Source organism: Klebsiella terrigena (genome assembly GCF_012029655.1).
In the GTDB taxonomy this organism is placed as follows: Bacteria; Pseudomonadota; Gammaproteobacteria; order Enterobacterales; family Enterobacteriaceae; genus Klebsiella; species Klebsiella terrigena.
Genome location: NZ_CP050508.1, coordinates 5437577 through 5495247 on the forward strand (window position 1 = coordinate 5437577; position 57671 = coordinate 5495247).

Annotated in this window: 46 protein-coding genes, 3 tRNA genes, 3 rRNA genes and 1 riboswitch (1 of these 53 cut by a window edge); of the genes, 25 read left to right on the forward strand and 27 right to left on the reverse strand. The window is 56.5% G+C overall.

The window, feature by feature from the left end; translation table 11 throughout:
- Positions 1-341: 341 nt before the first annotated feature.
- Entirely contained in the window at positions 342-1862 is a 1521-nt protein-coding gene (locus HCK03_RS25475; protein WP_167692354.1) for a YifB family Mg chelatase-like AAA ATPase, read from the forward strand.
- A gap of 23 nt (positions 1863-1885) precedes the next feature.
- On the opposite strand, the gene HCK03_RS25480 is transcribed toward HCK03_RS25475, so the two are convergent.
- Entirely contained in the window at positions 1886-2224 is a 339-nt protein-coding gene (locus tag HCK03_RS25480; protein ID WP_041143462.1) for a MaoP family protein, read from the reverse strand.
- Between the two features lie 118 nt (positions 2225-2342).
- Between HCK03_RS25480 and hdfR the strand changes: the two genes are divergently transcribed.
- Entirely contained in the window at positions 2343-3164 is an 822-nt protein-coding gene (gene hdfR / locus HCK03_RS25485; protein ID WP_041143461.1) for an HTH-type transcriptional regulator HdfR, read from the forward strand.
- A gap of 94 nt (positions 3165-3258) precedes the next feature.
- Here hdfR and HCK03_RS25490 read toward each other — a convergent pair.
- From HCK03_RS25490 to btuB, 8 genes are all read right to left on the reverse strand, one after another.
- Positions 3259-3334: transfer RNA gene (locus HCK03_RS25490), tRNA-Trp, on the reverse strand.
- A 54-nt stretch (positions 3335-3388) separates the two neighbouring features.
- Positions 3389-3465, reverse strand: a tRNA-Asp gene (locus tag HCK03_RS25495).
- A gap of 54 nt (positions 3466-3519) precedes the next feature.
- Positions 3520-3635, reverse strand: a 5S ribosomal RNA gene (gene rrf / locus HCK03_RS25500).
- Positions 3636-3730: 95 nt separating this feature from the next.
- A 23S ribosomal RNA gene (locus HCK03_RS25505) occupies positions 3731-6638 on the reverse strand.
- Between the two features lie 217 nt (positions 6639-6855).
- Positions 6856-6931 (reverse strand) — tRNA-Glu (locus tag HCK03_RS25510).
- Between the two features lie 85 nt (positions 6932-7016).
- A 16S ribosomal RNA gene (locus HCK03_RS25515) occupies positions 7017-8558 on the reverse strand.
- Together the 16S, 23S and 5S rRNA genes with 3 tRNA genes alongside form the textbook arrangement of a ribosomal RNA operon.
- A gap of 393 nt (positions 8559-8951) precedes the next feature.
- Positions 8952-9803, reverse strand: coding sequence for a glutamate racemase (gene murI, locus HCK03_RS25520; RefSeq protein WP_115193828.1), 852 nt, complete (start codon positions 9801-9803; stop codon positions 8952-8954).
- Positions 9748-11598 carry a TonB-dependent vitamin B12 receptor BtuB gene (btuB, locus tag HCK03_RS25525; protein ID WP_115193829.1) on the reverse strand — a complete coding sequence of 617 codons (1851 nt, stop codon included), beginning with the start codon at positions 11596-11598 and terminating at the stop codon, positions 9748-9750. The genes murI and btuB overlap by 56 nt, the downstream gene beginning before the upstream one ends.
- Positions 11599-11665: 67 nt before the next feature.
- A riboswitch (cobalamin riboswitch) is annotated at positions 11666-11845 on the reverse strand.
- 115 nt (positions 11846-11960) lie between these two features.
- On the opposite strand from btuB, the gene trmA reads away from it, so the two are divergent.
- Positions 11961-13061 (forward strand): tRNA (uridine(54)-C5)-methyltransferase TrmA, encoded by a 1101-nt coding sequence (gene trmA / locus HCK03_RS25530; RefSeq protein WP_041143458.1) that lies wholly within the window; start codon positions 11961-11963, stop codon positions 13059-13061.
- 54 nt (positions 13062-13115) lie between these two features.
- Here the strand turns inward: trmA and HCK03_RS25535 are convergent, their stop codons facing one another.
- Together HCK03_RS25535 and fabR are read right to left on the reverse strand one after the other, a co-directional pair.
- Positions 13116-13475 (reverse strand): YijD family membrane protein, encoded by a 360-nt coding sequence (locus HCK03_RS25535; RefSeq protein ID WP_041143457.1) that lies wholly within the window; start codon positions 13473-13475, stop codon positions 13116-13118.
- Positions 13476-13490: 15 nt separating this feature from the next.
- Positions 13491-14126 carry an HTH-type transcriptional repressor FabR gene (gene fabR, locus HCK03_RS25540; RefSeq protein WP_041143456.1) on the reverse strand — a complete coding sequence of 212 codons (636 nt, stop codon included), beginning with the start codon at positions 14124-14126 and terminating at the stop codon, positions 13491-13493.
- A gap of 195 nt (positions 14127-14321) precedes the next feature.
- On the opposite strand from fabR, the gene sthA reads away from it, so the two are divergent.
- Complete coding sequence (gene sthA, locus HCK03_RS25545) at positions 14322-15722, forward strand: Si-specific NAD(P)(+) transhydrogenase (protein WP_041143455.1); 1401 nt, start codon at positions 14322-14324, stop codon at positions 15720-15722.
- Here the strand turns inward: sthA and oxyR are convergent.
- From oxyR to argC, 4 genes are all read right to left on the reverse strand, one after another.
- Complete coding sequence (oxyR, locus tag HCK03_RS25550) at positions 15705-16622, reverse strand: DNA-binding transcriptional regulator OxyR (protein WP_041143454.1); 918 nt, start codon at positions 16620-16622, stop codon at positions 15705-15707. The two genes, sthA and oxyR, sit on opposite strands and share 18 nt — an antisense overlap.
- Before the next feature lie 279 nt (positions 16623-16901).
- Positions 16902-18275: an argininosuccinate lyase gene (gene argH, locus HCK03_RS25555; protein ID WP_167692355.1), complete on the reverse strand. Its 1374-nt coding sequence runs from the start codon at positions 18273-18275 to the stop codon at positions 16902-16904.
- Positions 18276-18345: 70 nt separating this feature from the next.
- Positions 18346-19122 (reverse strand): acetylglutamate kinase, encoded by a 777-nt coding sequence (argB, locus tag HCK03_RS25560; RefSeq protein ID WP_115193831.1) that lies wholly within the window; start codon positions 19120-19122, stop codon positions 18346-18348.
- Positions 19123-19128: 6 nt separating this feature from the next.
- Positions 19129-20133, reverse strand: a complete 1005-nt coding sequence (gene argC, locus HCK03_RS25565) for an N-acetyl-gamma-glutamyl-phosphate reductase (protein ID WP_167692356.1) — start codon at positions 20131-20133, stop codon at positions 19129-19131.
- Positions 20134-20312: 179 nt separating this feature from the next.
- On the opposite strand from argC, the gene argE reads away from it, so the two are divergent.
- Both argE and ppc read left to right on the forward strand, forming a co-directional pair.
- Entirely contained in the window at positions 20313-21464 is a 1152-nt protein-coding gene (argE, locus tag HCK03_RS25570; protein WP_041143450.1) for an acetylornithine deacetylase, read from the forward strand.
- Positions 21465-21719: 255 nt separating this feature from the next.
- Positions 21720-24371: a phosphoenolpyruvate carboxylase gene (gene ppc / locus HCK03_RS25575; protein ID WP_041143449.1), complete on the forward strand. Its 2652-nt coding sequence runs from the start codon at positions 21720-21722 to the stop codon at positions 24369-24371.
- Positions 24372-24435: 64 nt separating this feature from the next.
- Here the strand turns inward: ppc and zinT are convergent, their stop codons facing one another.
- Positions 24436-25086: a metal-binding protein ZinT gene (gene zinT / locus HCK03_RS25580; protein WP_041143448.1), complete on the reverse strand. Its 651-nt coding sequence runs from the start codon at positions 25084-25086 to the stop codon at positions 24436-24438.
- A 151-nt stretch (positions 25087-25237) separates the two neighbouring features.
- Between zinT and HCK03_RS25585 the strand changes: the two genes are divergently transcribed.
- From HCK03_RS25585 to gldA, 3 genes are all read left to right on the forward strand, one after another.
- Positions 25238-26101 (forward strand): helix-turn-helix transcriptional regulator, encoded by an 864-nt coding sequence (locus HCK03_RS25585; protein WP_167692357.1) that lies wholly within the window; start codon positions 25238-25240, stop codon positions 26099-26101.
- Between the two features lie 201 nt (positions 26102-26302).
- A complete protein-coding gene (fsa, locus tag HCK03_RS25590; protein WP_148251274.1) occupies positions 26303-26965 on the forward strand; it encodes a fructose-6-phosphate aldolase in 663 nt (220 codons plus the stop codon).
- Between the two features lie 54 nt (positions 26966-27019).
- A complete protein-coding gene (gene gldA, locus HCK03_RS25595; RefSeq protein WP_041143445.1) occupies positions 27020-28123 on the forward strand; it encodes a bifunctional L-1,2-propanediol dehydrogenase/glycerol dehydrogenase in 1104 nt (367 codons plus the stop codon).
- Between the two features lie 31 nt (positions 28124-28154).
- Here the strand turns inward: gldA and metF are convergent, their stop codons facing one another.
- The 3 genes from metF to metB form a co-directional block, all read right to left on the reverse strand.
- Positions 28155-29045 (reverse strand): methylenetetrahydrofolate reductase, encoded by an 891-nt coding sequence (metF, locus tag HCK03_RS25600; protein ID WP_041143444.1) that lies wholly within the window; start codon positions 29043-29045, stop codon positions 28155-28157.
- A gap of 317 nt (positions 29046-29362) precedes the next feature.
- Positions 29363-31795 (reverse strand): bifunctional aspartate kinase/homoserine dehydrogenase II, encoded by a 2433-nt coding sequence (locus HCK03_RS25605; protein ID WP_115193836.1) that lies wholly within the window; start codon positions 31793-31795, stop codon positions 29363-29365.
- A gap of 2 nt (positions 31796-31797) precedes the next feature.
- The gene (gene metB, locus HCK03_RS25610; protein ID WP_041143440.1) at positions 31798-32958 is read right to left on the reverse strand and encodes a cystathionine gamma-synthase; all 1161 of its coding nucleotides are present in this window, start codon (positions 32956-32958) and stop codon (positions 31798-31800) included.
- A 268-nt stretch (positions 32959-33226) separates the two neighbouring features.
- Between metB and metJ the strand changes: the two genes are divergently transcribed.
- The gene (metJ, locus tag HCK03_RS25615) at positions 33227-33544 is read left to right on the forward strand and encodes a met regulon transcriptional regulator MetJ (RefSeq protein WP_004869405.1); all 318 of its coding nucleotides are present in this window, start codon (positions 33227-33229) and stop codon (positions 33542-33544) included.
- A gap of 107 nt (positions 33545-33651) precedes the next feature.
- Here metJ and rpmE read toward each other — a convergent pair whose 3' ends face one another.
- Entirely contained in the window at positions 33652-33867 is a 216-nt protein-coding gene (gene rpmE / locus HCK03_RS25620; RefSeq protein WP_041143439.1) for a 50S ribosomal protein L31, read from the reverse strand.
- 246 nt (positions 33868-34113) lie between these two features.
- Here rpmE and priA point away from each other — a divergent pair, with 246 nt between their 5' ends.
- The 7 genes from priA (at position 34114) to rraA (ending at position 42097) form a co-directional block, all read left to right on the forward strand.
- Positions 34114-36309, forward strand: coding sequence for a primosomal protein N' (priA, locus tag HCK03_RS25625; RefSeq protein WP_167692358.1), 2196 nt, complete (start codon positions 34114-34116; stop codon positions 36307-36309).
- Positions 36310-36460: 151 nt separating this feature from the next.
- Positions 36461-37489, forward strand: coding sequence for a DNA-binding transcriptional regulator CytR (cytR, locus tag HCK03_RS25630; protein WP_041143437.1), 1029 nt, complete (start codon positions 36461-36463; stop codon positions 37487-37489).
- Positions 37490-37580: 91 nt separating this feature from the next.
- Positions 37581-38558 carry a cell division protein FtsN gene (ftsN, locus tag HCK03_RS25635; protein ID WP_041143436.1) on the forward strand — a complete coding sequence of 326 codons (978 nt, stop codon included), beginning with the start codon at positions 37581-37583 and terminating at the stop codon, positions 38556-38558.
- 91 nt (positions 38559-38649) lie between these two features.
- Positions 38650-39180, forward strand: a complete 531-nt coding sequence (gene hslV / locus HCK03_RS25640; protein ID WP_041143435.1) for an ATP-dependent protease subunit HslV — start codon at positions 38650-38652, stop codon at positions 39178-39180.
- A 9-nt stretch (positions 39181-39189) separates the two neighbouring features.
- Positions 39190-40524 carry an HslU--HslV peptidase ATPase subunit gene (gene hslU, locus HCK03_RS25645; RefSeq protein ID WP_041143434.1) on the forward strand — a complete coding sequence of 445 codons (1335 nt, stop codon included), beginning with the start codon at positions 39190-39192 and terminating at the stop codon, positions 40522-40524.
- 68 nt (positions 40525-40592) lie between these two features.
- Positions 40593-41519 carry a 1,4-dihydroxy-2-naphthoate polyprenyltransferase gene (gene menA, locus HCK03_RS25650; RefSeq protein WP_041143433.1) on the forward strand — a complete coding sequence of 309 codons (927 nt, stop codon included), beginning with the start codon at positions 40593-40595 and terminating at the stop codon, positions 41517-41519.
- A 92-nt stretch (positions 41520-41611) separates the two neighbouring features.
- Positions 41612-42097: a ribonuclease E activity regulator RraA gene (gene rraA / locus HCK03_RS25655; RefSeq protein ID WP_041143432.1), complete on the forward strand. Its 486-nt coding sequence runs from the start codon at positions 41612-41614 to the stop codon at positions 42095-42097.
- A 57-nt stretch (positions 42098-42154) separates the two neighbouring features.
- Here rraA and pfkA read toward each other — a convergent pair whose 3' ends face one another.
- The 3 genes from pfkA to cpxP all read right to left on the reverse strand — a co-directional run bounded on the left by pfkA (position 42155) and on the right by cpxP (position 44880).
- Positions 42155-43117, reverse strand: a complete 963-nt coding sequence (pfkA, locus tag HCK03_RS25660; protein ID WP_041143431.1) for a 6-phosphofructokinase — start codon at positions 43115-43117, stop codon at positions 42155-42157.
- A 203-nt stretch (positions 43118-43320) separates the two neighbouring features.
- Positions 43321-44217 (reverse strand): CDF family cation-efflux transporter FieF, encoded by an 897-nt coding sequence (gene fieF / locus HCK03_RS25665; protein WP_041143430.1) that lies wholly within the window; start codon positions 44215-44217, stop codon positions 43321-43323.
- A 159-nt stretch (positions 44218-44376) separates the two neighbouring features.
- Positions 44377-44880, reverse strand: a complete 504-nt coding sequence (cpxP, locus tag HCK03_RS25670; protein WP_041143429.1) for a cell-envelope stress modulator CpxP — start codon at positions 44878-44880, stop codon at positions 44377-44379.
- A gap of 149 nt (positions 44881-45029) precedes the next feature.
- Here cpxP and cpxR point away from each other — a divergent pair, with 149 nt between their 5' ends.
- Both cpxR and cpxA read left to right on the forward strand, forming a co-directional pair.
- A complete protein-coding gene (gene cpxR, locus HCK03_RS25675; RefSeq protein ID WP_004203671.1) occupies positions 45030-45728 on the forward strand; it encodes an envelope stress response regulator transcription factor CpxR in 699 nt (232 codons plus the stop codon).
- Entirely contained in the window at positions 45725-47098 is a 1374-nt protein-coding gene (gene cpxA / locus HCK03_RS25680; RefSeq protein WP_041143428.1) for an envelope stress sensor histidine kinase CpxA, read from the forward strand. Before cpxR ends, cpxA begins: the two co-directional genes overlap by 4 nt.
- A gap of 39 nt (positions 47099-47137) precedes the next feature.
- On the opposite strand, the gene yiiM is transcribed toward cpxA, so the two are convergent.
- Positions 47138-47812, reverse strand: a complete 675-nt coding sequence (yiiM, locus tag HCK03_RS25685; RefSeq protein ID WP_041143427.1) for a 6-hydroxyaminopurine reductase — start codon at positions 47810-47812, stop codon at positions 47138-47140.
- Positions 47813-47883: 71 nt separating this feature from the next.
- The gene (gene sodA / locus HCK03_RS25690; RefSeq protein WP_041143426.1) at positions 47884-48504 is read right to left on the reverse strand and encodes a superoxide dismutase [Mn]; all 621 of its coding nucleotides are present in this window, start codon (positions 48502-48504) and stop codon (positions 47884-47886) included.
- A 291-nt stretch (positions 48505-48795) separates the two neighbouring features.
- On the opposite strand from sodA, the gene rhaT reads away from it, so the two are divergent.
- Entirely contained in the window at positions 48796-49830 is a 1035-nt protein-coding gene (gene rhaT / locus HCK03_RS25695; protein WP_076947955.1) for an L-rhamnose/proton symporter RhaT, read from the forward strand.
- Positions 49831-49834: 4 nt separating this feature from the next.
- Here the strand turns inward: rhaT and rhaR are convergent, their stop codons facing one another.
- Together rhaR and rhaS (HCK03_RS25705) are read right to left on the reverse strand one after the other, a co-directional pair.
- Positions 49835-50683 carry an HTH-type transcriptional activator RhaR gene (gene rhaR / locus HCK03_RS25700; protein ID WP_041143424.1) on the reverse strand — a complete coding sequence of 283 codons (849 nt, stop codon included), beginning with the start codon at positions 50681-50683 and terminating at the stop codon, positions 49835-49837.
- Positions 50684-50756: 73 nt separating this feature from the next.
- Positions 50757-51593, reverse strand: coding sequence for an HTH-type transcriptional activator RhaS (gene rhaS / locus HCK03_RS25705; protein ID WP_041143423.1), 837 nt, complete (start codon positions 51591-51593; stop codon positions 50757-50759).
- A 313-nt stretch (positions 51594-51906) separates the two neighbouring features.
- Between rhaS (HCK03_RS25705) and rhaB the strand changes: the two genes are divergently transcribed.
- The 5 genes from rhaB to HCK03_RS25730 form a co-directional block, all read left to right on the forward strand.
- Entirely contained in the window at positions 51907-53373 is a 1467-nt protein-coding gene (gene rhaB, locus HCK03_RS25710; RefSeq protein WP_041143422.1) for a rhamnulokinase, read from the forward strand.
- Entirely contained in the window at positions 53370-54629 is a 1260-nt protein-coding gene (gene rhaA, locus HCK03_RS25715; RefSeq protein ID WP_041143421.1) for an L-rhamnose isomerase, read from the forward strand. Before rhaB ends, rhaA begins: the two co-directional genes overlap by 4 nt.
- 77 nt (positions 54630-54706) lie before the next feature.
- A complete protein-coding gene (gene rhaD / locus HCK03_RS25720) occupies positions 54707-55537 on the forward strand; it encodes a rhamnulose-1-phosphate aldolase (RefSeq protein WP_041143420.1) in 831 nt (276 codons plus the stop codon).
- Positions 55538-55679: 142 nt separating this feature from the next.
- Positions 55680-56666 (forward strand): rhamnose ABC transporter substrate-binding protein, encoded by a 987-nt coding sequence (gene rhaS / locus HCK03_RS25725; RefSeq protein ID WP_167692359.1) that lies wholly within the window; start codon positions 55680-55682, stop codon positions 56664-56666.
- 50 nt (positions 56667-56716) lie between these two features.
- A protein-coding gene (locus HCK03_RS25730) for a sugar ABC transporter ATP-binding protein (RefSeq protein WP_041143418.1) crosses the window boundary here: on the forward strand, positions 56717-57671 show its 5' portion. Its footprint extends 557 nt past the window's final position; only the first 955 of its 1512 coding nucleotides appear in the window; its start codon is at positions 56717-56719; the stop codon falls past the right edge of the window.

Genomic DNA, 57671 nt, shown 5'->3' on the forward strand with positions numbered 1-57671 from the left:
CTGGCTTCTTGTTCGAAGGAATACCTAAAGAGGTACCACAGACGTCGCGTTAAACACAAGATTTTTTTATGGCTCGTTTTCTGATCACGCTAACAATTTCCAGTAAAACAATTGTTTTTAATGGGAAAAATATAAAGTGAAGATATTTCAATTTATCGCGTTGCCCTATGGCTTTTTACGACATGCTGTCCTGCCCTTGCGGCAACCTGCGAGCCGGATGCAATAACGAAAAGTATGTAACGATCTGTGGTGAATTATCTGGAACGTGGCGCGTAAAGCACAGTTCCTGCAGGTGACTAATAGCAGGGTTGCCGACATGATGCCCACATTCAGGAGGCACTATGTCACTCGCGATCGTCTACACTCGGGCCGCTCTCGGTATCAGCGCCCCGCTTATTACTATTGAGGTTCATATCAGCAGCGGCCTTCCCGGACTCACAATGGTTGGGCTGCCGGAAACTACCGTAAGGGAGGCGCGTGACCGGGTGCGCAGCGCAATCATTAACAGTGGCTATACCTTCCCGGCGAAAAAAATCACCATTAACCTCGCACCTGCCGATTTGCCAAAAGAAGGAGGGCGGTACGATCTCCCTATCGCTCTCGCGCTTCTGGTCGCCTCCGAGCAGCTAAAGGCTCCCGGACTGAATCAATATGAGTTTATCGGCGAGCTCGCGCTTACAGGGGCCCTACGCGGCGTTCCCGGCGCTATCTCCAGCGCAATGGAGGCCATCAGGGCCGGACGGCAGATTATTGTTGCCGAAGATAACGCTGCCGAAGTGGGGCTGATTGGCGGTAGCGACTGCCTTATCGCCGGACACCTGCAGGAGGTCTGCGCCTTTGTGGCAGGACAGCACCCGCTCTCCCCTCCCGTTGCCGCAGCAGAAGATCCGCAGGAAACGCGCCACGATTTGCGCGACGTCATTGGCCAGCAGCAGGGTAAGCGCGCGCTGGAAATCGTCGCTGCCGGCGGGCATAACCTGCTGTTAATCGGCCCCCCAGGTACAGGGAAAACGATGCTTGCCAGTCGGTTACCGGGATTACTGCCCCCGTTAAGCAATCAGGAGGCGCTTGAAAGCGCTGCTATTCTCAGTCTGGTGAGCACCAACTACGCGACCACCCGCTGGCGCCACAGGCCGTTTCGCGCCCCGCATCACAGCGCCTCGGTCGCGGCTATGGTCGGCGGTGGTGCCATACCTGCGCCAGGCGAGATCTCACTGGCCCATAATGGGGTGCTGTTTCTTGACGAGCTGCCGGAGTTTGAACGCAGAGTGTTGGATGCCCTGCGCGAGCCAATTGAATCGGGAAAAATACATATTTCTCGCACCCGGGCGAAAATTGACTATCCGGCGCATTTCCAGCTGATTGCGGCCATGAATCCCAGCCCAACCGGACATTATCAGGGTCATCACAATCGCGCTTCTCCCGAGCAGACGCTGCGCTATCTGGGGCGGCTGTCCGGCCCCTTCCTTGATCGCTTCGATCTCTCTTTGGAAATACCGCTACCGCCGCCCGGAGTACTCAGCCAGCAAGGCGGTGGTGGAGAGGACAGCGCAACGGTACGCCGGCGGGTTCTTGCTACGCGCGAGAGGCAGCTGGCCCGACAGAATAAGCTCAACGCTGATTTAGACAATAATGAGATGAAAAACTGGTGCGCGTTGAATAAGAACGATGCCATCTGGCTTGAACAGACCCTGACGCAGCTGGGACTCTCTATACGGGCCTGGCAACGGCTGCTTAAGGTGGCGAGGACGATTGCCGATATAAAGGACGATCCGCGTATAGAACGCCATCATCTGCAGGAGGCGCTAGGCTATCGGGCGATAGACCGGATGTTGAACCATCTGCAAAAGCTTATGCCATAAAAAAAGGGCTTTCGCCCTTTTTCTTAATCATCGCTTTCTGTGTAATCTTCAGCGCCTTCTACCTGCGGTTTACCGCCGGAGAGCGTATGGAAACGCTTAGGCCGCTTAATACGCGCCATGTACTTAATCCACACGCGCTCTACTTCGGTTACCGGCTCACGTTCGCCGCGGCATACCGAAACAAACTGTTTTTCATCTTCAGTGACAGGTTCGCGTTTACCCAGTTCCAGTTCGTTAAAGGCATAACCATGCTGTTCCAGCAGTTGCGCCTCTTTGATGGTGAAATCACCATGACGGGAGAACCCGCGCGGATAATTTTTATTATCGAAAAAACGATTAGTCGTCATAAAGCTTTCCGCCATCCTACACGCTCCTGATTCTTTGGCCGAGCTATTTATGGCGCGGAGTATTAGTTACGCTTGACAGAGTGTAAAACAAAAGATTTAAATCATTACGACAAATAATTTTGCGGAGAAGAGTGTGGATACGGAATTGCTCAAAACTTTCCTTGAGGTGAGCAGAACTCGCCACTTTGGGCGAGCAGCGGAGGCGCTTTACCTGACGCAGTCAGCGGTTAGCTTTCGTATTCGTCAGCTGGAGAATCAGCTTGGCGTTAACCTTTTTACCCGTCATCGCAACAATATCCGTTTGACCCCAGCCGGAGAGAAGCTGCTGCCCTACGCTGAAACCCTGATGAATACCTGGCAGGCGGCGCGTAAAGAGGTTGCCAACTCCGCCCGACACAATGAGTTTTCGATTGGCGGCAGCGCATCTCTTTGGGAGTGCATGCTTAACGGATGGCTGGGGAAACTGTACAGGGAGCCCTATGACCTGCAGTTCGAGGCCCGTATTGCCCAGCGTCAGTCGCTGGTCAAACAGCTGCATGAACGGCAGCTTGACCTGCTGATCACGACAGAATCGCCGAAGATGGATGAGTTAAGTAGCCAGTTGCTTGGTAATTTCACCCTAACCCTTTATTGCGCTGTGCCGGTTAAAAATAAAAGCGAATTGAACTACCTGCGACTGGAATGGGGTCCGGACTTTCAACAAAATGAAGTCGGGTTGATTGGCAGTGATGACGTACCGTTGCTCACCACCAGTTCCGCTGAGCTGGCGTATCAGCAGCTCGCTCCTCTCAATGGCTGCACGTGGCTACCAACGCACTGGGCAAAGGGTAAGAGCGCGCTTTACCCGGTAACGGATGGCACCACGCTTTCACGCCCACTGTACGCCATCTGGTTGCAAAACAGTGATAAACAGGCGCAGATCCGTGAGATTCTAAAAACCAGCATTCTGGAATAAGCACATCTCTCCAGGGACGGAGAGTGTTGAGTGATTGTAACGCCAGGGAATTACAGGCAAAAAAAATCCTTTGCCGAAGCAAAGGATTATTATATGGCAGGGGCGGAGAGACTCGAACTCGCGACACCCGGTTTTGGAGACCGGTGCTCTACCAACTGAGCTACGCCCCTAAATACTGCTTATTATTAAGCCTGCTGGTTAAGCAGGCTTAATTTTCTAATAAGTGGCGGAACGGACGGGACTCGAACCCGCGACCCCCTGCGTGACAGGCAGGTATTCTAACCGACTGAACTACCGCTCCACCGAATTTCTTTACAACAACCGGTTTATTGCCCCGGTTTACTGCTAATTTGATGCCTGGCAGTTCCCTACTCTCACATGGGGAGACCCCACACTACCATCGGCGCTACGGCGTTTCACTTCTGAGTTCGGCATGGGGTCAGGTGGGACCACCGCGCTATTGCCGCCAGGCAAATTCTGTTACCAACACGCCATCAGGCCTGTCAGTTAATCTGTATCAGCTGAAAATCTCTCAAATTCATCACACCAAACAGCTTTGGCGTTGTAAGGTTAAGCCTCACGGTTCATTAGTATCGGTTAGCTCAACGTATCGCTACGCTTACACACCCGACCTATCAACGTCGTAGTCTTCAACGTTCCTTCAGGACTCTCAAGGAGTCAGGGAGAACTCATCTCGGGGCAAGTTTCGTGCTTAGATGCTTTCAGCACTTATCTTTTCCGCATTTAGCTACCGGGCAATGCCATTGGCATGACAACCCGAACACCAGTGATGCGTCCACTCCGGTCCTCTCGTACTAGGAGCAGCCCCCCTCAATTCTCCAGCGCCCACGGCAGATAGGGACCGAACTGTCTCACGACGTTCTAAACCCAGCTCGCGTACCACTTTAAACGGCGAACAGCCGTACCCTTGGGACCTACTTCAGCCCCAGGATGTGATGAGCCGACATCGAGGTGCCAAACACCGCCGTCGATATGAACTCTTGGGCGGTATCAGCCTGTTATCCCCGGAGTACCTTTTATCCGTTGAGCGATGGCCCTTCCATTCAGAACCACCGGATCACTATGACCTGCTTTCGCACCTGCTCGCGCCGTCACGCTCGCAGTCAAGCTAGCTTATGCCATTGCACTAACCTCCTGATGTCCGACCAGGATTAGCTAACCTTCGTGCTCCTCCGTTACTCTTTGGGAGGAGACCGCCCCAGTCAAACTACCCACCAGACACTGTCCGCAACCCGGATCACGGGTCTACGTTAGAACATCAAACATTAAAGGGTGGTATTTCAAGGTTGGCTCCACGCAGACTGGCGTCCACGCTTCAAAGCCTCCCACCTATCCTACACATCAAGGCTCAATGTTCAGTGTCAAGCTATAGTAAAGGTTCACGGGGTCTTTCCGTCTTGCCGCGGGTACACTGCATCTTCACAGCGAGTTCAATTTCACTGAGTCTCGGGTGGAGACAGCCTGGCCATCATTACGCCATTCGTGCAGGTCGGAACTTACCCGACAAGGAATTTCGCTACCTTAGGACCGTTATAGTTACGGCCGCCGTTTACCGGGGCTTCGATCAAGAGCTTCTCCTTACGGATAACCCCATCAATTAACCTTCCGGCACCGGGCAGGCGTCACACCGTATACGTCCACTTTCGTGTTTGCACAGTGCTGTGTTTTTAATAAACAGTTGCAGCCAGCTGGTATCTTCGACTGATTTCAGCTCCGTGAGCAAGTCACTTCACTTACCATCAGCGTGCCTTCTCCCGAAGTTACGGCACCATTTTGCCTAGTTCCTTCACCCGAGTTCTCTCAAGCGCCTTGGTATTCTCTACCTGACCACCTGTGTCGGTTTGGGGTACGATTTGATGTTACCTGATGCTTAGAGGCTTTTCCTGGAAGCAGGGCATTTGTTACTTCAGCACCGTAGTGCCTCGTCATCACACCTCAGCGTTAACAAGAGTCCGGATTTACCTAAACTCTCCGCCTACATGCTTAAACCGGGACAACCGTCGCCCGGCTAACATAGCCTTCTCCGTCCCCCCTTCGCAGTAACACCGAGTACAGGAATATTAACCTGTTTCCCATCGACTACGCCTTTCGGCCTCGCCTTAGGGGTCGACTCACCCTGCCCCGATTAACGTTGGACAGGAACCCTTGGTCTTCCGGCGAGCGGGCTTTTCACCCGCTTTATCGTTACTTATGTCAGCATTCGCACTTCTGATACCTCCAGCAACCCTCACAGGCCACCTTCAACGGCTTACAGAACGCTCCCCTACCCAACAACGCCTAAGCGTCGCTGCCGCAGCTTCGGTGCATGGTTTAGCCCCGTTACATCTTCCGCGCAGGCCGACTCGACCAGTGAGCTATTACGCTTTCTTTAAATGATGGCTGCTTCTAAGCCAACATCCTGGCTGTCTGTGCCTTCCCACATCGTTTCCCACTTAACCATGACTTTGGGACCTTAGCTGGCGGTCTGGGTTGTTTCCCTCTTCACGACGGACGTTAGCACCCGCCGTGTGTCTCCCGTGATAACATTCTTCGGTATTCGTAGTTTGCATCGGGTTGGTAAGTCGGGATGACCCCCTAGCCGAAACAGTGCTCTACCCCCGAAGATGAATTCACGAGGCGCTACCTAAATAGCTTTCGGGGAGAACCAGCTATCTCCCGGTTTGATTGGCCTTTCACCCCCAGCCACAAGTCATCCGCTAATTTTTCAACATTAGTCGGTTCGGTCCTCCAGTTAGTGTTACCCAACCTTCAACCTGCCCATGGCTAGATCACCGGGTTTCGGGTCTATACCCTGCAACTTAACGCCCAGTTAAGACTCGGTTTCCCTGCGGCTCCCCTATACGGTTAACCTTGCTACAGAATATAAGTCGCTGACCCATTATACAAAAGGTACGCAGTCACCCCATAAAAGAGGCTCCCACTGCTTGTACGTACACGGTTTCAGGTTCTGTTTCACTCCCCTCGCCGGGGTTCTTTTCGCCTTTCCCTCACGGTACTGGTTCACTATCGGTCAGTCAGGAGTATTTAGCCTTGGAGGATGGTCCCCCCATATTCAGACAGGATACCACGTGTCCCGCCCTACTCTTCGAACTCACAGAATGTGCATTTTAGTGTACGGGAGTATCACCCTGTACCCTGCGACTTTCCAGACGCTTCCACTAACACACAAACTGATTCAGGTTCTGGGCTGTTCCCCGTTCGCTCGCCGCTACTGGGGGAATCTCGGTTGATTTCTTTTCCTCGGGGTACTTAGATGTTTCAGTTCCCCCGGTTCGCTTCGTTAAGCTATGTATTCACTTAACGATAGTGTGTCGAAACACACTGGGTTTCCCCATTCGGAAATCGCCGGTTATAACGGTTCATATCACCTTACCGACGCTTATCGCAGATTAGCACGTCCTTCATCGCCTCTGACTGCCAGGGCATCCACCGTGTACGCTTAGTCGCTTAACCTCACAACCCGAAGCTGTTTCGTAAAACAGGTCGTGTTGTGAAAATTTGAGAGACTCGAACACACCGTTTTTCCTTTCTTATTACGGAGAAAGGAAACAGTGTGTCGTTTCAATTTTCAGCTTGATCCAGATTTTTAAAGAGCAAATATCTCAAACATAACTCACTGAGTTAGTTTTGAGATATGGGGGTCGGCGACTTTCACTCACAAACCAGCAAGTGGCGTCCCCTAGGGGATTCGAACCCCTGTTACCGCCGTGAAAGGGCGGTGTCCTGGGCCTCTAGACGAAGGGGACACTGAAGTCTCAATCGCAAGACGCCTTGCTATTTACTTTTCATCAGACAATCTGTGTGAGCACTACAAAGGCAGGTTCTTTTAGGTAAGGAGGTGATCCAACCGCAGGTTCCCCTACGGTTACCTTGTTACGACTTCACCCCAGTCATGAATCACAAAGTGGTAAGCGCCCTCCCGAAGGTTAAGCTACCTACTTCTTTTGCAACCCACTCCCATGGTGTGACGGGCGGTGTGTACAAGGCCCGGGAACGTATTCACCGTGGCATTCTGATCCACGATTACTAGCGATTCCGACTTCACGGAGTCGAGTTGCAGACTCCGATCCGGACTACGACATACTTTATGAGGTCCGCTTGCTCTCGCGAGGTCGCTTCTCTTTGTATATGCCATTGTAGCACGTGTGTAGCCCTACTCGTAAGGGCCATGATGACTTGACGTCATCCCCACCTTCCTCCAGTTTATCACTGGCAGTCTCCTTTGAGTTCCCGGCCGAACCGCTGGCAACAAAGGATAAGGGTTGCGCTCGTTGCGGGACTTAACCCAACATTTCACAACACGAGCTGACGACAGCCATGCAGCACCTGTCTCAGAGTTCCCGAAGGCACCAAAGCATCTCTGCTAAGTTCTCTGGATGTCAAGAGTAGGTAAGGTTCTTCGCGTTGCATCGAATTAAACCACATGCTCCACCGCTTGTGCGGGCCCCCGTCAATTCATTTGAGTTTTAACCTTGCGGCCGTACTCCCCAGGCGGTCGACTTAACGCGTTAGCTCCGGAAGCCACTCCTCAAGGGAACAACCTCCAAGTCGACATCGTTTACAGCGTGGACTACCAGGGTATCTAATCCTGTTTGCTCCCCACGCTTTCGCACCTGAGCGTCAGTCTTTGTCCAGGGGGCCGCCTTCGCCACCGGTATTCCTCCAGATCTCTACGCATTTCACCGCTACACCTGGAATTCTACCCCCCTCTACAAGACTCTAGCCTGCCAGTTTCGGATGCAGTTCCCAGGTTGAGCCCGGGGATTTCACATCCGACTTGACAGACCGCCTGCGTGCGCTTTACGCCCAGTAATTCCGATTAACGCTTGCACCCTCCGTATTACCGCGGCTGCTGGCACGGAGTTAGCCGGTGCTTCTTCTGCGAGTAACGTCAATCGTCAAGGTTATTAACCTTAACGCCTTCCTCCTCGCTGAAAGTACTTTACAACCCGAAGGCCTTCTTCATACACGCGGCATGGCTGCATCAGGCTTGCGCCCATTGTGCAATATTCCCCACTGCTGCCTCCCGTAGGAGTCTGGACCGTGTCTCAGTTCCAGTGTGGCTGGTCATCCTCTCAGACCAGCTAGGGATCGTCGCCTAGGTGAGCCATTACCTCACCTACTAGCTAATCCCATCTGGGCACATCTGATGGCATGAGGCCCGAAGGTCCCCCACTTTGGTCTTGCGACGTTATGCGGTATTAGCTACCGTTTCCAGTAGTTATCCCCCTCCATCAGGCAGTTTCCCAGACATTACTCACCCGTCCGCCGCTCGTCACCCAAAGAGCAAGCTCTTCTGTGCTACCGCTCGACTTGCATGTGTTAGGCCTGCCGCCAGCGTTCAATCTGAGCCATGATCAAACTCTTCAATTTAAGTTTGATGCTCGTGAATTAAACTTCGTAATGAATTACGTATGTTCACTCAGAGACTTGGTATTCATTTTTCGTCCGAGGACGTTAAGAATCCATGTCACTTTGAGTGCCCACACAGATTGTCTGATAAATTGTTAAAGAGCAGTTGCGACGCGCTTTAGCGCTCTGTCGCGAGGTCCCGTATATTACGTTTTCCTCATTCAGAGTCAAGCGTTTATTTTGCTTTTCTCTGTCGGCTTTCGCGGCTGATATTCAGCGCTGGAGCCTTCTGACCCGGCGGCGTGTTGGCCGTTGTTCCGTGTCAGTGGAGGCGCATTATAGGGAGTTCTCTGACGTTGACAAGCCCTGTTTGCAAAAAACTTTTCAACCGCCTCTTTTTTCACCAAAGCGCGCCTAAACTGGCAGTTTTTCCAGCGTTTCAAAGCCGTAGCGCTGTAAAACGGGTAAAAGCTGTTCAGTTTCCGCCGTCAGCGCCATGCAGTATGCCAGGTTTGGATCGCTGGATTTCGCATCCGGCGCTTCATGCTCCAGCAGCCAGACGGTGCGACGGGCGATGGCGGCACCGGAATCAATCATTCGCGTCCCTTCCGGCATCACCTGCTGCAGCTCTTCCTGTAATAGAGGGAAATGGGTGCAGCCCAGCACAACCGTATCAGGCGGTTCGGCCATTCTCAGCCACGGACGAAGAATGCGTCGTAGCTCCTCCAGCGGAACCGGCTCACCGTGCAGCTTCGCTTCCGCCAGCTCAACCAGCTCTGCGGAGCCAAGCATCTCTATCTTGCATTCATTTGCAAAGCGGCTGATCAGCTCGCGCGTATAGGGGCGTTTGACCGTACCGCGCGTCGCCAGCAGGCCAACGACGCCGTTCGCCGTCAAGCGCGCCGCAGGCTTAATCGCCGGAACCACGCCAACAACGGGAAAAGCAAAGCGGTCACGAAGGGCAGGAAGGGAAACGGTACTTGCGGTGTTGCAGGCAATGACGGCCAGTGCCAGCGGATAACGCCGTTGAACCGCGGTGACAATTTCGAGCACGCGCTCAACGATGAACTCTTCGCTCTTCTCCCCGTAAGGAAAAGCTACGTTATCGAAAGCGTAGATGTAATGCAGATTCGGCAGCAGCTGCCGAATCTCATTATAAACCGACAACCCACCGACACCGGAATCAAATACCAGCACGGTGGGGCGTGGATCAGAAGGTGTAGCTGCCAGACAAGGTGTATTCTCGTCCTGCAGTTTGGTAGCCATAAACTGTCTCGTAATCTTTATCGAACAGGTTGGCTATTTTACCACGAACTGTGAGGTGTGAGGTGACTGGATATGATAAACCGACATCCCAGAGGCTAACACCACCCAATTTGACATCATGGGATGTATATGTTGATGAATCATAGGCACTATCATAGCGTTGACCAATATATTGATAGGCAACGTTCCAACCAAGATCGTATACCTTCCCCGTCAATTCATACTTCACCTGCTGTTTCGCACGACGATAAAGAACCTTATCAGTTTCATCATCACGTGGATCAACATATTGCAAAGTCAGGTGGTGATCAACCGGACCGGTTGTAAGATTACCCGTCCACTCCAGACCTTTAATTGTCGCAGACTTCACGTTGTAGTACGCGCTATTGTCGTAGTCGATGAGGTTCTGAATCTCATAGCGATATGCAGACAGGCGCCAGTCAACAGGTCCAGTGAGTCCCTCAAGCCCAGCTTCCCACTGTTTCGACTCTTCCGGTTTCAGGTTTGGGTTTGAAGCAATCCCAAAACGCTCAGCACCAAATTGCTGACCCAACGATGGTGCCAGGAAGCCGGTACCGTAAGATAGCGTTACGCGATAGCCATCAACAAACTCCCATCCAGCTGCGGTTTGCCAGGTTCCGTGCCAACCAAACTGCTCGTCATGATCCTCGCGTCCAGACGCTTCCAGGGTTACGCTGTCAATTTGTTGCTGCCCGGTCAGATAGAGTCCGGTGGTATCACGCTTGTAGATATCTGTGCTGGTTGTGCCGCTAGACTGTAGCTTCTCCTGTTTCCAGTCAACACCGCCGCTTATAGCCCCGTGCCCCACTTCAACATTATTACCCCATTGGATATAACGCTGTTCCATGTCATCCAGACTGGATCCAGGGCCATAGCGACCGACCTGGCCATTGTAGTTGTAATTCTTACTATGCTGATAGTTAGCGATCAGCTGAGACGAGTAAATTCCAGAGTTATAGCGCAGACCCGTATCCCAGGACTGAGTGTAATTCTGGTTTTCATCACCGCCACCCGCATAACCCCCGGAACCTTGATCGTAGTCTGCATTTGCGGAGTAGCCGTAGCCGCGGAAGAAACCAGAGAAATTGTTGTTAAATTTATGCTGTACTCCGCCCCAAAACAGCTTATTGCGATAGCCGTCGCGATCGCTGTCATCGCTGTAGGTTGAATCGGGTTGAACGTTAAACCCCTTGGTTGTCTGGTAAGCGCCTGCAGCTGTAACAACGGTATCACCGAAGCGATGATTGAAGGTACCGTCATACTGCTGGTAGCCGTTTGTCCCCATTCCTGCATTAATCTGCGAACGCTCTGAATCGGTCATCGTAATGATATTCACCACGCCACCAATCGCTCCAGAACCATAAACCGCAGAACGCGGGCCACGAATAAATTCAACTCGCTGGACCAGTGACACTGGAATCTGTCCAATATCAATCGTGTTGGCAATACCTGCCCGTGACATTGGAATGCCATCGATCAACACCAAAACATGCCGCGCTTCGGTACCTCGAACAAATAAAGAGGAGCTCTGCCCCATCCCACCATACTGCGCGATATCCACGCCCGGCAGACGACGCATGACGTCATTTAAATCCTTTGATTGCCAGCGATCGATATCTTCACGCGTTACCACATCGGTCGGTGCAAGGACCGTACTGACCGGCTGTTGAAAACGATTTGCTGTCACTACTAACGTGTCTGAATTGCTGTCTTGCGCCCAGCCGGAAAATGCCGTGACGGAGAGAGCCGTCATCAGCGAAGCTTTTTTAATCATTGTAAAAGCATCCGTAACATATAAAGGATGCCGCGGGTTTCATCAGTAGCACGCGATGATAGAAACCAAATGCGACGTATACCGGCAGGTCTTCGGGCTCGGGGCGTTTTATGGATGAGGACTTCCCACCAGATATCGGCAGTGTCTGCAAATTGCGTTCATCCCACCTTCCTTACCGCTGCGCGTCAGCCCCAGATTTACACTGGGTTCCCTTTTAACTCACAGGACCGGTTACACAATGCTATAATCAGAAACATATAGAAGTCCAGACTTCTATAATTATATTTGATCCCTCATCCGGGCTGGACTTCCCTGATGCTTTCCCTACAATCCCCGCGTACTTATTTTATTCAGGATGCATCATGACCCCCGAACACCTTCCAACCGAACAATATGAAGCGCAGCTGGCAGAGAAAGTCATTCGTTTGCAAAAAATGATGGCACCTTTTGCCGCACCGGTTCCGGAGGTATTTCGTTCGCCGGTCAGCCACTATCGCATGCGCGCAGAGTTCCGCCTGTGGCACGATGGGGACGATCTCTACCACATCATGTTTGACCAGCAGACCAAATCGCGAATTCGCGTCGATAGCTTCCCGGCGGCCAGCGAGCTTATCAATCAGCTGATGGTCGCCATCCTCGACGGCGTGCGCGATAACCCGGTTCTTCGCCATAAGCTGTTCCAGGTCGACTACCTGACGACCATGAGCAACCAGGCCGTGGTAACGCTGCTGTATCACAAAAAACTCGGTGACGAGTGGCGTCAGCAGGCGGAAGCATTGCGCGACGCGCTGCGCGCGCAAAATCTCAACGTGCACCTGATTGGCCGGGCAACCAAAACGAAAATCGAGCTCGATCGGGACTACATCGATGAACGCCTGCCGGTAGCCGGCCGTGAGATGATCTACCGTCAGGTTGAGAACAGCTTCACCCAGCCAAATGCGGCGATGAATATTCAGATGCTGGAGTGGGCGCTGGAGAGTACGCAGGGGGCAACCGGAGATCTGCTGGAGCTATACTGCGGCAACGGCAACTTCTCCCTGGCGCTGGCGCGTAATTTCGATCGCGTGCTGGCCACGGAAATCGCTAAACCTTCCGTCGCCGCGGCGCAGTACAACATTGCGGCCAACCATATCGATAACGTGCAGATTATCCGTATGGCGGCAGAGGAGTTTACTCAGGCAATGAACGGCGTGCGGGAGTTTACTCGCCTGCAGGGTATCGATCTGAAAAGTTACCGCTGTGAGACGATTTTTGTCGATCCGCCGCGCAGCGGGCTGGATAGCGAAACCGAGAAAATGGTGCAGGCGTATCCGCGAATTCTGTACATCTCCTGCAACCCGGAGACGCTCTGTCAGAACCTGGAAACCCTCAGCCAGACCCACGATATTACGCGTCTGGCGCTGTTCGATCAGTTCCCGTACACCCATCATATGGAATGCGGCGTCTTATTAACCCGCAGGTAGGCGATGTTCACAGAACCCGGCCCGCGATGCCTGCCGGGTTCTGACATAAAGCGGTTACTCTGCCGCCGCATCCTTCCGGTTACGCACCCGGTAGCCTATCCAGAATACCGTAATGACCGACAGCACGGCCGGGAAGAAGTTAGAGCCGATGTCCGGATATTCCGCACGCACCACGGTGCTATATAGCAGAACCCCGAGAATGAAACAGGCAGCAGCCAGGCCCGGCAGCCCCACGGGCATACTCCGGTTCTGATAGCGCTGGTGCAGACAGTAGACCGTCAGCAGCAGAGACAGTACCGGGAAAATGGAAAAGGGAACAATCGAGCTGAACAACGCGGCGAAGGTTCCGTTAATCGACAGGCCAGCGATCAGCGCCAGCAGCAGCGTACCTTTATCTTGAACTGAGTGTTTCATTGCTCGTCCTTCACGTTATACGGAATGATTTGATATTTTTTCTTGTTCACGGCGATACCAGTAATACGCGCCTTTCGAGATCATTCTCAGCTGCAGCACCAGCCGTTCTTCCAACTGTCGGCGCTGTTCAGGCCCGACGTCCAGCGCTTCAGCGCCGGCGCTAAATACGATGGTGACCATCGCTTCGGCCTGCGCTTCAGTAAAGGCGCGCGGCATGTGGTTTTCGATTTCTAAATAGTCGGCAAGTTCCGCGATGAAATGCTGAATCTCGCGCGCCACGGCGGCACGAAACGCCGCAGACGTACCGGAGCGTTCGCGCAGCAGCAGGCGAAAAGCGTTCGGGTTATTGCCGATAAACTCCATAAAGGTGGAGACCGAGGTGCGAATCACGCTGCCGCCTTTGGCAATACGCTGGCGCGCCTGGCGCATCAGCTGACGCAGCATCAGCCCGCTCTCATCGACCATGGTCAGACCGAGCTCATCGACATCGCGAAAATGACGATAAAAGGAGGTCGGTGCGATCCCCGCCTCACGCGCAACTTCACGCAGGCTTAAGCTGGCGAAACTCCGTTCGGCGCTAAGTTGGCTAAATGCCGCTTCTACCAGCGAACGCCGGGTTTTCTCTTTTTGTAGCGCTCTTACGCCCATCACGTTGTATGAATCCTTCCAATAGCCCTGCTGGCACTATACCAGAGATAAAACTAATCGGTTTACACTGGTTTGTGAAAGATTGTTTACGAGCCGATCATGCTTTTATGCCGCAAAAAAGCACAACGATAATTGGGTTAAACTGCGGCGAATGTTATCATCGTGTTTATTTTCTGTATAAAACAGGTGAGTAATGCCATGTCGCACTCTTGGGATTATGATGCAATAGTAATTGGTTCCGGCCCCGGCGGCGAAGGCGCTGCGATGGGACTGGTTAAGCAGGGAGCACGCGTTGCCGTTATTGAACGCTACCATAACGTCGGCGGTGGCTGTACCCACTGGGGAACCATCCCGTCGAAAGCGCTCCGCCACGCCGTCAGCCGTATTATCGAGTTTAACCAAAACCCTCTCTACAGCGACCACTCCCGCCTTCTTCGCTCCTCCTTCGCCGACATTCTTAACCATGCCGACAGCGTCATTAACCAGCAGACCCATATGCGTCAGGGGTTCTATGAGCGTAACCACTGCGAAATCCTGCAGGGCAACGCGCACTTCGTTGATGAACATACGCTAGCCCTGGAGTGTCACGACGGCACCGTTGAGACGGTCACTGCAGAAAAATTCGTTATCGCCTGCGGCTCCCGCCCGTATCACCCGACGGATGTCGACTTTTCCCACCCGCGCGTGTACGACAGCGACTCCATCCTCAGCCTTCAGCACGAGCCGCGCCATGTGATCATCTACGGCGCAGGGGTCATCGGCTGCGAATACGCGTCAATCTTCCGCGGTATGGAAGTGAAGGTGGATCTGATCAACACCCGCGATCGGCTGCTGGCGTTCCTCGATCAGGAGATGTCCGACTCCCTCTCCTATCACTTCTGGAACAGCGGCGTGGTGATTCGTCACAACGAAGAGTACGAGAAGATTGAAGCCGTGGATGATGGCGTGATCATGCATCTGAAATCGGGCAAAAAGCTGAAGGCGGACTGCCTGCTGTATGCCAACGGTCGTACCGGCAATACCGACTCCCTGGCGCTGGAAAATATCGGTCTGCAGACCGACAGCCGCGGCCAGCTGAAGGTCAACAGCATGTACCAGACCGCGCTGCCGCATATCTATGCCGTTGGCGACGTCATTGGCTATCCGAGCCTGGCTTCGGCCGCTTACGATCAGGGACGCATCGCCGCGCAGGCGCTGATTAAAGGCGAGGCTTCAGCCCATCTGATTGAAGATATTCCGACCGGCATCTATACCATTCCGGAAATCAGCTCGGTGGGTAAAACCGAACAGCAGCTGACCGCCATGAAGGTCCCTTATGAAGTGGGCCGCGCGCAGTTCAAGCATCTGGCGCGCGCGCAGATCGTCGGGATGAGCGTGGGAACCCTGAAAATCCTGTTCCACAGGGAAACCAAAGAGATCCTGGGTATTCATTGCTTTGGCGAGCGCGCGGCCGAGATTATTCACATCGGCCAGGCGATTATGGAGCAGAAAGGTGGCGGTAACACCATTGAGTACTTCGTCAACACCACCTTTAACTACCCGACGATGGCGGAAGCCTATCGGGTAGCGGCGTTAAATGGCTTAAACCGCCTGTTTTAACGCTTCATCGAAGTGGCCATCCATGGTGCTACGGATGGCCTCCGCCAGATGTTCATAGCGGCTGCGCAGCGGCGAACCGGGGCGATAAACCAGCCCAATGGTGCGTCGCGGCTCAGGCTTAATGCACGGAATGTACACCACGCCATCGCGTCTTCTCTCCTGCGGCACCGCGAGCGCAGGCAGCAGGGTAATTCCGCTCCCGGCAGCAACCATGTTACGCAGCGTTTCAAGACTGGTGGCGCGGAAATGGGTATCTTCATCGGCGCCGGCCTCAAAACAGAAGCCCATCGCCTGATCGCGCAGGCAGTGGCCATCTTCCAGCATCAGCAGCTTTTCCCCGGCTAAATCGGACATCGGCACGCGGTCGCGGTTGGCCCACGGATGATCTTCATAGATAGCCAGCATCATCGGCTCATCAAACAGCGGTACCTCAATAAAGGCTTCGCTCTCTTTAACCAGCGCCAGGATAGCGCAGTCAAGCTTGCCGCTATCCAGCTGGGCCAGCAGCTGATGGGTTTGGGCTTCATGCAGATACATTTCCAGCTTGGGAAAAGTCTGGTGCAGCATCGGGATAATCTGCGGCAGCAGATATGGGCCAATCGTTGGGATCAAGCCAATATGCAGCGGCCCGGACATTGTCTCGCCCTGTTGGCTTGCCATTTCCTTGAGCACTTTTACTTCGCGCAACACCGTACGCGCCTGATCCACCAGCAGCAGCCCCGCCTGGGTAAACAGAACCTTACGGCTGGTACGCTCCAGCAGCATGACCCCAAGCTCATCCTCCAGCTTGCGGATTTGCCCGCTAAGCGTGGGTTGGCTGACGTGGCAAGAGTCCGCCGCGCGCCGGAAGTGGCGGTGCTCGGCTAGCGCAACCAGGTATTCAAGATCGCGAATATTCATTATTCATCCTCCGTCGCCATGATAGTTCATGGCGATAGATAGCATAGCAACGAACGATTATCCCTATCAAGTTTTCTGTTCAATAATAAACCCAGAAACGAGGCCGGTATCAGAACATCACCGTATAGCCTCAGCGCTTTCCCTAACCGAACAACTAAAGCCAACGTGAACTTTTGCGGACCTCGTGTCCGCTTTTTTTTGCATAAAAAAGCCCGAGCATCGCTCGAGCTTCTCATTTTCGTTGCCTGAGACACCGCTCAGGGCCAGCGGGCTAGCGGTTCACGCCAGGCGCTGCTGCGCATCGGCGATCGCCTGCGCAACCTGCTTCGGCGAAACGCCGCCTTTGGCCGCGCGCTTATCCAGGCAGGACTGCAGCGACAGAATCGGGTAGACATCATCGGCAATCACGCTGCTAAATTTCTGCAGGTCGGCCAGTGCCAGCGCTTCCAGCGGCTTACCTTGCGCAATCGCCTCGACTACCGCTTCGCCGACAATATGGTGCGCTTCACGGAAAGGTACGCCTTTCGCCACCAGGTAATCCGCCAGCTCGGTCGCATTGGCGTAACCCTGCTGCGCCGCTTCTTCGCAACGCGGACGCTTCACCTGAATGCCGTCCAGCACCAGCGCGGCCATATGCAGGCAGTCAAGCCAGGTGTCGAGCGCGTCAAACAGCCCTTCTTTATCTTCCTGCATATCTTTGTTGTAGGCCAACGGCAGGCCTTTCAGCGTCATCATCATACCGGTCAGCGCGCCCTGAACGCGGCCGCACTTGCCGCGGATCAGCTCCAGCGCGTCCGGGTTTTTTTTCTGCGGCATCAGGGATGAGCCGGAGGTCACGCGATCGGACAGCTCAATAAAGCCCGCTTCACCGGTATTAAAGAAAATCAGATCTTCAGCAAAACGCGACAGGTGCACCATCCCAATCGAGGCGCCGGAAAGCAGCTCCAGCACGTGGTCACGGTCGGAGACGCTATCGAGGCTATTGCGGGTCGCCGAGGCGAAGCCCAGCCAGCCGGCCAGCTGCTCGCGATCGATTTCATAGGCGGTCCCCGCCAGCGCACCGCTGCCCAGCGGGCTAACGTCGAGGCGCTTCAGGGAGTCCTGCAGACGGCTTTCATCGCGCGCCAGCATCTCTACATAGGCCAGGCACCAGTGGGCAAAGGTCACCGGCTGCGCGCGCTGCAGGTGGGTGTAGCCCGGCATCACGGCATCCTGATTACTCTGCGCCGTTTCAACCAGCGCGCCCTGCAGCTGGCGATTCGCAGAAAGCAGCTCGGCGATAGTGTCCTTGCACCACAGCTTGAGGTCCGTCGCCACCTGATCGTTACGGCTACGGCCGGTATGCAGCTTCTTACCCAGCTGGCCGACTTTGTCGATCAGCTTGCCTTCCACCCAGCTGTGAATATCTTCAGCATCGCTTTCAAGGATTTGCTGCGGGTTAGCCCGCACCTCTTCCAGCAGGATGCCCAGCGCCTCTTCCAGCTCCAGCTGTTCGCTGACGCTCAACACGCCAACCGTCACCAGCGCTTTGGACCAGGCAACAGAGCCAATGATATCCTGCTCCGCCAGGCGATAGTCGAAGCGCAAAGAGTCGTTGAACTGTTTGAACCGCTGATCTGCTGCCTGAGTAAAACGCCCGCCCCAAAGTGCCATAATGTGATTCCTTCAAATTTGTTTATTTCTGCCGGGAAGCCCTGCGCTCCCCGTCTGCAAATGTTTTCAATCAGGCCAGAATACGCGTGCCGATCGGCGTGCCGTTAAACAGCGCCGGCAGCTGCTCCGCGTGGCGCCAGGAGGCAATATCCACCGGGCGACCCAGCGCGCGTGCCGCATCCAGCGCGGCGTTCACTTTTACGATCATGCCGTCGGTAATAATACCCTGTTCAATCAGCTGTTCCGCCTTCTCCGCGGTCATCTCCGCGATGCGCTGACCTTTGCCATCCAGGATACCGCTGACGTCGGAAAGCAGGATCAGATCGGCGCCGAGCGTAGCCGCCAGCGCGGTCGCGGCCTGATCGGCGTTGACGTTCATCAGCAGCCCTTCATCGGTTACGCCGATAGAGCTCACCACCGGCAGGTAGCCGCCCGCCAGCAGGGTATTAATCAGCGCCGGCGAGCCCGGCTGGGCCAGGCCAACGTGCCCCAGATCTTCGGCAAGCTGGGTCACCTTAACGCTATCGCCATCGCCGAGGAACAGGCCTACGCTGGCAATGCCGTGCTTTTTCGCCCACGCCAGCAGCGTTTTATTGGCGGTGCCCGCCAGCGCGCCGGTAATAATGTCGATTTGATCCGCCGGCGTTACCCGCAGCCCATTTTTCTTGCTTACCGGCAGGTTAAGCTGCTTCATCAGCTCATCGACCACGCAGCCGCCGCCGTGCACGATAATCAGCGGACGCTGATGCGTTTCACGGTAGTTCACCAGCGCGGTAAACAGGCGCTCCAGCGCTTCTTCGCTATCCAGCAGCACGCCGCCGAGTTTGATAATTAATGGGTTCATCATCACACCTTAAATAAGAGACTGCGTCTCAGCGAAGCCGAAACGAATATTCGCGCACTGTACTGCCTGCGCCGCTGCGCCTTTAAGCAGGTTATCTTCCGCCGCGACCACGATGATATGCTGATCCTGGACCGCAAAACCGATATCACAGAATGGCAGACCCACGACGTTTTTCAATGCCGGCAGCGCGTTATCGTATAAACGTACCAGCGGTTTATCGGCGTAAGCCTGCTGGAAAACGGCGGCCACCTGCTCTTTGCTCACGCCCGGCTTCAGGCGACAGGTGATGGTTTCCAGAATGCCGCGCTTAAAGTTGCCCAGATGCGGGGTAAAAATAACCTCAGCACCAAGGTGAGTAGAGATTTCCGGGTGATGACGATGGGTGAAGACGCCGTACGGCTGCAGGCTCACTTCACAGAAGCTGTTGCCGATCGATGCCTTACGGCCCGCTCCGCTCACGCCGCTGGTCGCGTTGATCACCGGCCACTGAGTCAGATCCAGCAGCCCGGCATCGATCAGCGGTTTTAACGACAGCTGGGCCGCGGTCGGGTAGCAGCCGGGAACGGCGACTAAACTGGCCTCTTTCAGCCGCTCGACGCTCCACTCGGCCAGGCCATATACCGCCTGCTCAAGCAGCGCCGGATGCTGATGGGTAAAGCCGTAATATTTCTCGTAGAAGGCGCCGTCGTTCACGCGGAACGCGCCGGAGAGATCGAACACCACGCAGCCGGCGGCAAGAAACTGCGGCGCCAGGTCGTGGCTCACTTCATGAGCGGTCGCGAGGAAAACGACATCCACCCCGTCGCTAAATTCGCTGATATCTGACATTGGCTGCAGCGGCAGATCGACAATGCCTTTCAGCTGCGGATGTAAATCGGAAATTAATTTCCCCGCATCATTACTTTGCGAGGAGACCGTCAAAGCGGTTATGGTCATATGAGGATGGCGATTTACATAGGTCACTAGCTCTGCGCCGGCATAGCCGCTGGCACCCACTATCAGCGTATTCAACATTGGGGCTCTTCACCTTCTTACATCTGTTTGCCTGGGAAGACCGTTATCTTCCTCACCCTGTTGAGCCGTAAGAGTATTTCCTTACATTCGATGGGTTTTCTTACGCTCAACGATAATGTATTTTTATTCACAAATACTGCATGAATATTGATACTATCATGACCCGAGGTGTGTCAACAATGAAAAACAATTTACCGCCGTTCATCGAGATTTACCGCGCATTGATCGCCACACCTTCCATCAGCGCAACCGAAGAGTCGCTGGATCAGAGCAATGAGACTTTAATCAATTTGCTGGCAGGCTGGTTTCGCGAAATTGGCTTCAATGTCGAAGTTCAGCCGGTGCCGGATACGCGCAATAAATTTAACATGCTGGCCAGCACCGGCCAGGGCGCCGGCGGCCTGCTGCTCGCCGGGCATACCGATACCGTGCCGTTCGATGATGGCCGCTGGACCCGCGATCCGTTCGCCCTTACCGAGCACGACAACAAGCTTTACGGTCTCGGCACCGCCGACATGAAGGGCTTCTTCGCCTTTATTCTTGACGCCCTGCGCGATGTTGACGTCAGTAAACTCAAAAAGCCGCTCTATATTCTGGCCACCGCCGATGAAGAGACCAGCATGGCCGGGGCCCGCTACTTTGCCGAAACCACCCGGCTGCGCCCGGACTGCGCGATTATCGGCGAACCAACGTCCCTGCAGCCGGTGCGAGCGCACAAGGGCCATATCTCCACCGCCGTTCGCGTGCAGGGCCAGTCGGGTCACTCCAGCGATCCGGCGCGCGGGGTTAACGCCATTGAGCTCATGCACGACGCCATTGGCCGCATCATGCAGCTGCGCGATGCGCTGAAGGAGCGCTACCACTTTGCCGCCTTCACCGTACCCTACCCGACGCTCAACCTCGGATCGATTCACGGCGGCGACGCATCTAACCGCATCTGCGCCTGCTGCGAGCTGCATATGGATATTCGTCCGCTGCCGGGCATGACTCTCAACGATCTCAACGGGCTGCTGGATGAAGCGCTGGCGCCGGTCAGCGAACGCTGGCCGGGTCGTTTAACCGTGAGCGAGCTCCATCCGCCAATCCCCGGCTACGAATGCCCGCCGGATCATCAGCTCGTACAGGTGGTTGAAAAACTGCTCGGCGCACAAACCGAGGTCGTCAACTACTGTACCGAAGCGCCGTTTATCCAGACTATCTGCCCGACGCTGGTTCTCGGTCCTGGCTCAATCAACCAGGCCCACCAGCCGGACGAATATCTGGAAACCCGGTTTATTAAGCCGACCCGCGAGCTGATAACCCAGGTCGTGCATCATTTCTGCTGGCACTAAAATCGCGCTTTTCCCGCCCTGTATCCAGGGGCGGGACAGTGACAATTGTCACATTTCCATAAGCAATGCTTATCAAGCGACCTCTGAGTTAAATTTCGCAAATTGCCGCCATTTATTCGTTTGCTGAAGCGATTTCGCAACAATTGACGTGGGGGTTTTTACGTGGCTTTATAAAAGACGGCTGCTTATCCGCGACTCATCGTTGCCGAGTCGCGGATATAACAAAATAAAATGAGATGGGGTGTCTGGGGTAACATGAACGAACAATATTCCGCTTTGCGTAGTAATGTCAGTATGCTCGGTAAAGTGCTGGGCGATACCATCAAGGATGCACTGGGAGAGAACATTCTTGAACGTGTCGAAACTATCCGTAAATTGTCCAAGTCTTCTCGCGCGGGCAATGAAGCCAATCGCCAGGAACTGCTCACCACGCTGCAAAACTTGTCCAACGACGAGCTGCTGCCGGTAGCGCGCGCCTTCAGCCAGTTTCTGAACCTGGCCAATACCGCTGAGCAGTACCACAGCATTTCGCCAAACGGTGAAGCGGCCAGCAATCCGGAAGTGATTGCCCGTACCCTGAGAAAGCTCAAAGGCCAATCCCATCTCAACGAAGACACCATTAAAAAAGCGGTGGAGTCCCTGTCGCTGGAGCTGGTATTAACCGCCCACCCGACCGAAATCACCCGCCGCACGCTGATCCACAAAATGGTGGAAGTGAATAACTGCCTGAAGCAGCTCGATAACAAAGAGATCGCTGACTACGAGCACCACCAGCTGATGCGCCGCCTGCGCCAGCTGATCGCCCAGTCATGGCATACCGATGAAATCCGCAAATATCGCCCGACGCCGGTTGATGAGGCGAAATGGGGCTTTGCGGTCGTCGAAAACAGCCTGTGGGAAGGCGTGCCGAACTACCTGCGCGAGCTGAACGAACAGCTGGAAGAGAACCTCGGCTATCAGCTGCCGGTTGATTTCGTCCCGGTGCGCTTCACCTCCTGGATGGGCGGTGACCGCGACGGTAACCCAAACGTGACCTCCGATATCACCCGCCACGTGCTGCTGCTCAGCCGCTGGAAAGCCACCGATCTGTTCCTCAAAGATATCCAGCTGCTGATTTCCGAGCTGTCGATGGTCGAATGTACCGACGAGCTGCGTGAAATGGCCGGCGCCGAAGGGGCACAGGAACCGTACCGCTATCTGATGAAAAAGCTGCGCACCCAGCTGATGGATACGCAGTCGTGGCTGGAAGCGCGCCTGAAAGGGCAGAAGCTGCCGAAACCCGCGGGCCTGATTACCCAGAACGAACAGCTGTGGGAGCCGCTTTACGCCTGCTATAAATCCCTGCAGGCCTGCGGTATGGGCATTATCGCCAACGGCGAGCTGCTCGATACCCTGCGCCGCGTGAAGTCATTCGGCGTGCCGCTGGTACGTATCGATATTCGTCAGGAAAGCACCCGCCATACCGAAGCGCTGGGCGAAATGACCCGCTATCTCGGCATCGGCGATTATGAAAGCTGGTCAGAAGCCGACAAGCAGGCGTTCCTGATCCGCGAGCTGAACTCCAAGCGTCCGCTGCTGCCGCGTCAGTGGGAGCCAAGCAATGAAACCCGCGAAGTTCTCGATACCTGCAAAGTGATCGCCGAAGCGCCGCACGGATCCATTGCCGCTTACGTGATCTCCATGGCGAAGACGCCGTCTGACGTGCTGGCCGTACACCTGCTGCTCAAAGAGGCCGGTATTGGCTTCGCGCTGCCGGTTGCTCCGCTGTTTGAAACCCTGGACGACCTCAATAACGCCAACGACGTGATGACCCAGCTGCTGAATATCGACTGGTATCGCGGCTTTATTCAGGGCAAACAGATGGTCATGATCGGCTACTCTGACTCGGCGAAGGATGCGGGCGTCATGGCCGCTTCCTGGGCGCAGTACCAGGCTCAGGACGCGCTGATCAAAACCTGCGAAAAAGCCGGGATTGAGCTGACGTTGTTCCACGGTCGCGGCGGCTCTATCGGCCGCGGCGGCGCCCCGGCGCACGCGGCGCTGCTTTCCCAGCCTCCAGGCAGCCTGAAAGGCGGCCTGCGCGTCACCGAGCAGGGCGAGATGATCCGCTTCAAGTTCGGTCTGCCGGAAGTCACCATCAGCAGCCTGTCGCTGTATACCAGCGCGATTCTGGAAGCGAACCTGCTGCCGCCGCCGGAACCCAAACCGGAGTGGCGCAATATCATGGCCGAGCTGTCCGACATTTCTTGTGAAATGTACCGCGGCTACGTGCGTGAAAATAAAGACTTCGTACCTTACTTCCGCTCCGCCACCCCGGAGCAGGAGCTGGGCAAACTGCCGCTCGGCTCACGCCCGGCGAAACGCCGCGCTACCGGCGGGGTAGAGTCTCTGCGCGCGATCCCATGGATCTTCGCCTGGACGCAGAACCGCCTGATGCTGCCGGCCTGGCTGGGCGCCGGCGCCGCGCTGCAGAAAGTCGTGGAAGATGGCAAACAGAGCGAGCTGGAGACCATGTGTCGCGACTGGCCGTTCTTCTCAACCCGTCTTGGGATGCTGGAAATGGTGTTCTCGAAGGCCGACCTGTGGCTGGCGGAATATTACGATCAGCGCCTGGTGAAACCGGAGCTGTGGGGCCTCGGCAGCGAGCTGCGCGAGCTGCTCTCTTCAGGTATTAACGTGGTACTCGATATCGCCAACGATTCTCATCTGATGGCTGACCTGCCGTGGATTGCCGAGTCTATCCAGCTGCGTAATATCTATACCGACCCGCTGAACGTCCTGCAGGCAGAGCTGCTGCACCGTTCGCGTCTGGCGGAAGAGCAGGGCCAGGATCCGGACCCGCGCGTTGAGCAGGCGCTGATGGTCACCATCGCCGGCGTGGCTGCGGGTATGCGTAACACCGGCTAACCTCCGCCCTTCGTCAGCATAAATCCCCGGATAGCGCCGTATGCGCGCTACCCGGGGATTTTTATTAATGGTGCAGCATCTCGTCGACAATCTGCTCTTTATGCAGCGCGTAGGGGTAGTACGTCGGCCAGTTATCCATCTCTTTCAGCAGCGACTCCTGTGAATCATTGCCCATAAAAATATGGAAGTGCTGCGATTTTCTCGGGCCAATTGTGTGATCGCTAAACTGGACGAATTTCGGTGCTTTCGAGTCTGCCTGCTGGCACTCAAATAAATAGCGCACGCCCTTCTTGCCGGAAGCATATTGCAGGATCTTATAGCCGGAATAGGCGTACCGACAGGCGTTAACCTCTTTCCCGACGTGGAACTCCATCACGTTGTCTTCAATCCCAATTTGGTCAACGTCGGTGGCGTACCCCTTCTTATAATATTCCCGATACTCGGCGACGCTTTTCGCCCCCGCTTTTTTGGCCTTCTGCTCCAGCACCGGATCCAGGTCCCCCTTGAGCAGATACGGATTCACCGATTGCCAGATACCATCCCAGTCGCTTAACGGGCGATCCTTAACGTCTTTATCGGCGAAAATACCTTCGCTCGCCTTAACTTCCGCCTCGGTCAATGCCGGACCGTGGCTGTGGTTCCCGTGAGCAAAAGCCTGGCTACCGGCCAGCAGCATGCCAACGCCAAGCGCAAATACGGGTATCTTTCTGGTCATCACTCTCTCCTGAGTTAACTTTTGCAATCGATAGTTACGATATAACATAACATTTATGTTGTGCAACATCTGATGCGCGCAGATTCGCCCGACTTTGGCCCTTCCCGCGATGTCGGGTATGATAAAAACGTGCGCTTTTTAAGGAGCAGGAATGGACGGCCATCTCAGTCAGCACATCGATGCTTTAATTAACGGCCCGACGGCAATCAGGCAGGTTCGCTTTACCACCGAGCATCGCCCGGCCTCGGGGCTGGCGCTGCAGGTCGATTTTCCGCGCCTCGACGTTATCCTCGAAGGCCAGCGCGGCGATCCCGGCATCAAGGCCGAGCCGGCGCTGCTTTGCCGCTATGATGTGCTGTATATCCCCGCAGGCGGCTGGGATCTTGCGCAGTGGCAGGCGCCCTGCACCGCGTTGAGCATTCAGTTTGGTAAGCAGCAGCTGGAGTTCACCCTTCAGCGCTGGGACGGCGAAACGCTGCATATTGAAGAGAGAGTGCAGACGCCGCGCCGCGGTCCTCGCGTGGGCTCCTTTCTGCTGCAGGCGCTCAATGAAATGCAGATGCAGCCGCAGGAGCAGCAAACCGCGCGCTACATAGCGATCGGCCTGCTCAGCCACTGCGCCGATCTCCTCGGCAGCCAGGTGCAAACCGCTTCCCGCAGCCAGGCGCTGTTTGAAGCCATCCGAAAATATATTGATGCCCGCTTCGCCGAACCCTTAACCCGCGAGTCGGTCGCCGAGGCGTTCTATCTCTCCCCCAACTATCTCTCTCATCTGTTTCATAAATGCGGACCGATGGGCTTTAACGAATACCTGAACCACGTGCGTCTCGAGCAGGCGCGAATGCTGCTAAAAGGCCACGATATGAAGGTTAAGGATGTCGCTCACGCCTGCGGCTTTGCCGACAGTAACTACTTCTGCCGCCTGTTTCGTAAAAATACCGAACGCTCGCCGTCAGAATATCGTCGCCAGTATCATAGCCAGCTGACGGAAAAGCATCCGCCGACGGAAAACTAGATTTTTGTAAGTTCTTTCTGGCAACCACGCCCTGATTCCCTCCCGATATGCCAGGCAGCGGCGAATAAACATGATCTAAATCACTGTTACCCGCAATGCGTACATTTATCCAGTTTTTGGCAAATTTGTCATCTGGCGACCCGCCGGGCCCAGGCCGTATCCTTATCTCAACGTCACTGAATTACGCATTGAGGAAAGGTTATGGAACTCTATCTGGACACCGCGAACGTAGCAGAAGTTGAACGCCTGGCACGCATCTACCCGCTGGCCGGGGTAACCACCAATCCAAGCATCATCGCCGCGGGAAAAACGCCGGTTTGGGACGTTCTGCCCCGCCTGCAAAAAGCCGTTGGCCCGGATGGGGTCCTCTTTGCCCAGACCATGAGCCGCGACGCGCAGGGCATGGTTGAAGAGGCAAAACGTCTCAGTAACGCCATACCCGGCATTGTGGTAAAAATCCCGGTCACCGCCGAAGGCCTCGCCGCGATAAAGCTGCTGAAAAAAGAGGGTATCACCACGCTCGGTACCGCGGTCTACAGCGCCTCTCAGGGTCTGCTGGCGGCGCTGGCCGGGGCAAAATACGTCGCGCCTTACGTCAACCGCGTTGATGCCCAGGGCGGCGACGGCATCCGCATGGTACAGGAGCTGCAAACCCTGCTGGAGCTGCACGCGCCGGGCAGCAAAGTGCTGGCGGCCAGCTTTAAAACGCCGCGTCAGGCGCTCGACTGCCTGCTGGCCGGATGTGAAGCTATCACCCTTCCTTTAGACGTAGCGCAACAAATGCTCGGCACGCCCGCGGTAGAGTCAGCAATAGAGAAGTTTGAGCAAGACTGGAATAGCGCTTTTGGAAATCTGAACCTGTAACCCGATCGGCGAACCGCCCGCGGGCGGTATCACGGTCATCCAGGAGGAATAGAAATGGATCGCATTATTCAATCGCCAGGCAAGTACATTCAGGGTGCAAATGCTATCACCCGCCTCGGCGGCTATCTCAAACCGCTGGCCGAGCGCTGGCTTATCGTTGGCGACAAGTTTGTGCTGGGCTTTGCCGAAGAAAAGCTGCGTCAAAGCCTGACCGAAGCCGGCCTGGTCGCCGAAATTTCCCCGTTCGGTGGCGAATGCTCGCATAATGAAATCAATCGCTTGCGTGATATAGCAGGCTCAGCCCGCTGCAATGCCGTACTGGGTATCGGCGGTGGAAAAACGCTGGATACCGCAAAAGCATTAGCACATTTTATGAATCTACCGGTGGTGATTGCCCCCACCATCGCCTCCACCGACGCCCCCTGCAGCGCGCTCTCGGTTATCTATACCGACGAGGGCGAGTTCGACAGCTATCTGATGCTGCCGCGCAACCCCAATATGGTCATTGTTGATACCCAGATTGTTGCCGGCGCTCCGGCGCGCCTGCTGGCGGCCGGTATCGGCGATGCGCTGGCCACCTGGTTTGAAGCCCGCGCCTGTTCACGCAGCGGCGCCACCACCATGGCCGGCGGAAAATGCACCCAGGCGGCGCTGGCGCTGGCTGAACTGTGCTACCACACGCTGATTGAAGAGGGAGAAAAGGCGATGCTGGCGGCGGAGCAGCATGTTGTCACGCCGGCGCTGGAAAAAGTGATCGAGGCCAACACCTACCTCAGCGGCGTCGGCTTTGAAAGCGGCGGCCTGGCAGCCGCACATGCCATCCACAACGGCCTGACCGCCCTGCCGGACGCCCATCATTACTATCACGGTGAAAAGGTCGCCTTCGGCACGCTGACGCAGCTGGTGCTGGAAAACGCGCCGGTAGAAGAGATTGAAACCGCCGCCGCGCTGTGTCACAGCGTGGGCCTGCCGCTCACCCTGGCCCAGCTGAACATCAAAGAGGATATTCCGGGTAAAATGCGCATCGTTGCCGAAGCCGCCTGCGCGGAAGGAGAAACTATCCATAACATGCCTGGCGGAGCCACGGCGGATCAGGTTTACGCCGCGCTGCTGGTCGCCGACCAGTACGGTCAACGTTTTCTGGAGGAGTGGGAATAAATAAAAATGGCCCTCGAAGAGGGCCATTTTTTTACACCGCCGGGCGCACGCCCAGGGTGTGGCAAATCGCGTAGCTCATCTCCGCGCGGTTTAAGGTGTAAAAGTGGAAATCCTTCACCCCTTCGCGGCTTAAAATTTTGACCATGTCCATGGCGATGTTCGCCCCCACCAGCTGGCGAGTTTCGGCATCATTATCCAGACCTTCAAACATTTTCGACATCCACGTTGGAATGCGCACGTTGGTCATATCGGCAAATTTCTTCGCCTGCTTGAAGTTGGATACCGGCAGGATGCCCGGGATAATTTCGACATCAATCCCCGCGGAGACGCAGCGATCGCGAAAGCGCAGGTAGCTTTCAACATCAAAGAAGAACTGGGTGATCGCCCGGTTAGCGCCGGCCTCGACCTTACGCTTCAGGTTCAGCAGATCCGCCTGGGCGCTTTTCGCTTCCGGGTGCACTTCCGGGTAAGCCGCAACGGAGATATCAAAATCGCCCACTTCTTTCAGCAGCGTAACCAGGTCCGCGGCATACATATCCGGCTTACCGCTGCCCGGCGGCAGGTCGCCGCGCAGGGCGACGATATGGCGGATCCCGTTGTTCCAGTAATCCTGGGCAATCGTGCGCAGCTCGTCGCGGCTGGCGTCGATACAGGTCAGGTGCGGTGCCGCCTCAAGGCCGGTACGCTCTTTTATACCTTTGATGATGCTGTGGGTACGGTCGCGTTCACCGGAGTTAGCGCCGTAGGTCACCGAAACAAATTTTGGCTTCAGGCTGCTTAAGCGATCGATGGATTTCCACAGGGTTTGCTCCATTTCACTGGTCCGCGGCGGAAAGAATTCAAAGGACACATTAATCTGGCCCTGCACTTCTGCCAGGCTCTGATTCAGGGCTTCCCGCTGATTGGCGTGAAAAAAGCTCATACCTTACCTCATCAATCGCATTTTATTGTTTGTTGTGTTGCGAACTTCTATACGTTTAGACGTCCAGATGTAAAAATGACGGAAAAGAGCCCGGGCGTCAATAGAAAAATCAGCGTAAAGAGTGAGGAATATTCAGGGAAGATGAAAATGATTCATGTCGTTTATGCTAAACGCCGCAGGGGTCGGCGCTAAGCTAATGATTCCTCAAGCAAGGGGAGCAGCCACGCGCGCAAAGCGTCATTCTGCGGCAGCGTGACCACGCCCAGCGCTAGCGGCAAAAGAGACCGGACGGGCGTCCGGCCTCTCTGACAGGGAGATTACAGCAGCTGCGCCAGGCGATTAATATCCGATTGAATCGCGCCGGCGGTCACATCGCGCCCGGCGCCCGGGCCGCGGATCACCAGCGGATTATCACGATACCAGCGGCTATCGATAGCAAACACGTTATCGCACGGCAGGAGCGCCGCCAGCGGATGCTCCTGGCGCACGGCTTCAACGCCGACGCGCGCCTTGCCGTTGGCGTCAAAACGCGCGACATAGCGCAGCACCAGGCCCATTTCGCGGGCGGCCTCAAGGCGCTGCAGCATCTGCTCGTTCAGCTCTTCGCCATTCTCAAAGAAGTGATCGACGGACCCTTCTTCGCAGTGCGCCGGCACCAGTGATTCCACGCGTACCTGGTCAGGCTCGATATCATAGCCCGCCTCACGCGCAAGGATCACCAGCTTGCGCATCACGTCTTTGCCCGAAAGGTCAACGCGCGGATCCGGTTCAGTTAGCCCCTGCTGCCATGCCTGATCGACCAGGTCGGTAAACGGCACCGTCCCGTCAAACTGCAGGAACAGCCAGGAGAGCGTCCCGGAGAAAATACCGCTCAGCGCCAGAATGGTATCGCCGCTATCGATCAGATCGCGCACCGTGTGGTTTACCGGCAGCCCGGCGCCAACGGTGGCGTTGTAGAGCCAATGACGCCCCGTTTTCTCAAACGCGTCGTGGATCTGACGGTATTTATCGCTGCTGCTGGCCCCGGCCAGCTTATTGGCGCTGATCACGTGGAAACCGTGGCTGGCAAAATCAAGATACTGATCCGCCAGCTGCGCGCTGGCGGTCACGTCCAGCACCACTAAATCGTCGTACGGGTGGGCACGCATCCACAGGAACAGCGATTCTTCATCCTGCTCAACGGCTTCATCATGGAAGAAGGCCAGCGCACGGCTGGCGTCCAGCCCTTCGTAATTCAGCAGGCTACGGCGGCTATCCACCACCCCGGCGAGAACAAACTCAAAGCCGGTGCGCGCGGAAAGCGTGGTTTGCTCGCGAGCAAACAGCTCCAGCCAGCGGGAACCGATGTTGCCTTTGCCAAAGAGCACCAGGCCAATACGCTTTTCCGCGCGGAACAGCGACTGGTGCAGGCCCTGAATCAGGCTCTCGGTTGGGCCCGCGCGCAGTACGGCAACCAGGCTAATCCCCTCTTCAGACTGCCAGGTAAACTCAACCGGCTGCCCTTTCAGCTGCTGCCAGAAGCGATGGCAGTGCAGCGGATTGCGGGTAACGCCCGCGCCAACCATCGCCACCAGCGCCAGCTTCTGGCGTAAACGCAGCTCGCCAGGCAAACCGGCTTCGTCGAGCAGCCGCAGCGCGCTGTCCGCCACTTCGGCGGTATAGCAGAACTGCAGCAGCTTGCGGTCGGCATGCACGCCAACGGCCAGCGGGCGCAGCTGGGCGCGTTTAAAGATAAGATCCAGCTCCTTGTGCGCCAGCTTGAAATCCTGGCCCGCGGGCACCTGGAACTCAATCAGGCACACGTCGTCATGGCTGGTGACGATCCGCGCTCCGGTCCCGGAGGCCAGAACGCGTTCAATACGCGTTGAACCTTGCTCAGGGGTGTAGCTACAGCGCAGCTGCAGGTCGATATCGCTGCCGGAGACCGGCTGGAGCGTACGCGCGTGCAGCACCGGCGCCGCCAGGCGAGCCAGCTCGCTGGCTTCATCCAGGCGCAGCAGCGGCAGCAGGCAGGCATCCTTCACTTTACGCGGGTCGGCGCTGTAGACGCCGGCAACGTCGCTCCAGATAGTGACGCGGGACGCGCCGGCCAGAGCACCGATTTGGGTGGCGGAGTAGTCGGAACCGTTACGCCCCAGCAGCACGGTTTCTCCGGCGTTGTTACGCGCGATAAAACCGGTCACCACCAGACGTTTGTTCGGATGCTGCGCCATAAGCTGCTGCAGCAGCGGGTAGGATAAACCTTCATCCACCTGCGGCTGCGCCGAACGCTCGGCGCGCAGGAAGCTGCGCGCATCAAGCCACGCGGCCTCCAGCCCCAGCTGATTGAGGACTGCGGCCATCAGGCGCGCGGACCAGACTTCGCCGTGGCCAACCACTTCAGCGTATACCGCATCGGTGACGCCGCTATCCAGCAGGCCTGCCAGTCGTTCAAGATCGTGAATAAAGGTCGCGATAAGCGTGTCGGCAGCGTCTGCCGACAGCAGACCGGAGATCAGCTCCATGTGATAACGACGCAGCGACTGCTGTACCTGATGCGCAGAGAGGCGATCGGTCTGGCTGAGCTTCAGCCAGCTAATCAGCTGGTTGGTGGTGCTGCCAGCGGCGGAGACAACCATCATGTCGCCTGCCTGCGAGTATTCCGTCATGATCCCCGCGACGCGCAGGTAACATTTCGCATCCGCTAAACTACTCCCACCAAATTTGTGCAGCTGACGACCCTTCGCCCCTGCCTGCGCAATCACACTCATGTTTATTCCTCGTTTGCTGCCCGGAAGCCATTTTCCAGGTCGGCAATTAAATCTTCACCATCTTCAATACCGGTCGAAATACGCAGAAGCGTTTCTGAGATCCCCGCAGCCGCGCGCGCTTCAGGCGCCATGCCTGCGTGGGTCATCGTCGCAGCGTGAGAAATCAGACTTTCTACGCCTCCCAGCGACTCCGCCAGCGTAAATAGCGATAATCCGCTCAGGAAACGACGCAGCGTCTGCTCATCGCCATCCAGCTCGAAGCTTAGCATCGCACCAAAACCTTTTTGCTGACGCGCAGCAATCTCATGCCCCTGATTTTCCGGCAGAGATGGATGATACAGTTTTTTCACCAGCGGCTGAGTTTTCAGATAGTCGACGATCGCCTGCGCGTTGCGCTGGGCCACCTCCATACGCGGGGAAAGCGTACGCAGACCGCGCAGCAGCAGGTAGCTATCGAAGGCCCCGCCGGTGACGCCAATATTATTCGCCCACCATGCCAGTTCGGTGACAGTCTGCGGATCTTTGGCAATCACCACGCCGGCGACAACGTCTGAGTGGCCGTTCAGGTATTTGGTGCACGAATGCAACACCAGATCGGCTCCCAACGCCAGCGGATTTTGCAGTGCCGGGCTCAGGAAGGTGTTATCCACCACGCTCACCGCCCCCGCTTCACGTGCCAGCGTGCAGATTTTCGCAATATCCACCACTCTCAGCAATGGATTACTTGGGCTTTCAACCAATACCAGCTTCGGTTTTTCCGCCAGCGCGGCGCTCAGCGCCTGCTCATCGTTTTGATCGACAAACAGCACGCGGTAGCAGCCGCGTTTCGCCAGGCTATCAAACAGACGATAGCTGCCGCCGTAGCAGTCGTGCGGCGCCACCAGCAGATCGCCCGGCTTCAGATAAACGGTGGTCACCAGCAGAATAGCCGACATGCCGGTGTTGGTCAGAACCGCGCCCGCGCCGCCTTCCAGCTCCGCCAGAGCGCGCTGTACCACGTCACGCGTTGGGTTACCGCGACGGGAATAGTCATGGGCACGAGGTTCGTTAAAGCCGGTGAAGTTATAGGTGCTGGAAAGGTGGATCGGCGGGACAACGCAGCCGTACTGTTCGTCGTCATTTAAACCGCTACGCACTGCGATGGTGGCCTGTTTACGCGTCATGTTGGGCAGTTCCTGGGCTGAATCGGTGAAATGTCAGACTCCAGAGTAATCATTGTCACAATAGACGTCAATACATCTGGACATCTAAACTTCTTTGCGTATAGATTGAGCAAACAGGAAATAGCCGTTAAAATTATATGCATTAGCGCACATCCGTATCGGCTTATCTCATGTCAGAAAGACGACTCATGCGGTAAACTACGCGCGATTATGGCCCGGACTCAAGATTCAGGCCCTTAACTAATGACTAGAGGATTAAAGGTATCTCATGGCTGAATGGAGCGGCGAATATATCAGCCCATACGCTGAGCACGGTAAGAAGAGTGAGCAAGTAAAAAAAATTACGGTTTCCATTCCTCTGAAGGTGTTAAAGATCCTCACAGATGAACGCACGCGTCGTCAGGTCAACAACCTGCGTCACGCCACCAACAGCGAGCTGCTGTGTGAAGCGTTCCTGCATGCATTTACCGGTCAACCGTTGCCTAACGATGAAGACCTGCGTAAAGAACGCAGTGATGAAATTCCGGAAGCGGCGAAACAGATTATGCGTGAGATGGGCATCGACCCGGATACGTGGGAATACTAAGCCAATAAAAAAGGGCAGAAGAAAGCTTCTGCCCTTTTTTATTTCTCCGCGTTTGACGGCGAGAGAAACAAAAAAGCCGCCCTGAGGCGGCTTCTTCTTCCGGCAACTTACTTGCTGCTGCCCGGTACGCTGAAGCGCTTGTTGAAGCGGTCAACACGGCCACCGGTAGCAACATCACGCTGTTTGCCAGTGTAGAACGGGTGGCATTTACCGCACACGTCGAGGTTCAGGTCGTGACCTACGGTAGAGCGGATTTTCATGACGTTACCGCAAGAGCAGTTAGCAGTAACTTCTTCGTATTTCGGGTGAATATCTTTTTTCATGGGAGAACCTCAGTTAAGGCCGCGTCGCTCTTCCAGCCCTAACGCCAGACACCACGCGATGTTAATAATTTCCCGTAGACTTTCCGCCGTGCGGAACTCATGGGTAATAGTATACGCTTTGATGCTGCACGAAGCACACCAAAGGCGGCGAATCATACAGAATTTGACCGACGGATGCAAACTGATCCGCGAGCCCTTATCACAATGTGTATACTAACCGGCCAGATTTCAAGTCAGGAAGATGACATGCCCGTCGCCCACGTAGCCCTGCCCGTTCCGCTGCCCCGTACCTTTGACTATTTGCTCCCTGAGGGCATCACGGTCAAAGCGGGCTGTCGCGTGCGCGTGCCGTTCGGTAAACAGGAGCGCATCGGCATTGTCACCGCGATTAGCGAACACAGCGAGCTGCCGCTCGACGGGCTCAAGCCGGTTGCAGAAGCGCTGGACGCCGAGCCGGTCTTTTCTTCCTCTATCTGGCGGCTGCTGCTGTGGGCGGCAGACTACTATCATCATCCGATTGGCGACGTGCTGTTTCACGCCCTCCCTATCGCCCTGCGCCAGGGAAAGCCGGCCAGCGCGACGCCGCTGTGGTACTGGTTCGCCACCGAGCAGGGCCAGGCGGTAGATATCAACGGCCTCAAGCGTTCACCGAAGCAGCAGCAGGCGCTGGCCGCGCTGCGTCAGGGAAAAATCTGGCGTCATCAGGTGGCGGAGCTGGAGTTCAGCGATGCGGCGCTGCAGGCGCTGCGCGGGAAAGGGCTCTGCGAACTGGCAAACGAAGCGCCGGCCATCACCGACTGGCGGACGAGCTTCACCGTCCCCGGAGAGCGGCTGCGCCTGAATACCGAGCAGGCCACCGCCGTCGGCGCGATCCACAGCGCCGCTGACCGCTTTTCCACCTGGCTGCTGGCGGGGATCACCGGCTCAGGGAAAACCGAAGTTTATCTGAGCGTGCTGGAAAACGTGCTGGCGCAGGGTCGCCAGGCGCTGGTAATGGTGCCGGAAATCGGCCTGACGCCGCAAACCATCGCCCGCTTTCGCGAGCGCTTTAACGCTCCCGTTGAGGTCCTGCACTCCGGACTTAACGATAGCGAGCGCCTCTCGGCGTGGCTGAAAGCCAAAAACGGCGAAGCGGCGATAGTTATCGGCACCCGCTCGTCGCTCTTTACCCCGTTTAAAGACCTCGGGGTGATCGTGATTGATGAAGAGCACGACAGCTCCTATAAGCAGCAGGAAGGCTGGCGCTATCACGCCCGCGACCTGGCGGTGTGGCGCGCCCATAGCGAGCAAATCCCGATTATTCTCGGCTCGGCAACCCCGGCGCTGGAGACGTTACACAACGTTCGCCAGGGAAAATATCGCCAGCTCAAGCTAACCAGGCGCGCGGGTAACGCCCGTCCTGCCCAGCAGCACGTGCTGGATTTAAAAGGCCAGCAGCTGCAGGCGGGGCTCTCTCCGGCGCTTATTGCCCGGATGCGTCAGCACCTGCAGGCCGATAATCAGGTCATCCTGTTTTTAAACCGTCGCGGCTTCGCCCCGGCGCTGCTGTGCCATGACTGCGGCTGGATTGCCGAATGCCCGCGCTGCGACAGTTATTACACCCTGCACCAGTCGCAGCATCATCTGCGCTGCCACCACTGCGACAGCCAGCGGCCTATACCGCGTCAGTGCCCTTCCTGCGGCTCGACGCATCTGGTGCCGGTAGGGCTCGGCACGGAGCAGCTGGAGCAGGCGCTGGCGCCGCTGTTTCCCGAAGTGCCACTATCCCGCGTTGACCGCGATACGACCAGCCGCAAAGGGGCGCTTGAACAGCATCTCTCCGATATTCATCGCGGCGGAGCGCGTATTCTGATTGGCACCCAGATGCTGGCAAAAGGTCACCACTTTCCGGATGTCACCCTGGTCTCTCTGCTCGACGTCGACGGAGCGCTGTTTTCCGCCGATTTCCGCTCGGCGGAGCGCTTCGCCCAGCTCTACACCCAGGTATCCGGCCGCGCGGGGCGCGCAGGGAAACAGGGCGAGGTTATCCTCCAGACCCACCATCCTGAGCATCCGCTGCTGCAAACGCTGTTATATAAAGGCTATGATGCCTTCGCGGATCAGGCGCTCGCCGAACGTCAGGCGATGCAGCTGCCGCCGTGGACCAGCCACGTGCTGATTCGTGCGGAAGATCATAACAACCAGCAGGCCCCGCTGTTCCTACAGCAGCTGCGTAACCTGCTGCAGGCCAGCCCGCTGGCCGACGATAAGCTGTGGGTGCTTGGCCCGGTTCCGGCGCTGGCGCCAAAGCGCGGAGGCCGCTGGCGCTGGCAGATCCTACTGCAGCACCCGTCGCGCACCCGCCTGCAGCACATCGTCAGCGGTACGCTGGCCCTGATCAATACGCTGCCGGAAGCGCGCAAGGTGAAGTGGATGCTGGACGTCGATCCTATTGAAGGTTAAGCCTTCTCTTGCGAGGCGGATCGAAAAAATTCAATGCTCATCACGTTTTTCATGAAAATTCTGTAACTCAACGCATCGACTATCTGCTAAAAATGTTGTTGATGTCAGATCACAAGGGATGTGTCTGCGCCAGTCAGCGAGGAGAAAACAGGTGAAGCCCAAAAAACAGGTGGTTGCCGCCACGATGAAAGACGTAGCCCTGAAGGCTAACGTTTCAACGGCAACCGTATCCCGAGCGTTAATGAATCCCGATAAGGTTTCACAAACTACCCGTAATCGGGTGGAGCAGGCGGCGCTGGAAGTCGGCTATTTGCCGCAGTCGCTCGGGCGAAATATGAAACGCAACGAATCGCGCACGATCCTGGTGATTGTGCCGGATATTTGCGATCCCTTCTTCAGTGAAATCATCCGCGGTATCGAAATCACCGCTGCGGAACAGGGGTACCTGGTGCTGATCGGCGACTGCGCCCATCAAAACCGTCAGGAAAAAACCTTTATCGACCTGATTATTACCAAGCAGATCGACGGCATGCTGCTGCTCGGCTCCCGGCTGCCGTTCGATGCCGGCGTAGAGGAGCAGCGCAATCTGCCGCCGATGGTGATGGCAAACGAGTTTGCGCCAGAGCTCGAGCTGCCCACGGTGCATATCGACAACCTCACCGCCGCCTTCAACGCCGTCAACTACCTGCACGAGCTGGGGCACAAGCGTATCGGCTGTATCGCCGGTCCGGAAGAGATGCCGCTGTGCCACTACCGTCTGCAGGGCTACGTCCAGGCGCTGCGCCGCAGCGGGATAACCGTCGAGCCGCAGTATATTGCCCGCGGTAATTTTACCTATGAGGCCGGCTCTAACGCCCTCGAGCAGCTTTTATCGCTGCCCGTGCCGCCAACGGCGGTGTTCTGCCACAGCGATATTATGGCGCTGGGGGCTCTGTCGCTGGCAAAACGCCGTGGCCTGAAAATTCCTGACGATTTGTCTATTATTGGTTTCGATAACATCTCTTTGTCTGAATTTTGCGATCCGCCATTGACGACCGTTGCGCAACCGCGCTTTGATATCGGCCGCGAAGCGATGCTGCTATTGCTGGACCAGCTGCACGGTCACAGCGTCAGCAGCGGCTCGCGACTGCTTGACTGCGAGCTGATCGTTCGTGGCAGTACGCGAAAAATCAGAGCATAACCATCAGGCTTTCGGGCCTGCTCTTCTGGTCAAAGGCCCGCCGCTTAAGTAACATGGCGGGCTGACGAATGAATAAGACAGCGAAACGATAGTGGCACAACGAGATTATGTACGCCGCAGCCAACCGGCTTCTTCGCGGCGCAAAAAGAGCAACACCCGAAGCTCAAGGAACAAGCAAAGCGGCCTTTCTGCTATTTCACCGACCATGGTGGCAATCGCGGCGGCCGTGCTGGTGGCCTTTATCGGTGGACTGTACTTCATCACGCACCACAAAAAAGAAGAAGCTGAAGCGCTGCAAAACCGCCAGGCGGCAGGTAACGGCCTACCGCCGAAACCGGAAGAGCGCTGGCGCTATATTAAAGAGCTGGAAAGCCGTCAGCCTGGCGTACGTGCGCCAACTGAACCAACGGCCGGCGGCGAAGTGATGAAGCCTGAACAACTGACCAACGAACAGCGCCAGCTGCTGGCACAGATGCAGGCCGATATGCGCCAGCAGCCTACTCAGCTGACCGAGGTGCCGTGGAACGAACAGACCCCGGCGCAGCGTCAGCAGACGCTGCAGCGTCAGCGTCTGGCTCAGCAGCAGGTACAGCAGCAGCAGTGGGCGCAAACCCAGCAGCAGGCGCCGGTGCAGCAGCCGCGCGTACAGCAGCGGGTTGTAGAACAGCCGGCACAGCAGCCGAAGCCGGTACAGCAGCCGAAACAAACGGCGGCAGCGACGCAGCCGTATCAGGATCTGCTGCAGACGCCAGCGCATACCGCAGCGGCACCTAAAACACAGGCGGCCGCACCGGTTGCGCGAGTTGAAGAGGCGCCAAAAGCCGCAGCCGAGAAGAAAGACGATCGCAGCTGGATGATCCAGTGCGGCTCCTTTAAAGGAGCTGAACAGGCGGAAACCGTCCGTGCTCAGCTGGCCTTTGAAGGCTTTGCCTCACACATCACCACCAACAACGGCTGGAATCGCGTGGTCATTGGGCCGCTGAAAGGCAAGGAAAATGCCAACGACATGATCGGTCGCCTGAAAATGGCCGGGCATGCAAACTGCATTCGTCTCGCCGCCAGGGGTTGAAACCCTCAAAATCCCCCCCATCTATAATTGCATTCCGCCCCGCGTAAAGCGCGGGGCCCCTATTCCGCTTTTGTAACCAAGGGGTCTGCTCGTGACAACAATAGTTAGTGTTCGCCGTAACGGCCATGTGGTTATTGCCGGTGATGGCCAGGCCACGCTGGGCAACACCGTAATGAAAGGCAACGTGAAAAAAGTCCGCCGTCTCTACAATGACAAAGTGATTGCGGGCTTCGCCGGCGGCACCGCAGACGCCTTTACGCTGTTTGAACTGTTTGAACGTAAACTGGAAATGCACCAGGGCCATCTGGTCAAAGCCGCCGTTGAGCTGGCGAAGGACTGGCGTACCGATCGCATGCTGCGTAAGCTGGAAGCGCTGCTGGCGGTAGCGGATGAGAACTCGTCCCTGATCATCACCGGTAACGGTGACGTGGTGCAGCCAGAAAATGATTTAATTGCTATCGGCTCCGGTGGTCCCTACGCCCAGGCCGCTGCTCGCGCTCTGCTGGAAAATACCGATTTGGGCGCTCGCGACATCGCAGAGAAGGCGTTGAATATTGCAGGCGATATCTGCATTTATACCAACCATTTCCACACCATCGAAGAATTAGCCTCTAAAGCGTAAGGATCTCCCATGTCTGAAATGACCCCACGCGAAATTGTCAGCGAACTGGACAAACATATTATTGGTCAGGACGCCGCTAAGCGTTCTGTCGCTATCGCCCTGCGTAACCGCTGGCGCCGCATGCAGCTTAGCGAAGAGCTGCGCCATGAAGTTACGCCGAAAAACATTCTGATGATCGGCCCAACCGGCGTCGGTAAAACCGAAATCGCGCGTCGCCTGGCAAAACTGGCCAACGCGCCGTTCATCAAAGTGGAAGCGACCAAATTCACCGAAGTGGGCTATGTCGGTAAAGAAGTGGATTCCATTATCCGCGATCTGACCGATGCGGCGATCAAAATGGTCCGCATGCAGTCCATCGATAAAAACCGCTACCGTGCGGAAGAGCTGGCGGAAGAGCGCATTCTTGACGTGCTGATCCCACCGGCGAAAAATAACTGGGGCCAGGCTGAGCAAACTCAGGAGCCGTCCGCGGCGCGTCAGGCATTCCGCAAAAAACTGCGCGAAGGCCAGCTCGACGATAAAGAAATCGAGATTGACCTTGCCGCTGCGCCGATGGGCGTAGAGATCATGTCCCCTCCGGGCATGGAAGAGATGACCAGCCAGCTGCAGTCCATGTTCCAGAACCTGGGCGGGCAGAAGCAGAAGCCGCGCAAGCTGAAAATCAAAGACGCGATGAAGCTGCTGATTGAAGAAGAAGCGGCCAAACTGGTTAACCCGGAAGAGCTGAAGCAGGACGCTATCGACGCGGTTGAGCAGCACGGTATCGTATTTATCGACGAGATCGACAAAATCTGTAAGCGCGGCGGCAATAGCTCCGGCCCGGACGTGTCTCGTGAAGGCGTCCAGCGCGATCTGCTGCCGCTGGTTGAAGGCTGTACCGTCTCAACCAAGCACGGCATGGTGAAAACTGACCATATCCTGTTTATCGCCTCCGGCGCATTCCAGGTGGCCAGTCCGTCAGACCTGATCCCTGAGCTGCAGGGTCGTCTGCCGATTCGCGTCGAGCTGAAAGCGCTGACCACCGAAGATTTCGAGCGCATCCTGACCGAGCCGAACGCCTCGATTACCGTACAGTATAAGGCGCTGATGGCCACCGAAGGCGTGAGTATTGAGTTTACGCAAGACGGCATCAAGCGTATCGCTCAGGCCGCATGGCAGGTCAACGAAACAACCGAAAACATCGGCGCGCGCCGTCTGCATACCGTCCTGGAGCGTCTGATCGAAGATATCTCCTACGATGCCAGCGAAATGAACGGCCAGAGCATCACCATTGATGCTGAATATGTCGGTAAACATCTCGATGTTCTGGTGGCAGATGAAGATCTGAGTCGTTTTATCCTATAATCCGGTTCAATATATTTTCATCACAATCGATGGGGCTATAAATAGCCCCATTTTTTTGGCCGGAACCTATGACTGAACAACCGATAAACCGCACCCAGGCCTGGCTGGAAAGCCTGCGCCCAAAAACGCTGCCTCTGGCCTTTGCCGCCATCGTTGTCGGCACGACGCTTGCCTGGCACCAGGGTCATTTCGATCCCTGGGTGGCTCTGCTGGCGCTGATTACCGCCGGTCTGCTGCAAATTTTATCTAATCTGGCTAACGATTACGGCGATGCGGTAAAGGGCAGCGACAAGCCCGATCGCATAGGCCCGCTTCGCGGTATGCAAAAAGGGGCGATCAGCCAGGCGCAGATGAAGCGCGCGCTCATCCTCACCGTGGTGCTGATTTGTCTTTCCGGACTGGCTCTGCTGTTTTCCGCCTGGCAAACCATGGCCGATTTTATTGGCTTTATGGTTCTGGGCAGCCTCGCCATCGTCGCAGCAATCACCTATACCGTCGGTACCCGCCCTTATGGCTATATCGGCCTTGGCGATATTTCGGTGCTGGTCTTCTTTGGCTGGCTGAGCGTGGCGGGAAGCTGGTACCTCCAGGCCCACACGATTGCCGCCAGCGTCTTCCTACCCGCAACGGCCTGCGGCCTGCTCGCGGCGGCGGTACTCAATATCAATAACCTGCGCGATATCGATAGCGACCGGGAGAACGGTAAAAACACCCTGGCCGTGCGCCTTGGTCCGCTCAACGCCCGCCGCTACCACGCCTGCCTGTTAATTGGCGCTCCGCTGTGCCTGGCGCTGTTTAACCTGTTTTCTCTGCACAATCCGTGGGGCTGGCTGTTTATCCTCGCTACACCGCTGCTGGTGAAGCAGGTGCAGTTTGTCATGCGCGAGCGCGAACCGGTGGCGATGCGCCCAATGCTGGAACGAACGGTAAAAGCGGCTCTGTTAACCAACCTGCTGTTTGTCATCGGGATTATTTGCAGCAAGCTGCTGGGTTAACTGACAAATATCAATTAACAATTGATGATTTTGCCAACAATGGGTTTCGCGAGATATACTAAAAACTCTCGCAGCAACTGAACGTTAAGCCTATGAAATACGATACTTCCGAGCTTTGTGACATCTACCAGGAGGATGTCAACGTAGTGGAACCTCTGTTCTCCAACTTTGGAGGGCGGTCGTCGTTTGGTGGACAAATCATCACGGTGAAATGTTTCGAGGATAACGGGTTGCTATACGATATGCTCGAACAGAACGGCCGTGGTCATATTCTGCTGATCGATGGCGGCGGTTCCGTCCGACGGGCGCTGATTGACGCGGACCTGGCGCGTCTGGCGGTGCAGAATGAGTGGGAAGGACTGGTGGTTTACGGTGCGGTGCGTCAGGTAGACGATCTGGAAGAGCTGGATATCGGCATCCAGGCGCTGGCAGCCATTCCCGTAGGTGCCGCAGGTGAAGGCATCGGCGAAAGCGACGTCCGCGTCAACTTCGGCGGCGTGACCTTCTTCTCCGGCGATCATCTGTACGCCGATAATACCGGCATCATCCTCTCCGAGGATGCGCTGGATATCGAATAGCCCGCCCAATAAAAAAGGCCTTCTCTCTGAGAAGGCCTTTTTGTTTTACGCCGAAACTTAGTACAGTTTCTTCGCGCAATCCAGCCAGTCATTTTTGAACGGACGCTTCATGTTTTCGATAGCGTCGATAATGTCATGATGAACCAGCTTCTCGTTCTGAATACCCACACAGCGGCCGCCGAAGCCCTGCAGCAGCAGGTCAATCGCGTAGGCGCCCATGCGGGATGCCAGGATACGGTCATAAGGAACCGGGGAGCCGCCGCGCTGAATGTGACCCAGAACGGTTGCACGCGTTTCACGACCGGTCTCTTTCTCAATGTAGTCAGCCAGCTCGTGGACGTCGCACATGTGCTCTGTGATGGCCACAATCGCGTGTTTCTTACCTTTGGCGATACCCGCTTTGATTTCAGCGACCAAATCGTCGCGGCTGTAATCAACCTCAGGCACCATGACGAATTCACAGCCGCCGGAAATAGCCGCCGCCAGCGTCAGATCGCCACAATAGCGGCCCATCACTTCAACGACGGAAATACGCTGGTGTGAGGAAGAGGTATCACGCAGACGGTCAATCGCTTCAACAACGGTGCTCAGCGCGGTGAAGAAACCGATGGTGTAGTCGGTGCCTTTAATGTCGTTGTCGATGGTACCCGGCAGACCGATGCACGGGAAGCCCATTTCGGTCAGGCGCATCGCCCCCATGTACGAACCATCACCGCCGATAACAACCAGCGCATCCAGACCGCGCTTTTTCATGTTCTCAAGGGCCACGGCGCGAACGTGCTCTTCGCGGAATTCCGGGAAACGTGCTGAACCCAGGAAGGTGCCGCCACGGTTGATCATGTCGGAAACGCTATAGCGGTCGAGCTGGATCATACGATCTTCATACAACCCGAGGTAACCGTCATAGATTCCAAAAATTTCCAGACCTTCCGTTAATGCCGCGCGCACAACGCCGCGAATTGCCGCGTTCATGCCCGGCGCATCACCGCCACTTGTCAACACACCGATTTTCTTAATCATGACTACCTCTGAACTTAGGAAGCAAAAAATAATCCTGTTGCCTGAAGCGCTCCCTTATCAGGAGTGCACGACGATAATTGCAATAGTATATCAAACGCTTCTGGCTGAATTGATTCAGGTCAGACCAAACGGCGGTAATTTATACAAATAATGCCGGCCTGCCCCACATTTTTACATCGAGTTTACAGACTATAACTCAAAGCTTAAAAAACGCCCTGCCGCGCCAGCGGCACCACAGAACAGGGGTCCTGATGGATAATGACATCAGAACCCGGAAAACGGTGCAGAATCGCCTGCTCCACCTGGTCGGCAATGACGTGTGCCTGAACCAATGGCAGGTTATCTTCCATTTCCAAATGTATTTGAATAAAGCGAGTCGGCCCTGACTGCCGCGTCCGTAGATCGTGCGCCCCGCTGACGCCAGGCCATGCGGTCACGATATTGATAATGTCCTGACGTTCCTCATCAGGCAGCGCGCGGTCTAACAGCGACTGGACGGCCTCATAGGCCATGCGCAGCGCGCTATACAGAATATAGACGCCTATCCCCAACGCAAATAGCGCATCGGCACGATGCCAGCCGTACCAGGAGAGGCCCAGCGCCACCAGAATAGCGCCGTTCATCATAACATCAGACTGATAATGAAGCATATCTGCTCGCACCGCCTGACTCTGCGTTTTTCTCACCACCCAGCGCTGGAAGGTCACCAGCACCAGCGTACTGAGCAGCGCAATCAGGGTCACAATCATCCCGACGCCCGCCGCCTGCATCGGTTCCGGGCGCGCCAGGTGCTGAATACCGGTCAAAAACAGGAACAGCGCCGACCCGGAGATAAACATACTTTGCGCCAGCGCCGCCAGCGACTCGGCCTTGCCGTGGCCAAAGGTATGCTCCTCATCGGCAGGTTGCAGCGAATAGCGCACCACCAGGAGATTGGTTAACGAGGCGGCAATATCCACCAGCGAGTCCACCAGCGCAGCCAGAATACTCACAGAGCCGGTATACCACCACGCAAAAATTTTAATCAAAAGTAACGCGGAAGCCATCACCGTCGCCGCAATGGCCGCACGACTCACCAGCCGCCCATAAGATTGATTCATAAACGCTCCTTCACCCGCAGTGCGCTTAGTATAACCCGATCTATTGCGACGACGGATGACAAGCGGGAGGTCGTTTAGCTGAATGACAGGCAAAAAAAACCCCCACATCATGTGGGGGGAAGACAGGGATGGTGTCTATGGCAAGGAAAACAGGGTTTGTTACTGGGGTTGCACGGTATTGCTACTACTTGAAAGCATCTTCGCTGAGCCTTTCTGCATCCTTACAACCTCACGCAACTGATCCATTCGCTGCTGGTGCTTAGCATTTAAAACCGCTTGCTGCTCTGGCGTTAACAGGTGGTACATCTGGTTGCGAACCTTCGCCATTTCGATCTGGCGGTCAACCTGTTCCTGCGCCATCTTATCGGCCTGAGCGCGCACAGCGTTTTCATCAAATTTTTCTGCGGTGACAAGGCTATGCATTGTCTCCATTTCGCTAACATTAACGGGTAACCTATCGTGGCGTGCCCGTTGCATAAGATCTCGTAACTGCTGTCGTTGCTGTTCGGTTAAACTTATGCCATCAAACATGTGGCCCTGGATGCTGCGCTGCGCCCCTTCTTCTCCGGGGAGCCAGTTAACGCTGGTAACGACTTCAGCGGCCTGGCTATTAGCACTTAGCGCCAGCGTTGAGGCCATGACGGCAGCAATAACATTGCGCATCACATACTCCCAAAACGTTTGTGTCGCGATTCAACGAGAGACAGTTTACGATTCGGGCTGCAAACATGCGTCAGGGGGTGTAAAACAACGTAAAGTCATGGATTAGCGAGCCTTGATGACGTAATTTCTGCCTCGGAGGTATTTAAACAATGAACAAAATCCTGTTAGTTGATGATGACCGGGAGCTCACCTCCCTGTTAAAAGAGCTGCTCGATATGGAAGGCTTTAACGTGCTCGTAGCCCATGATGGGGAACAGGCGCTGGCTCTCCTGGACGACAGCATCGATTTACTTTTACTTGATGTGATGATGCCGAAGAAAAACGGTATCGATACGCTTAAAGAGTTGCGTCAGACACACCAGACTCCCGTTATCATGCTAACTGCCCGCGGTAGCGAGCTGGATCGCGTTCTCGGCCTTGAACTGGGCGCGGATGATTATCTGCCTAAGCCGTTTAACGATCGTGAGCTGGTGGCGCGCATACGCGCGATTCTGCGCCGCTCCCACTGGAGTGAGCAGCAGCAAACCACCGAAGCCGGCTCACCGACGCTGGAGGTTGACGCATTGAGCCTCAACCCGGGCCGTCAGGAAGCCAACTTTGATGGTCAAACGCTGGAGCTTACCGGAACGGAGTTCACCCTGCTGTACCTGCTGGCGCAGCATCTTGGCCAGGTGGTCTCTCGTGAACATCTGAGTCAGGAAGTATTGGGAAAACGCCTGACGCCGTTCGACCGCGCCATCGATATGCATATTTCTAACCTGCGGCGTAAGCTGCCGGAGCGTAAAGACGGCCACCCGTGGTTTAAAACCCTGCGCGGGCGCGGCTATCTGATGGTTTCAGCTTCATGATTGGAAGTTTAACCGCACGCATCTTCGCTATTTTCTGGCTCACGCTGGCGCTGGTGTTGATGCTGGTTCTGATGCTGCCCAAGCTGGATTCGCGCCAGATGACCGAACTTCTGGAAAGCGAGCAACGCCAGGGCATCATGATTGAGCAGCACGTTGAGGCCGAGCTGGCGACCGATCCACCCAACGATCTGATGTGGTGGCGTCGTCTGTTTCGGGCGATAGATAAATGGGCTCCGCCGGGACAGCGCCTGCTGCTGGTCACCAGCGAAGGGCGCGTTATCGGCGCAGAACGCAACGAAATGCAGATTATTCGCAACTTTATCGGCCAGGCCGATAATGCCGATCATCCGCAGAAAAAACGCTACGGTCGTCTGGAAATGGTCGGCCCGTTTTCCGTCAGGGATGGTGAGGATAATTATCAGCTCTATCTGATCCGCCCCGCCAGCACGTCACAATCCGATTTCATCAACCTGCTGTTTGACCGTCCGCTGCTGCTGCTTATCGTCACCATGCTGGTCAGCGCTCCGCTGCTGCTATGGCTGGCGTGGAGTCTGGCAAAACCGGCGCGTAAGCTGAAAAATGCCGCCGACGAGGTCGCCCAGGGGAACCTGCGCCAGCATCCGGAACTGGAAGCCGGCCCGCAGGAGTTTTTGGCCGCCGGGACCAGCTTTAACCAGATGGTCACCGCCCTGGAGCGGATGATGACCAGCCAGCAGCGTCTGCTCTCCGATATCTCCCACGAGCTGCGCACGCCGCTTACGCGACTGCAGCTGGGCACCGCCCTGCTGCGCCGCCGCAGCGGCGAGAGCAAAGAGCTGGAGCGTATTGAGATGGAGGCGCATCGGCTGGACAGCATGATCAACGATCTGCTGGTGATGTCGCGCAATCAGGCCAACAACGCGCTGGTCAGCGAGACGGTAAAAGCCAACCAGCTGTGGGGCGAGGTGCTCGATAACGCCGCCTTCGAGGCCGAGCAGGTAGGAAAATCGTTCACCGTGGAGTATCCGCCGGGGCCGTGGCCGCTGTACGGCAACCCCAACGCGCTGGAAAGCGCGCTGGAGAATATCGTACGCAACGCGCTGCGCTACTCGCATACCCGAATTTCGGTGAGCTTCTCGGTGGATAAAGACGGCATCACGGTTAACGTCGATGATGACGGTCCGGGCGTCAGCCCTGAGGATCGCGAGCAGATTTTCCGCCCGTTCTACCGCACCGACGAAGCGCGCGATCGCGAGTCAGGCGGTACCGGTCTGGGACTGGCGATTGTCGAAGCCGCTATTCAGCAGCATCGCGGTTGGGTGAAAGCCGACGACAGCCCGCTGGGCGGCCTGCGGCTGACCATCTGGCTGCCGCTGTATAAGCGCACCTGACGCGGCGTTCCCCGGTCTGCGCACGCAGCCGGGGAAGCCTTATTTCCCCGACAATCGGCGGGAATTATCTTCGATTTTGCCGCTTAAACGCCGCTTCTGCATGGTACGGCTCCAGCTTACCGACAGCCCTGCGGCACTGAGCAGGCGATGATACTGCTCGTCATCAAACGGCATATGCCAGGCAATCGCGCCGGCCTCATGTACGCTGATATCACTCACCCTGGAGGCCAGCTCCAGCGGCGCGTCGCAGGAGACCACGCCCCCCGCCACCACCCGGTACAGCCAGCCGGTTTTACCGCTATTCTGCATGCGCTGGGCCATATCGCTGATGGCAAAATGGAAGTTGAGCTTAAAGCACGGCGAGCGCGGCTGCGTTACCTGAATCAGCGCCTCGCCCCAGCGAAAGATATCCCCGATATAGACGTTTTTCTCGGTCATTCCTTCAGCAGAAAGGTTTTCGCCAAAGGCCGGCGCGCAGAAAAGGTCGGCCTGCTGGGGGAATTCGCGGATCCAGTCGGCGTAGTGCTCGCGCGGGTACTGGCAGAGCGCGCGATCCGGGCCGCCGTGAATTTTCTTTTCCGCCTGCTCATCGCCTTCCAGCCCCAGATCGCCGAGGGTTAACTCACCGTCGACCTGGATTTTCCCGATGGCGCTCGGACGGCTTCCTTCGTAATCCCTTATCTTGCCCACAAAGACGTTCACCGGATAGTGCATCTGCTGCCCCCTGCTACAGGTATAAAAAAAGCGAGTCATCAGACTCGCTTCTCGTTCAGCACAATGCAACCTTATTTTTTGGCGGCAAAACGCGCTGCTGCTTCGTCCCAGTTAACCACGTTCCAGAACTCTTTGATGTAGTCCGGGCGGCGGTTCTGGAATTTCAGGTAGTAAGCATGTTCCCACACGTCCAGGCCCAGGATCGGGAAACCGGAAGCGCCGGAGATAGCTTCACCCATCAGCGGGGAGTCCTGGTTCGCGGTAGAAACCACGGCCAGCTTGTCGCCTTTCAGTACCAGCCACGCCCAGCCGGAGCCGAAACGGGTGGCTGCAGCTTTTTCAAACTCAGCTTTGAAGTTATCAACGGAGCCGAAATCGCGCTCGATAGCCGCTTTCAGGTCGCCCTGCAGGGTGGTACCGGTTTTCAGGCCTTTCCAGAACAGGCTATGGTTAGCGTGGCCGCCCGCGTTGTTACGCAGAGGACCTTTTTTGTCAGCCGGCAGCTGATCCAGTTTAGTAATCAGCTCTTCAACAGACAGATCGGCGAATTCCGGCAGGCTTTCCAGCGCAGCGTTCGCGTTGTTAACGTAAGCCTGGTGGTGCTTAGTATGGTGGATTTCCATAGTCTGCTTGTCGAAGTGCGGTTCCAGGGCGTCATAAGCGTACGGCAGGGCTGGCAGTGTAAAACTCATAATCATCTCCATTATTGTCGAGCGGCTGAAAGTGTTAAGGCCGCGTAAGCAGTTGGTTCATTATAGTTAATTAAATGATATTGAAAACGCTTATCAATGCCGTATTTTTAATAAGGTTATAACAGAGTGTGATACCCGCGATTTTGTGAGCTGGAACAAGTAATTAAGCCGTTGGTTGCCAGGGTTTACCCACACGTGGCAACAGCCTGAAGGCGATAAAACTGACCGATTTTTACACTCATCGGGTCGGAAGAAGATTTATCCGATAAAAAATAGATGAGGATAAAATCAATGAATCACGCGATTACGATGGGTATTTTTTGGCATTTGATAGGTGCGGCCAGTGCAGCCTGTTTCTATGCTCCGTTCAAACAAGTTAAGCAGTGGTCATGGGAAACCATGTGGTCTATCGGCGGGATTGTCTCGTGGCTGATCCTGCCCTGGACTATCAGCGCCCTGCTGTTGCCTGATTTTTGGGCCTATTACAACTCCTTTAGCGCCTCGACTCTGCTGCCGGTCTTCCTGTTCGGCGCGATGTGGGGTATCGGCAATATCAACTACGGCCTGACCATGCGCTATCTCGGCATGTCGATGGGGATCGGTATCGCCATCGGCATTACCCTGATCGTCGGTACGCTCATGACCCCGATTCTCAACGGTCAGTTCGAGGTTTTAATCAATACCAAAGGCGGTCAGATGACACTGCTCGGCGTGCTGGTCGCGGTGATTGGCGTCGCCATTGTCACCCGAGCGGGGCAGCTGAAAGAGCGCAAAATGGGCATTAAGGCCGCAGACTTCAACCTTAAAAAAGGTCTGGTCCTGGCGGTCATGTGCGGCATTTTCTCGGCGGGGATGTCGTTTGCAATGAACGCCGCCAAACCGATGCACGAAGCCGCCGCGGCGCTGGGGGTTGACCCGCTGTACACCGCTCTGCCTAGCTACGTGGTCATCATGGGCGGCGGCGCGCTGGTGAACCTCGGATTCTGCTTTATTCGGCTGGCAAAAGTGAAAAACCTGTCGATAAAAGCGGACTTCTCGCGGGCAAAACCGCTCATCATCGCCAATATCCTGCTTTCCGCGCTCGGCGGCCTGATGTGGTACCTGCAGTTCTTCTTCTACGCATGGGGCCACGCCAGCATTCCGGCACAGTACGACTACATGAGCTGGATGCTGCATATGAGCTTCTACGTTCTGTGCGGTGGGCTGGTGGGGCTGGTGCTGAAGGAGTGGAACAACGCCGGACGGCGTCCGGTCGGCGTACTCAGCCTTGGCTGCGTGGTGATCATTATTGCCGCCAATATTGTCGGCCTGGGAATGGCAAACTAAACGCCTAAGCGGCGACGCGACTGCGTTGCCGCCACTGCCCCGGCGTCATGCCAATCTCACGGTTAAAGACCACCGAAAAGTAGTTACTGTCTTCGAATCCGCACAGCATAGCGATTTCGCCAATCAGCCGCTCCGTATGCTGCAGCAGGTACTGCGCGTGGCAAATTCTCAGCTGACGTAAATAGTGGTTGATCGTCATACCCGTCTGCTGGCGAAACTGCTGGCGCAGGGCGCGCTCGCTGCACGCTTCCCGCGCGCAAAAGCGATCGAGGAAAAAGGGTCGGTTCAGGCTGCCGGCCAGTTCGGTCAGCAGTTTATCGAGGAGGGCTTCGCTCTGGGTCGCCGCCAGGTTGTCGGTCGCGTAGCGATGTCGGTGCAGAATGAGCGCCAACTGGGCGAACAGCAGCTCGGCCATCTGATTGGCCTGGGGGTCGCTGCGGGTGCTCTCCTGTTCAAGCTGGGTAATCACCTGCCGCACCTGGGTCATACCGGAGCTGCCGATTCGCCAGTGCGGAACCCACGGCGTACCAAACAGTCCGGGAATATGGGCCGCCCAGTCAAAGTTGAGCCGCAGCCGGTCCGGGCAGTAGATGACGTTTTGCAGGACTAAATCGTTCACCGACGCATAGGAGTGCTTGTCCTGCGCGCGGATATAGAACAGATCGCCGCGGGTAATGCGCCACGGGCGATCGTTAAGCACATGCAGGCCGTTTCCCCGCCACACCAGCACCAGTTCGCAGAACTCATGGGTATGCTCGGCGAAGACGTTTTGCGGGTAGCGATCCGCTACCGCCACCGCCTGAGAAGGCGAGGCAAAAAACTCATCTTTGCGAAGAATCAACTGACCGGCCACCGCGACAACTCCAGGCACAAATAACGTTCGATTATTCGCGATTTTGCTCGCTAAAACGTTGACTGCTCTCGCGTTACTGAAGAATGGCGTCGCGTCCCTGGCGGATATCACGCGGTGACCAGGAAAACTCGCGGCGAAAAAGCGTCGAAAAGTGGTTACTGTCGCCGAATCCGCAGTGATAGGCGATATCCGTTACGCTGTCATCGCTGTGCCGCAGCAGATGGCGCGCCTTCATCAACCGCACCCGGTTCAGGTAGCGCTGCGGCGTCAGGCCGGTCTGCTGCTTGAGCTGACGATGCAGCGTGCGCAGCGACAGCGAAAACTGGGCCGCTACCTCTTCCCAGCAGACATCCTCTGCAAAGTGATCTTCCAGCCACGCCATCAGGTGATTGAGCCGCGCCTCGCTATCGGCGGCCCCTTCCGCGAGGCTGCTTTTGCGCAGCAGCACCAGCAGCTGCATAAACAAAATTTCCCGGCTGGCAATGGTATGCACATCCGACTCGCCGCCGAGGCTTTCCATCTGGCTGACGATCTGCCGCACCTGCTGCAAAGCCCCCTGATTAACCCGCCAGTGCGAGAGATAGTTGCCTTCCTGCTCCTGCGGCAGCAGCTGGCTGACGCCGCTCAGAAAGCGAAAGGCATCCGGTGCGCGGTAGAGCACGTTGGTCAGGCACAGGTTATCGGTATGTTCATAAAGATGGCGATCGTGATCGCGAATAAAACAGACCGAGCCGCCGCTGATGGTATAGGGCTGGCCGTTGAAAACGTGGATCCCCGTCCCGTGCTCGACGATAACAATTTCATGGAAATCGTGGTGATGCTCCGGAAACGCCGACTGAGGGAGGCGTGGCTCAATGGCAACAGCAGAAGTACCGGACTTAAAGAAATCCACACTGTGCAATACGGTCATAGCAGCTCCCTCGAAATGAGAAATGTTATCAATCACTGTCGCAAATAGTAATTAAGGACCGGCAATCCGGCCTTCAATTTTCGACCGCAAACGGCGTAAAGCCTGCCGCTTTTTCAAGAAACAGCCGGAAAGATCGGGAACTGCGGAGAGCGTCACATCCCCCACGTCGATAGCGACAGAATGAAATTGTGAGCTCTCTCACGGTCACCTTTGCTTTCTTGCCAGCGGAGAAATTTCTCTGTCCGTGGCAAGAAGGTGCGCGACCGGCGACTTTTTTAGACTGCTGGCAATGATTTTCAGAAGGATCTCTGCCATGAGTTTTCGACATTGTGTCGCCGTTGATTTAGGCGCTTCCAGCGGGCGGGTGATGCTCGCCAGCTATGAAAGCGGACAGCGTGCGCTAACGCTGCGTGAAATCCACCGTTTTACCAACAGCCTGCACAAGGTGGATGGCTACGACTGCTGGGATATCGATAGCCTGGAAGGCGAAATTCGCCGCGGGCTGGCGCTGGTGTGCGCGCAGGGCATCCTTATCGACAGCATCGGCATTGATACCTGGGGCGTGGATTATGTCCTGCTCGACGGCCAGGGCCAGCGCGTCGGCCTCGCGGTTTCCTATCGCGACGACCGCACCCACGGCCTGATGCAGCATGCCGAAACGCAGATAGGCCGAGCGGATATCTATCGCCGCAGCGGCATTCAGTTTCTGCCGTTCAACACCCTTTACCAGCTGCGCGCCCTGGTTGAGCAGCAGCCGGAGCTGGTGAGCCAGGCCGCGCACGCGCTGCTGATCCCGGACTACTTCAGCTTCCGTCTGACCGGCCAGATGAACTGGGAATACACCAACGCCACCACCACTCAGCTGGTCAATATCAACAGCGATAGCTGGGATGAGGATCTGCTGAACTGGAGCGGCGCGCCGCGCGAGTGGTTCGGTACCCCGACCCATCCCGGCAACGTGATCGGCCACTGGATTTGCCCGCAGGGCAACGCGATCCCGGTCGTCGCCGTCGCCAGTCACGATACTGCCAGCGCGGTGATCGCTTCTCCGCTGACCGGTAAAAATGCGGCCTATCTCTCCTCCGGCACCTGGTCGTTAATGGGCTTTGAAAGCAAAACCCCCTGCACCGGCGACGATGCGCTGCGGGCCAATATCACCAACGAAGGCGGCGCCGAAGGCCGCTATCGGGTGCTGAAAAATATTATGGGCCTGTGGCTGCTGCAGCGGGTGCTGAAAGAGCAGAACGTCAGCGACCTGCCGGCGCTGATTGCCCAGACCGCCGACCTACCGGCCTGCCGCTCGGTGATTGACTGCAACGATGAGCGTTTTATCAACCCGGCCAATATGAGCGCTGAAATTCAGGCCGCCTGCCGCGAATCCGGACAGCCGGTGCCCGACGGCGACGCCGAGCTGGCGCGCTGTATTTTTGACAGCCTCGCCCTGCTGTACGCCCGCGTGCTCGGCGAGCTTGCCCGGCTGCGGGGCCAGCCCTTCAGCCAGCTGCATATCGTCGGCGGCGGTTGTCAGAACGCGCTGCTCAATCAGCTGTGCGCGGACGCCTGCGGCATAACGGTTATCGCCGGCCCCGTCGAGGCCTCTACGCTCGGCAATATCGGCATCCAGCTGATGACGCTGGATGAGCTGAACAACGTCGATGATTTCCGTCAGGTGGTACGCGACAACTACGCGCTCACCACGTTTACCCCTAATCCTGAACATGAAATTGCCCGCTTCGTTGCGCAGTTTCAGCAACAACAGACCAAGGAGCTTTGCGCATGACCACTCAACTTGAACAAGCCTGGGAAATTGCTAAACAGCGCTACGCCGCCGCCGGTGTGGATGTCGAGGAGGCTCTGCGCCAGCTGGACCGGCTCCCCGTATCCATGCACTGCTGGCAGGGCGATGACGTCGCGGGCTTTGAAAACCCGGAGGGGAGCTTAACCGGCGGGATTCAGGCCACCGGCAACTATCCGGGTAAAGCCCGCAACGCGGGCGAGCTGCGCGCCGACCTTGAGCAGGCGCTGAGCCTGATCCCCGGACCGAAACGGCTGAACCTGCACGCGCTGTACCTGGAGTCCGACGCCCCGGTTGCGCGTAACGAAATCAAACCTGAGCACTTTAAAAACTGGGTGGAGTGGGCCAAAAGCAACGGGCTGGGTCTCGACTTTAACCCTTCCTGTTTCTCACATCCGCTAAGCGCCGACGGTTTTACCCTCTCGCACGCTAACGATGAAATCCGCCAGTTCTGGATCGATCACTGCAAGGCCAGCCGCCGGGTTTCCGCCTATTTCGGCGAGCAGCTGGGCACCCCGTCGGTGATGAATATCTGGATCCCGGACGGCATGAAGGACATCACCGTTGACCGCCTCGCACCGCGCCAGCGCCTGCTGAACGCGCTGGATGAGGTCATTAGCGAGAAGCTCGACCCGGCGCATCACATCGATGCCGTGGAGAGCAAGCTGTTCGGTATCGGCGCCGAAAGCTACACCGTCGGCTCCAATGAATTCTATATGGGCTATGCCACCAGCCGGCAGACCGCGCTGTGCCTGGACGCCGGGCACTTCCATCCCACGGAGGTCATCTCCGACAAGATCTCCGCCGCCATGCTCTACATTCCGCGCCTGCTGCTGCACGTCAGCCGCCCGGTGCGTTGGGATAGCGATCACGTGGTGCTGCTGGATGACGAAACCCAGGCCATCGCCAGCGAAATCATCCGCCACAACCTGTTTGACCGCGTGCACATCGGCCTCGATTTCTTCGACGCCTCCATCAACCGCATCGCGGCGTGGGTGATTGGTACCCGCAACATGAAAAAAGCGCTGCTGCGCGCGCTGCTGGAGCCGACGGAACAGCTGCGCCAGCTGGAAGCCGACGGCGATTACACCGCCCGCCTGGCGCTGCTGGAAGAGCAGAAATGCCTGCCGTGGCAGGCCGTCTGGGAGATGTACTGCCAGCGTCACGATACTCCGGCGGGCAGCCAGTGGCTGGATAGCGTTCGCGGCTACGAGAAGGCCGTTCTCAGCCAGCGCGGGTAGCCCGGCAACCGACAGATAAACAACCTATTCAGGGCGCGGGGTCAACCCCGTGCCGAATCAACAGGAAGCACAAGACTATGCACACGATTATCGACTCCTGGTTCGTCCAGGGCATGATTAAGGCCACCACAGATGCGTGGCTGAAGGGCTGGGATGAGCGCAACGGCGGTAACCTGACGCTGCGCCTCGACGAGGCCGATATCGAACCTTTCGCGGCGGATTTCCACGCCAAACCGCGCTATATCGCCCTGAGCCAGCCGATGCCGACGCTGGCCAACCAGCCGTTTATCGTCACCGGCTCCGGTAAGTTTTTCCGCAACGTGCAGCTCGATCCGGCCGCCAACCTCGGCGTGGTCAAAGTGGACAGCGACGGTGCGGGATATCACGTCCTGTGGGGCTTAACCCACGAGGCGGTGCCGACCTCAGAACTGCCGGCCCACTTCCTCTCCCACAGCGAACGCATCAGGCTGACCGGCGGCAAAGATCGCGTGATCATGCACTGCCACGCCACCAACCTGATCGCCCTGACCTACGTGCTGGAGAACAACAGCGATCTCTTCACCCGCAAGCTCTGGGAAGGCAGCACCGAATGCCTGGTGGTGTTCCCGGACGGCGTCGGCATTCTGCCGTGGATGGTGCCGGGTACCGACGAAATCGGCGGAGCCACCGCGCTGGAAATGCGTCAGCATTCGCTGGTGCTGTGGCCGTTCCACGGCGTCTTCGGCAGCGGGCCGACGCTGGATGAGACCTTTGGCCTGATCGATACCGCCGAGAAATCGGCTGAAGTGCTGGTGAAGGTTTACTCCATGGGTGGCATGAAGCAGACCATCACCCGCGAAGAGCTGATTGCCCTCGGCAAGCGCTTTGATGTACAGCCCGTGCAGTCCGCGTTAGACCTTTATCAATAATTACATCGCGCCCCGCTCACCGAGACGGGGCGAACTCTGTCACCTGCAAACTCTACCCTAACTCTTTCGCCCTGCGGGAAGCCCACGCATCAGCAAGATGAAAGACGGTGGGAAACTAACTCAATCATGTGGAGTAAAAGCAATGAAAATAAAGACAAGCTTGATCCTCACCGTTGCCGCTCTGGCGTTGTCCGGTTCTGCTTTAGCTGAAGTTAAAATTGCCCTCGTGGCAAAATCATTGGGAAATGGATTCTTCGAGGCAGCAAACGTCGGCGCGCAGGAAGCGGCTAAAGAGTTAGGCGATGTGAAAGTGATCTATACCGGCCCCACCACCACCACCGCCGAAGCGCAGATCGAAGTGCTGAACGGGCTGATCGCCCAGGGGGTGGATGCGATCGCCATTTCCGCCAACGATCCGGACGCCGTGGTGCCGGTGCTGAAAAAAGCGATGCAGCGCGGGATCAAAGTGGTCTCCTGGGATTCCGGCGTTGCGCCAGCGGGCCGCCAGATCCACTTAAATCCTTCCAATAACGCACTGATTGGCGAGACCAACGTCAGGCTCGCCGCGGACGCCCTGAAGGCGCTGAACGTCAAAAAAGGCGACGTGGCGATCCTCAGCGCGACCCCTACCTCAACCAACCAGAACATCTGGATCGAAGAGATGAAGAAGGTGCTGCCGAAGTACCCTTCCGTCAACCTGGTCACCGTTGCCTACGGGGACGATCTCTCCGACAAGAGCTACCGCGAAGCGGTCGGCCTGCTGAAGTCGTATCCCAATCTGAAAGCGATCGTCTCGCCTTCGTCGGTGGGGATCGTTGCCGCCGCCCAGGCGGTGAAGGATCAGGGCAAGATTGGCAAGGTGTACGTCACCGGGCTGGGGCTGCCGTCTGAAATGGCCGGAGCGATTAAGTCCGGCGCCAGCAAAAGCTTTGCTATCTGGAACCCCATTGACCTCGGCTACGCCGCCACCTACCTGGCCGACGATTTAGTCAAAGGCACGGCAACCAAAACCGAAGCCAGCATGGGCAGGCTCGGCAAGGTGAAGCTGGATGCCGACGGCAGCGGCGCGATGGCAGAGCCGTTCGTTTACGATGCCGGCAACATCGATAAGTTTTCCAAAATTTTCTAATCCTCAGCCCCCGTTTCGCCTGGAAACGGGGGAAAAACCGGAGACTTATCATGACGGCGTCCACCCCGCTGCTGTCGCTTAAGGGCATCACCAAGGTTTTCCCCGGTGTGCGTGCCCTTGAAAACGTACAGCTCGATCTCTGGCCCGGCAAAGTGACCGCCTTAATTGGCGAAAACGGTGCCGGCAAATCCACGCTGGTCAAAGTGATGACCGGCATTTATCAGCCCGAAGAGGGCGAAATCCTTTATAAAGCGATCCCGATTCAGCTGCCTCATCCGGAGTCGGCGCACCGGATCGGGATCACCGCTATTCACCAGGAAACGGTGCTGTTTGACGAACTCTCGGTGACGGAGAATATTTTTGTCGGCCAGTATCTGCATAAAGGCCTGCTGAAAAAGCTCGACTGGCCGGCAATGCACCAGAAAGCCGGGGATATTCTTCGCCGCCTGGAAGTGCAGATCGACCCGCGCGCGACGCTAAAAACGCTGAGCATCGCCCAGCGCCACATGGTGGCTATCGCCAGGGCGCTCTCCTTTGAGGCGCAGGTGGTTATCCTTGACGAGCCGACCGCCGCGCTCTCGCAGCACGAAATTCTGGAGTTTTATCAGATAGTCGAGCGCCTGAAGCAGGACGGTAAGGCCATCCTGTTTATCTCGCATAAGTTTGACGAAATCTTCGAGCTGGCGGACTACTACACCATTTTACGCGACGGCGTGTACGTGAGCTCCGGCGCCATCAACGAGATCACCGAAGAGCGGATGGTGTCGATGATGGTCGGGCGGGCCATTACCCAAACCTACCCGAAGGTGAGCTGCACCCCGGGAGAAACGGTGCTGGAGGTCAGCAATCTCTGTCACCCCACCGAGTTCGCCAATATCAACTTCAGCCTGCGCAAAGGCGAGATCCTCGGCTTCTACGGGCTGGTCGGCGCCGGGCGCACCGAGCTTATGCAGGCGCTGTCCGGCGTATCGCACCCTTCCTCCGGCGAAATGGTGCTGAATGGCA

Bases quoted from the DNA above. Each gene is read 5' to 3' on its own strand.
- HCK03_RS25475 (WP_167692354.1), top strand. From the start codon at position 342: ATGTCACTCGCGATCGTCTACACTCGGGCCGCTCTCGGTATCAGCGCC.
- HCK03_RS25480 (WP_041143462.1), bottom strand. From the start codon at position 2,224: ATGGCGGAAAGCTTTATGACGACTAATCGTTTTTTCGATAATAAAAAT.
- murI (WP_115193828.1), bottom strand. From the start codon at position 9,803: ATGGCTACCAAACTGCAGGACGAGAATACACCTTGTCTGGCAGCTACA.
- btuB (WP_115193829.1), bottom strand. From the start codon at position 11,598: ATGATTAAAAAAGCTTCGCTGATGACGGCTCTCTCCGTCACGGCATTT.
- trmA (WP_041143458.1), top strand. From the start codon at position 11,961: ATGACCCCCGAACACCTTCCAACCGAACAATATGAAGCGCAGCTGGCA.
- HCK03_RS25535 (WP_041143457.1), bottom strand. From the start codon at position 13,475: ATGAAACACTCAGTTCAAGATAAAGGTACGCTGCTGCTGGCGCTGATC.
- sthA (WP_041143455.1), top strand. From the start codon at position 14,322: ATGTCGCACTCTTGGGATTATGATGCAATAGTAATTGGTTCCGGCCCC.
- oxyR (WP_041143454.1), bottom strand. From the start codon at position 16,622: ATGAATATTCGCGATCTTGAATACCTGGTTGCGCTAGCCGAGCACCGC.
- argH (WP_167692355.1), bottom strand. From the start codon at position 18,275: ATGGCACTTTGGGGCGGGCGTTTTACTCAGGCAGCAGATCAGCGGTTC.
- argB (WP_115193831.1), bottom strand. From the start codon at position 19,122: ATGATGAACCCATTAATTATCAAACTCGGCGGCGTGCTGCTGGATAGC.
- argC (WP_167692356.1), bottom strand. From the start codon at position 20,133: ATGTTGAATACGCTGATAGTGGGTGCCAGCGGCTATGCCGGCGCAGAG.
- argE (WP_041143450.1), top strand. From the start codon at position 20,313: ATGAAAAACAATTTACCGCCGTTCATCGAGATTTACCGCGCATTGATC.
- ppc (WP_041143449.1), top strand. From the start codon at position 21,720: ATGAACGAACAATATTCCGCTTTGCGTAGTAATGTCAGTATGCTCGGT.
- zinT (WP_041143448.1), bottom strand. From the start codon at position 25,086: ATGACCAGAAAGATACCCGTATTTGCGCTTGGCGTTGGCATGCTGCTG.
- HCK03_RS25585 (WP_167692357.1), top strand. From the start codon at position 25,238: ATGGACGGCCATCTCAGTCAGCACATCGATGCTTTAATTAACGGCCCG.
- fsa (WP_148251274.1), top strand. From the start codon at position 26,303: ATGGAACTCTATCTGGACACCGCGAACGTAGCAGAAGTTGAACGCCTG.
- gldA (WP_041143445.1), top strand. From the start codon at position 27,020: ATGGATCGCATTATTCAATCGCCAGGCAAGTACATTCAGGGTGCAAAT.
- metF (WP_041143444.1), bottom strand. From the start codon at position 29,045: ATGAGCTTTTTTCACGCCAATCAGCGGGAAGCCCTGAATCAGAGCCTG.
- HCK03_RS25605 (WP_115193836.1), bottom strand. From the start codon at position 31,795: ATGAGTGTGATTGCGCAGGCAGGGGCGAAGGGTCGTCAGCTGCACAAA.
- metB (WP_041143440.1), bottom strand. From the start codon at position 32,958: ATGACGCGTAAACAGGCCACCATCGCAGTGCGTAGCGGTTTAAATGAC.
- metJ (WP_004869405.1), top strand. From the start codon at position 33,227: ATGGCTGAATGGAGCGGCGAATATATCAGCCCATACGCTGAGCACGGT.
- rpmE (WP_041143439.1), bottom strand. From the start codon at position 33,867: ATGAAAAAAGATATTCACCCGAAATACGAAGAAGTTACTGCTAACTGC.
- priA (WP_167692358.1), top strand. From the start codon at position 34,114: ATGCCCGTCGCCCACGTAGCCCTGCCCGTTCCGCTGCCCCGTACCTTT.
- hslU (WP_041143434.1), top strand. From the start codon at position 39,190: ATGTCTGAAATGACCCCACGCGAAATTGTCAGCGAACTGGACAAACAT.
- menA (WP_041143433.1), top strand. From the start codon at position 40,593: ATGACTGAACAACCGATAAACCGCACCCAGGCCTGGCTGGAAAGCCTG.
- rraA (WP_041143432.1), top strand. From the start codon at position 41,612: ATGAAATACGATACTTCCGAGCTTTGTGACATCTACCAGGAGGATGTC.
- pfkA (WP_041143431.1), bottom strand. From the start codon at position 43,117: ATGATTAAGAAAATCGGTGTGTTGACAAGTGGCGGTGATGCGCCGGGC.
- fieF (WP_041143430.1), bottom strand. From the start codon at position 44,217: ATGAATCAATCTTATGGGCGGCTGGTGAGTCGTGCGGCCATTGCGGCG.
- cpxP (WP_041143429.1), bottom strand. From the start codon at position 44,880: ATGCGCAATGTTATTGCTGCCGTCATGGCCTCAACGCTGGCGCTAAGT.
- cpxR (WP_004203671.1), top strand. From the start codon at position 45,030: ATGAACAAAATCCTGTTAGTTGATGATGACCGGGAGCTCACCTCCCTG.
- cpxA (WP_041143428.1), top strand. From the start codon at position 45,725: ATGATTGGAAGTTTAACCGCACGCATCTTCGCTATTTTCTGGCTCACG.
- yiiM (WP_041143427.1), bottom strand. From the start codon at position 47,812: ATGCACTATCCGGTGAACGTCTTTGTGGGCAAGATAAGGGATTACGAA.
- sodA (WP_041143426.1), bottom strand. From the start codon at position 48,504: ATGAGTTTTACACTGCCAGCCCTGCCGTACGCTTATGACGCCCTGGAA.
- rhaT (WP_076947955.1), top strand. From the start codon at position 48,796: ATGAATCACGCGATTACGATGGGTATTTTTTGGCATTTGATAGGTGCG.
- rhaS (WP_041143423.1), bottom strand. From the start codon at position 51,593: ATGACCGTATTGCACAGTGTGGATTTCTTTAAGTCCGGTACTTCTGCT.
- rhaB (WP_041143422.1), top strand. From the start codon at position 51,907: ATGAGTTTTCGACATTGTGTCGCCGTTGATTTAGGCGCTTCCAGCGGG.
- rhaA (WP_041143421.1), top strand. From the start codon at position 53,370: ATGACCACTCAACTTGAACAAGCCTGGGAAATTGCTAAACAGCGCTAC.
- rhaD (WP_041143420.1), top strand. From the start codon at position 54,707: ATGCACACGATTATCGACTCCTGGTTCGTCCAGGGCATGATTAAGGCC.
- rhaS (WP_167692359.1), top strand. From the start codon at position 55,680: ATGAAAATAAAGACAAGCTTGATCCTCACCGTTGCCGCTCTGGCGTTG.